52 protein-coding genes (2 of these 52 running past the window's edge) are annotated in these 57,195 nt (G+C 57.9%); 24 read left to right on the top strand and 28 right to left on the bottom strand.

Annotation, left to right across the window (positions count from 1 at the left end; genetic code table 11):
- Both ATO67_RS09050 and ATO67_RS09045 read right to left on the bottom strand, forming a co-directional pair.
- A protein-coding gene (locus ATO67_RS09050) for a carbohydrate ABC transporter permease (protein WP_067647153.1) crosses the window boundary here: on the bottom strand, positions 1-371 show its 5' end (the start). Its footprint begins 604 nt before the window's first position; only the first 371 of its 975 coding nucleotides appear in the window; its start codon is at positions 369-371; its stop codon lies beyond the left edge, outside the window.
- A 67-nt stretch (positions 372-438) separates the two neighbouring features.
- On the bottom strand, positions 439-1,704 hold the full coding sequence (locus tag ATO67_RS09045; protein WP_067647150.1) for an ABC transporter substrate-binding protein: 1,266 nt from the start codon (positions 1,702-1,704) through the stop codon (positions 439-441).
- A gap of 262 nt (positions 1,705-1,966) precedes the next feature.
- On the opposite strand from ATO67_RS09045, the gene ATO67_RS09040 reads away from it, so the two are divergent.
- From ATO67_RS09040 to ATO67_RS23260, 3 genes are all read left to right on the top strand, one after another.
- Positions 1,967-2,983 carry a substrate-binding domain-containing protein gene (locus tag ATO67_RS09040; protein ID WP_067647146.1) on the top strand — a complete coding sequence of 339 codons (1,017 nt, stop codon included), beginning with the start codon at positions 1,967-1,969 and terminating at the stop codon, positions 2,981-2,983.
- Between the two features lie 146 nt (positions 2,984-3,129).
- Complete coding sequence (locus ATO67_RS09035) at positions 3,130-3,324, top strand: hypothetical protein (RefSeq protein WP_067647140.1); 195 nt, start codon at positions 3,130-3,132, stop codon at positions 3,322-3,324.
- A gap of 163 nt (positions 3,325-3,487) precedes the next feature.
- On the top strand, positions 3,488-3,646 hold the full coding sequence (locus ATO67_RS23260) for a hypothetical protein (RefSeq protein ID WP_170063892.1): 159 nt from the start codon (positions 3,488-3,490) through the stop codon (positions 3,644-3,646).
- A gap of 3 nt (positions 3,647-3,649) precedes the next feature.
- Here the strand turns inward: ATO67_RS23260 and ATO67_RS09030 are convergent, their stop codons facing one another.
- Entirely contained in the window at positions 3,650-4,531 is an 882-nt protein-coding gene (locus ATO67_RS09030; RefSeq protein ID WP_067647137.1) for an SMP-30/gluconolactonase/LRE family protein, read from the bottom strand.
- Positions 4,532-4,543: 12 nt separating this feature from the next.
- Positions 4,544-5,263, bottom strand: coding sequence for a FadR/GntR family transcriptional regulator (locus ATO67_RS09025; RefSeq protein WP_067647134.1), 720 nt, complete (start codon positions 5,261-5,263; stop codon positions 4,544-4,546).
- A 271-nt stretch (positions 5,264-5,534) separates the two neighbouring features.
- On the opposite strand from ATO67_RS09025, the gene ATO67_RS09020 reads away from it, so the two are divergent.
- The 6 genes from ATO67_RS09020 (at position 5,535) to ATO67_RS08995 (ending at position 13,534) form a co-directional block, all read left to right on the top strand.
- A complete protein-coding gene (locus ATO67_RS09020; RefSeq protein ID WP_067647131.1) occupies positions 5,535-7,484 on the top strand; it encodes an ABC transporter substrate-binding protein in 1,950 nt (649 codons plus the stop codon).
- 119 nt (positions 7,485-7,603) lie between these two features.
- Positions 7,604-8,590, top strand: coding sequence for an ABC transporter permease (locus tag ATO67_RS09015; protein WP_067647127.1), 987 nt, complete (start codon positions 7,604-7,606; stop codon positions 8,588-8,590).
- 9 nt (positions 8,591-8,599) lie between these two features.
- Positions 8,600-9,724: an ABC transporter permease gene (locus tag ATO67_RS09010; protein ID WP_067647124.1), complete on the top strand. Its 1,125-nt coding sequence runs from the start codon at positions 8,600-8,602 to the stop codon at positions 9,722-9,724.
- 8 nt (positions 9,725-9,732) lie between these two features.
- Complete coding sequence (locus ATO67_RS09005; protein WP_067647121.1) at positions 9,733-11,457, top strand: ABC transporter ATP-binding protein; 1,725 nt, start codon at positions 9,733-9,735, stop codon at positions 11,455-11,457.
- A 39-nt stretch (positions 11,458-11,496) separates the two neighbouring features.
- Positions 11,497-12,684, top strand: a complete 1,188-nt coding sequence (locus tag ATO67_RS09000; RefSeq protein WP_067647118.1) for a galactarate dehydratase — start codon at positions 11,497-11,499, stop codon at positions 12,682-12,684.
- Positions 12,671-13,534 carry an aldose epimerase family protein gene (locus tag ATO67_RS08995; RefSeq protein ID WP_067647115.1) on the top strand — a complete coding sequence of 288 codons (864 nt, stop codon included), beginning with the start codon at positions 12,671-12,673 and terminating at the stop codon, positions 13,532-13,534. The genes ATO67_RS09000 and ATO67_RS08995 overlap by 14 nt, the downstream gene beginning before the upstream one ends.
- Here ATO67_RS08995 and ATO67_RS08990 read toward each other — a convergent pair.
- The 4 genes from ATO67_RS08990 to ATO67_RS08975 all read right to left on the bottom strand — a co-directional run bounded on the left by ATO67_RS08990 (position 13,531) and on the right by ATO67_RS08975 (position 18,250).
- Positions 13,531-13,713, bottom strand: a complete 183-nt coding sequence (locus ATO67_RS08990; protein WP_067647112.1) for a hypothetical protein — start codon at positions 13,711-13,713, stop codon at positions 13,531-13,533. The genes ATO67_RS08995 and ATO67_RS08990 overlap by 4 nt on opposite strands.
- A 141-nt stretch (positions 13,714-13,854) precedes the next feature.
- Positions 13,855-14,241, bottom strand: a complete 387-nt coding sequence (locus ATO67_RS08985) for a response regulator (protein WP_170063891.1) — start codon at positions 14,239-14,241, stop codon at positions 13,855-13,857.
- Positions 14,231-17,641: a chemotaxis protein CheB gene (locus ATO67_RS08980; protein ID WP_245303939.1), complete on the bottom strand. Its 3,411-nt coding sequence runs from the start codon at positions 17,639-17,641 to the stop codon at positions 14,231-14,233. The genes ATO67_RS08985 and ATO67_RS08980 overlap by 11 nt, the downstream gene beginning before the upstream one ends.
- A 33-nt stretch (positions 17,642-17,674) precedes the next feature.
- Positions 17,675-18,250: a PAS domain-containing protein gene (locus ATO67_RS08975; protein ID WP_067647109.1), complete on the bottom strand. Its 576-nt coding sequence runs from the start codon at positions 18,248-18,250 to the stop codon at positions 17,675-17,677.
- Positions 18,251-18,475: 225 nt separating this feature from the next.
- Here ATO67_RS08975 and ATO67_RS08970 point away from each other — a divergent pair, with 225 nt between their 5' ends.
- Positions 18,476-18,673: a Flp family type IVb pilin gene (locus ATO67_RS08970; RefSeq protein WP_067647106.1), complete on the top strand. Its 198-nt coding sequence runs from the start codon at positions 18,476-18,478 to the stop codon at positions 18,671-18,673.
- Positions 18,674-18,686: 13 nt separating this feature from the next.
- Here ATO67_RS08970 and ATO67_RS08965 read toward each other — a convergent pair whose 3' ends face one another.
- The gene (locus ATO67_RS08965; RefSeq protein WP_067647359.1) at positions 18,687-19,583 is read right to left on the bottom strand and encodes a methyltransferase domain-containing protein; all 897 of its coding nucleotides are present in this window, start codon (positions 19,581-19,583) and stop codon (positions 18,687-18,689) included.
- Positions 19,584-19,644: 61 nt separating this feature from the next.
- On the opposite strand from ATO67_RS08965, the gene ATO67_RS08960 reads away from it, so the two are divergent.
- Genes ATO67_RS08960 through ATO67_RS08945 form a run of 4 tightly spaced genes read left to right on the top strand, consistent with a single transcriptional unit; the run spans position 19,645 to position 22,042 of the window.
- Positions 19,645-20,421: a ComF family protein gene (locus ATO67_RS08960; RefSeq protein ID WP_067647103.1), complete on the top strand. Its 777-nt coding sequence runs from the start codon at positions 19,645-19,647 to the stop codon at positions 20,419-20,421.
- A 45-nt stretch (positions 20,422-20,466) separates the two neighbouring features.
- Positions 20,467-20,721 carry a glutaredoxin 3 gene (gene grxC / locus ATO67_RS08955; RefSeq protein WP_067647100.1) on the top strand — a complete coding sequence of 85 codons (255 nt, stop codon included), beginning with the start codon at positions 20,467-20,469 and terminating at the stop codon, positions 20,719-20,721.
- 35 nt (positions 20,722-20,756) lie between these two features.
- Positions 20,757-21,617, top strand: coding sequence for a carbon-nitrogen hydrolase family protein (locus tag ATO67_RS08950; RefSeq protein ID WP_067647356.1), 861 nt, complete (start codon positions 20,757-20,759; stop codon positions 21,615-21,617).
- On the top strand, positions 21,614-22,042 hold the full coding sequence (locus ATO67_RS08945) for a DUF1178 family protein (RefSeq protein ID WP_067647097.1): 429 nt from the start codon (positions 21,614-21,616) through the stop codon (positions 22,040-22,042). Before ATO67_RS08950 ends, ATO67_RS08945 begins: the two co-directional genes overlap by 4 nt.
- Before the next feature lie 12 nt (positions 22,043-22,054).
- On the opposite strand, the gene ubiG is transcribed toward ATO67_RS08945, so the two are convergent.
- Positions 22,055-22,801 (bottom strand): bifunctional 2-polyprenyl-6-hydroxyphenol methylase/3-demethylubiquinol 3-O-methyltransferase UbiG, encoded by a 747-nt coding sequence (gene ubiG / locus ATO67_RS08940; protein ID WP_067647094.1) that lies wholly within the window; start codon positions 22,799-22,801, stop codon positions 22,055-22,057.
- Between the two features lie 207 nt (positions 22,802-23,008).
- Between ubiG and ATO67_RS08935 the strand changes: the two genes are divergently transcribed.
- Complete coding sequence (locus tag ATO67_RS08935) at positions 23,009-23,848, top strand: SH3 domain-containing protein (RefSeq protein ID WP_067647353.1); 840 nt, start codon at positions 23,009-23,011, stop codon at positions 23,846-23,848.
- A gap of 54 nt (positions 23,849-23,902) precedes the next feature.
- Here the strand turns inward: ATO67_RS08935 and ATO67_RS08930 are convergent, their stop codons facing one another.
- On the bottom strand, positions 23,903-25,753 hold the full coding sequence (locus ATO67_RS08930) for a DEAD/DEAH box helicase (RefSeq protein ID WP_067647091.1): 1,851 nt from the start codon (positions 25,751-25,753) through the stop codon (positions 23,903-23,905).
- Between the two features lie 353 nt (positions 25,754-26,106).
- On the opposite strand from ATO67_RS08930, the gene ATO67_RS08925 reads away from it, so the two are divergent.
- The 5 genes from ATO67_RS08925 to ATO67_RS08905 all read left to right on the top strand — a co-directional run bounded on the left by ATO67_RS08925 (position 26,107) and on the right by ATO67_RS08905 (position 33,133).
- Positions 26,107-27,384, top strand: a complete 1,278-nt coding sequence (locus ATO67_RS08925) for an aspartate kinase (RefSeq protein WP_067647087.1) — start codon at positions 26,107-26,109, stop codon at positions 27,382-27,384.
- Positions 27,385-27,552: 168 nt separating this feature from the next.
- Positions 27,553-29,820, top strand: a complete 2,268-nt coding sequence (gene ptsP, locus ATO67_RS08920; protein WP_067647084.1) for a phosphoenolpyruvate--protein phosphotransferase — start codon at positions 27,553-27,555, stop codon at positions 29,818-29,820.
- A gap of 29 nt (positions 29,821-29,849) precedes the next feature.
- The gene (gene prfA / locus ATO67_RS08915) at positions 29,850-30,929 is read left to right on the top strand and encodes a peptide chain release factor 1 (RefSeq protein WP_067647081.1); all 1,080 of its coding nucleotides are present in this window, start codon (positions 29,850-29,852) and stop codon (positions 30,927-30,929) included.
- Between the two features lie 38 nt (positions 30,930-30,967).
- On the top strand, positions 30,968-31,792 hold the full coding sequence (gene prmC / locus ATO67_RS08910) for a peptide chain release factor N(5)-glutamine methyltransferase (RefSeq protein WP_067647351.1): 825 nt from the start codon (positions 30,968-30,970) through the stop codon (positions 31,790-31,792).
- Positions 31,793-32,185: 393 nt separating this feature from the next.
- On the top strand, positions 32,186-33,133 hold the full coding sequence (locus ATO67_RS08905; RefSeq protein ID WP_067647078.1) for a DUF4167 domain-containing protein: 948 nt from the start codon (positions 32,186-32,188) through the stop codon (positions 33,131-33,133).
- Between the two features lie 687 nt (positions 33,134-33,820).
- Here the strand turns inward: ATO67_RS08905 and ATO67_RS08895 are convergent.
- The 6 genes from ATO67_RS08895 to ATO67_RS08870 form a co-directional block, all read right to left on the bottom strand.
- Positions 33,821-34,666 carry a dipeptide ABC transporter ATP-binding protein gene (locus ATO67_RS08895; protein ID WP_067647074.1) on the bottom strand — a complete coding sequence of 282 codons (846 nt, stop codon included), beginning with the start codon at positions 34,664-34,666 and terminating at the stop codon, positions 33,821-33,823.
- Positions 34,663-35,517, bottom strand: a complete 855-nt coding sequence (locus ATO67_RS08890; protein WP_082760205.1) for an ABC transporter ATP-binding protein — start codon at positions 35,515-35,517, stop codon at positions 34,663-34,665. The genes ATO67_RS08895 and ATO67_RS08890 overlap by 4 nt, the downstream gene beginning before the upstream one ends.
- Before the next feature lies 1 nt (position 35,518).
- Positions 35,519-36,385 (bottom strand): ABC transporter permease subunit, encoded by an 867-nt coding sequence (locus ATO67_RS08885; protein ID WP_425352194.1) that lies wholly within the window; start codon positions 36,383-36,385, stop codon positions 35,519-35,521.
- 67 nt (positions 36,386-36,452) lie between these two features.
- A complete protein-coding gene (locus tag ATO67_RS08880; protein ID WP_067647072.1) occupies positions 36,453-37,457 on the bottom strand; it encodes an ABC transporter permease subunit in 1,005 nt (334 codons plus the stop codon).
- A 148-nt stretch (positions 37,458-37,605) separates the two neighbouring features.
- Positions 37,606-39,207, bottom strand: a complete 1,602-nt coding sequence (locus ATO67_RS08875) for an ABC transporter substrate-binding protein (protein ID WP_067647068.1) — start codon at positions 39,205-39,207, stop codon at positions 37,606-37,608.
- Positions 39,208-39,497: 290 nt separating this feature from the next.
- Positions 39,498-40,184: a superoxide dismutase gene (locus ATO67_RS08870; protein WP_067647066.1), complete on the bottom strand. Its 687-nt coding sequence runs from the start codon at positions 40,182-40,184 to the stop codon at positions 39,498-39,500.
- A gap of 134 nt (positions 40,185-40,318) precedes the next feature.
- On the opposite strand from ATO67_RS08870, the gene ATO67_RS08865 reads away from it, so the two are divergent.
- The 3 genes from ATO67_RS08865 (at position 40,319) to ATO67_RS08855 (ending at position 43,749) form a co-directional block, all read left to right on the top strand.
- Entirely contained in the window at positions 40,319-41,392 is a 1,074-nt protein-coding gene (locus ATO67_RS08865; RefSeq protein WP_067647345.1) for an NAD(P)-dependent alcohol dehydrogenase, read from the top strand.
- Between the two features lie 97 nt (positions 41,393-41,489).
- Positions 41,490-42,545, top strand: a complete 1,056-nt coding sequence (locus ATO67_RS08860) for a sugar phosphate isomerase/epimerase family protein (protein ID WP_067647062.1) — start codon at positions 41,490-41,492, stop codon at positions 42,543-42,545.
- A 16-nt stretch (positions 42,546-42,561) separates the two neighbouring features.
- Entirely contained in the window at positions 42,562-43,749 is a 1,188-nt protein-coding gene (locus tag ATO67_RS08855) for a Gfo/Idh/MocA family protein (protein WP_067647059.1), read from the top strand.
- A gap of 244 nt (positions 43,750-43,993) precedes the next feature.
- Here ATO67_RS08855 and ATO67_RS08850 read toward each other — a convergent pair whose 3' ends face one another.
- The 7 genes from ATO67_RS08850 to ATO67_RS08820 form a co-directional block, all read right to left on the bottom strand.
- Positions 43,994-44,176 carry a hypothetical protein gene (locus tag ATO67_RS08850; protein ID WP_067647056.1) on the bottom strand — a complete coding sequence of 61 codons (183 nt, stop codon included), beginning with the start codon at positions 44,174-44,176 and terminating at the stop codon, positions 43,994-43,996.
- A gap of 172 nt (positions 44,177-44,348) precedes the next feature.
- Positions 44,349-45,446 carry a pyridoxal-phosphate-dependent aminotransferase family protein gene (locus ATO67_RS08845; RefSeq protein WP_067647054.1) on the bottom strand — a complete coding sequence of 366 codons (1,098 nt, stop codon included), beginning with the start codon at positions 45,444-45,446 and terminating at the stop codon, positions 44,349-44,351.
- Positions 45,433-46,233, bottom strand: coding sequence for an ABC transporter ATP-binding protein (locus ATO67_RS08840; protein WP_103088376.1), 801 nt, complete (start codon positions 46,231-46,233; stop codon positions 45,433-45,435). The genes ATO67_RS08845 and ATO67_RS08840 overlap by 14 nt, the downstream gene beginning before the upstream one ends.
- Positions 46,230-47,036 (bottom strand): ABC transporter ATP-binding protein, encoded by an 807-nt coding sequence (locus ATO67_RS08835; RefSeq protein ID WP_067647047.1) that lies wholly within the window; start codon positions 47,034-47,036, stop codon positions 46,230-46,232. The genes ATO67_RS08840 and ATO67_RS08835 overlap by 4 nt, the downstream gene beginning before the upstream one ends.
- Complete coding sequence (locus ATO67_RS08830; protein WP_067647042.1) at positions 47,033-47,860, bottom strand: ABC transporter permease; 828 nt, start codon at positions 47,858-47,860, stop codon at positions 47,033-47,035. The genes ATO67_RS08835 and ATO67_RS08830 overlap by 4 nt, the downstream gene beginning before the upstream one ends.
- Positions 47,860-48,846 (bottom strand): ABC transporter permease, encoded by a 987-nt coding sequence (locus tag ATO67_RS08825; RefSeq protein WP_067647039.1) that lies wholly within the window; start codon positions 48,844-48,846, stop codon positions 47,860-47,862. Before ATO67_RS08825 ends, ATO67_RS08830 begins: the two co-directional genes overlap by 1 nt.
- 3 nt (positions 48,847-48,849) lie before the next feature.
- On the bottom strand, positions 48,850-50,460 hold the full coding sequence (locus tag ATO67_RS08820; protein WP_067647034.1) for an ABC transporter substrate-binding protein: 1,611 nt from the start codon (positions 50,458-50,460) through the stop codon (positions 48,850-48,852).
- 358 nt (positions 50,461-50,818) lie between these two features.
- Here ATO67_RS08820 and ATO67_RS08815 point away from each other — a divergent pair, with 358 nt between their 5' ends.
- Positions 50,819-51,415, top strand: coding sequence for a hypothetical protein (locus ATO67_RS08815; protein WP_067647021.1), 597 nt, complete (start codon positions 50,819-50,821; stop codon positions 51,413-51,415).
- A 49-nt stretch (positions 51,416-51,464) separates the two neighbouring features.
- Here the strand turns inward: ATO67_RS08815 and ATO67_RS08810 are convergent, their stop codons facing one another.
- From ATO67_RS08810 to secA, 4 genes are all read right to left on the bottom strand, one after another.
- The gene (locus ATO67_RS08810) at positions 51,465-52,736 is read right to left on the bottom strand and encodes a GNAT family N-acetyltransferase (RefSeq protein WP_067647018.1); all 1,272 of its coding nucleotides are present in this window, start codon (positions 52,734-52,736) and stop codon (positions 51,465-51,467) included.
- 224 nt (positions 52,737-52,960) lie between these two features.
- Entirely contained in the window at positions 52,961-53,848 is an 888-nt protein-coding gene (locus ATO67_RS08805) for a DMT family transporter (protein WP_067647015.1), read from the bottom strand.
- 172 nt (positions 53,849-54,020) lie between these two features.
- Positions 54,021-54,356: a hypothetical protein gene (locus ATO67_RS08800; RefSeq protein ID WP_067647342.1), complete on the bottom strand. Its 336-nt coding sequence runs from the start codon at positions 54,354-54,356 to the stop codon at positions 54,021-54,023.
- Positions 54,357-54,539: 183 nt separating this feature from the next.
- Positions 54,540-57,195: the 3' portion of a preprotein translocase subunit SecA gene (gene secA / locus ATO67_RS08795; RefSeq protein ID WP_067647011.1), read on the bottom strand. The gene runs 59 nt beyond the window's last position; only the last 2,656 of its 2,715 coding nucleotides appear in the window; the start codon falls outside the window, past its right edge; the stop codon is at positions 54,540-54,542.

Below are 57,195 nucleotides of genomic sequence, written 5' to 3'. Positions count from 1 at the left end.
AGAACAAGCGCCACGATCAGGCCGAAGAGGGTTTCAACCGAAACCGAAATCAGCGTGAATTTCAGCGTGTTCCACACAGCACCCCACCAAGCGGGGTCTGCCAGCAGGCCGCGATAGACCGTGCGGCCGCTGCTGAGTGTGATCCATGAAAGATAGTTCTTCAGGCCGACAAACTGCGCATCGCCAAGACTGGTCAGGGATGCGTCGGTCAGGCTGAACCAGACGGTTCTGACCAAGGGCCAACCGGCAACCAGTGCCAGTGTCAAAAATGTAGGCGCCAGAAACAGCCACGCGGAGCGAAGACGTTCCGATTGTAAATCGGAACCGAGCACTTGCGCTGAGGCAGTTCTGCCTGTGGTTATCTTACTCATATCGTTTCCCACCGTGTTTTAGAGGCGTCAGGTGACCGGTAACGGCCACCTGACGGGTGACGCCGAATTACCAGCTGTCGCCCTTGAGATCGGTGAGTTCGACTTCCAGAAGTTCGAGATTTTCAGCCGCAGTGCCGGTGCCGGACAGCGTGTTGTGTACGGCGCCCCAGAACTTTGCCGAAACCTCGTTGTATTTCACCTTGGTTGCCGCTGATGGGCGCGGCACGGCGGTTTCGAAGATCGGCTTCCACAGCGGCATGAATGGCTGTGCTGCAGCGACATCCTTGTCGTCGTAGAGGGCCGCGATCGTCGGCATGTTGGAAAGTTCGACGGCCCGCTTCTTCTGCGTTTCTTCCGACCCTAGGAATTTCACCAGCGCGATAGCTGCTTCCTGGTTCTTGGAGTATTTGGAGACGGCCGCATTCCAACCGCCCAATGTCGAAGCCGCTGTTTCGCCTTCAGTGCCCGCAGGCAAAGGCACGACGCCGAACTTGCCCTTGATGGCGCTATCACCACCATTGCCAAGCGCGTAGACGTAGGTCCAGTTGCGCATGAACACGGAGTTGCCTGTCTGCCAGACGCCGCGCGCTTCCTCTTCCTTGTAGGCAAGCGCGCCCTGTGGCGAGATGGTGCCGATCCAGCTCTTGGCCATCTCGAGGGCAGCGGCAGCCTTCTCATTGTTGATGCTGATGTCGCCATTGGTCTCGACGATGTGGCCACCGCCAGCAGATGCGATCCATTCCAGCGCGTTGCAGGTCAGCCCCTCATAGGCGCTTCCCTGAAACACGAAGCCCCACATGTCCTTCTGTCCGGCCGTGCGCTCCTTGTCCTGAACCTCGTTGGCGGTTTCTGCCAGTTCCTTCCAGGTCTTGGGCGGCTGTTTGCCGTATTTCTCCAGCAAATCCTTGCGGTAGAACAGGGCCGGGGCGTCCGTGTACATAGGCATGGCAACCAGCTTGCCATCCACCGTCTGCGACGCGATGACGGACGGGAAGTGCTTGGAAACGACATCCTTGGCAGCCTCGGTCAGATCGACGAACTGCTCTGCCAGTTGCGGTGCCCAGACCACGTCGGTCTGGTAGACATCGACGTCTGTGTTGCCAGCCGCGAGCCACAGGCGGTACTGGCTGAATTGCTCGCTGGACGATGGCGGCATGGTGACGAGTTTCACCTTGTGGCCACTCTGCTTTTCGAACTCCACCAGTTGCTCGCGGATGAAATTCAGGTTTTTGCCCGTTGAATTCGCGGCCATCGAAATTTCCGCAGCCTGCGCGGCAAAGCCCGTAGCCATCATGCTGCCGCACAGCAACAAAACTTTTATAGAAACATTCATTGTCAAAACTCCTCCATGGCGCATTCAATCATCCTCTGAATTGAAAACGCTTTCGACTTCGGAAAGCTGTCAAATTAGCGCCTATGTGTCAATAGGGGCAAAGTTGAAACGATACGGACGGATTATTCGTCTCGTTTTAGATGAAACGATGCAGCGAGTATCTGTATCGCGCCGATTGTGATAAAGATTTGAAATCGATTTCAATTTTATTGGCTTGAAACTTTGCTCTGATCGAAGCATTCAGAAAGAAACGGCGGGGCCTATGAAACTCAAGGAATTTGCAGAAAAAGTGGGTTTGTCACCCACCACCGTCAGTCGGGCGCTGGGCGGCTACCCCGAGGTGCGGCAGGAAACCCGCGACCGGGTCACGGAAGCCGCCCGCAAACTCGGCTACCGGCCGAATGCGAATGCCGTACGTCTTGTCACGGGCAGGGCAGGTGCCATCGGCGTCGTCATGGGCCGAAGCGGTGGCGGGCATTTTTTCTCGGAATTCATGGGCGGTATGGCCAGCCGCCTGGAGGGCGAGGATACGGATATCCTCGTCAGCGTGACCACAGACAACGATCTCGACGAGGAACTCAGCATCTTCAGCCGCTTGGCGCAGAGCGGCCGCGTCGATGGTATCATCATTCACTCGCCGCGCCCTGATGATGAGCGTATCGCGCTCCTGCATAAACTCGGCGTCCCCTTCATGGTTCACGGGCGCTCTGCCACGAAGTGCGAACATGCGTGGCTGGATATCGACAACCATTCCGTGGCCTATCTGTCCACCGTGCATCTGCTTGAACGTGGCCATCGCAGCATCGCCTTCATCAACGGCCCCAAGGGCAGAACCTTCGTCATCGATCGCGAAAACGGCTATCGCGACGCTCTGGAGACGATGAATATCGTAGCCGATCCGCGCATGATGTTGTCGTCACCCTTCAGCGAGGAAACGGCATTTCAATTCGCTCGTTCCCTGCTGGAAAAAAGCCCGCGTCCCACGGCCTTTGTTGCTGGTGCCATGATGACGGCGCAGGGCGTCTACCGCGCCGCGAGCCAGCTTGGTCTCGTCATCGGCAAGGATGTGTCCGTCATCGCGCATGATGACGTCTTCCCCTATCTGACGCCTGAAAGCATGCTGCCATCGCTTTCCACGACCCGTTCTCCCCAGCGCATGGCAGGGGAAAGGGTGACGGATTTGCTGTTGCAGATCATTGCAGGCCGCCCGGTAACGGAGTGTCAGGAACTTTGGCCCGTCGATCTGGTTCTGCGGCAATCGTCTGGTCCAGTAAAATGACTTTATTTTAACGATGCGCTGTAACGGATTGTCAAAAAACCGTGTTGTATTATTGGTTTGATCTACAAAGGTTGTTTCGCTTTTCTGGGAGGGAACAGGGACGCAACTGACGCGTTAACAAATTAACATTGGAGTGGGAGGAAGCCATGTTCGATTTTTTGAAAACAGCGCAGAATACTGTCGTGGTAGAGGAAGAAACCGGCACCTATGCCGACGCTCTTCTGCAAATGCCCGACATGCAGGTTGGCCGCATGGTCGCCCGCGAATATGGCCACGAATCCCATACCCGCGACTATGGTGATCGCCGCGAAGTTGCCAGGAACTCCCTCGGCTTCGCCTGATCCGAAACCATCTGGAACTCTGACGGGCCAGATACGTTTACCCCATGATACCCGCGAGGCGGGCGACATCAAATCTGAATGGACCAAACCGGCGAACGAAAGTGGACCGAACGGCGATTTCGAAAAAGATGTTGCCCGCCGATTTCATGATTAGGAGACGTCCATGACTGTCATCCCTGTTGAACCCGTTCCGGGACAGGTTCCACCCCTTACACCGCAGCCCGATGTTCCACCGGTCAAAGAGCCAGAACCCGATGGCCTGCCGGATGATTTGCCGCTTCCCAATCCCGATGAGAACGATGACGTTCCACGCGTGCTGTAAAGGTTAAAGGGCAAACCGGCTGACGAGCGCGCCAGCGACTGGAGCTTTAAATGAAATGACGGTACCGGCCACGCTGGTGCCGTCATTTTCCGTTGTAAGGCTCGTCAGATAGAGCGTTTTTAAATCCGGCCCACCGAAACAGGGCATGGTCGGACCCTTGAACGGAAATGTGTAAATTTCCACGATGTGGCCCTTTGGCGAGAACCGATTCAGACGACCCGCCTGAACGCCTGCGCTCCAGTAAAAACCCTCGCTATCCGTTGCCGCTCCATCCGGCCTTCCTTCGCCAGGCGCGAAGTCGTGCAGCCGTTGCGCGGGTCCCAATTGCCCGGTCTGCGGATCGAAATCGAACGCTTGCAGCAGCAACCCGCTGCTATCGGAATGATACATCCGCCTGCCATCCGGGCTCCAGGCGAGACCGTTCGAGGTCAACATGTCGCCGTCGATCACACACGTGAAGTCGCCGTTTGGCCCAACGCGGTAAAGACGGGCATTGCCGGTCTGAGGCACGGCCTCGTCTCGCGTTCCTACCCAGAAATGGCCATCCGGCCCGATCTTGCCGTCATTGAGACGGCTGTCAGGACGCCCACCGTCAGGGTCGCAAAGAAGGTCCAGCTTTCCCGTTGCCGGATCAAGCAGATGCACACCGGTCTTCAGGCCAACCACGACCAGACCGTTTTCGCAAAGACCAAGACATCCGACAGGGGCTGGCATGTCGAAGCGGTCGAGATGTCCGGACTGGTCGAGACGAAACACCGCAGGCGCCAGAATATCGACAAACCAAAGAGTGCCCGTACGGTCATCCCAAACCGGCGATTCGCCCACCTTGAGAGGGACATCGATCAATTGATTGAACGTTGGTTCAATGATGCGCGGTTGGGTCATTTGCAATCTACCTCAGCTTCCCACGCCTTCGAACATCCGGGCGCGGGCTTTCAGAACATGGTTTTTCATAGCATCATGCGCAGCCCGTTCGCGCCGTGCGAAAATCGCCTCCACGATTGCCGTGTGCTCGTCCTGCACATTGCGCACCCGCTGCGGCGTCCGCTTCAGGCTGAGGCTTCGCGTCACGGATTGTCCGATGGAAAAATGCGGCTTGAACCAGGCCCGGACAGTGATGTGAAACTGGTTCTGGCTGGCCATGGCAATGGCTTCATGCAGCGCGAAATCTTCGTCCGCGCCGAGATCGCCGCTCTCAAGACAGGATTCCAAGGCGATAATGGCCTGTTCGATGCGTGCTCTGTCGGCAGTCTGCCAATTGCGCGCTGCCAGTTCCGCAGCAGATGCTTCCAGCCCGGATCGGAACTCGAAAAAGCGCTGAACGTCGGCCAGCGATCCCACCGGGATTTGCTGCAAAACCGACGAATCAGGCTGTTGACGAACATAGGAGCCCGAGCCCTTGAGCGATACGATCAGATCGTCATTGCGCAACCGTTCCAGCGCTTCACGCACAACCGGTCGTGATGCACCAAACAGCAGAGCGAGGTTTTGTTCGGAAGGCAGGCGTTCGTTGACCGGAAACCGCCCGTCGGAAATCATCCCGACGATCTTTTCATAAATGATGTCGCTGAAACGGGTGTCGCTTCGGGAAGGAGCAGATGTCGCCAGATTATCCATCAGCGCGCCTTTTTGGGTTGCAAACCGCTGAGTTTGTTATGTTTTTAAGGTTGGTGCGGATCGAAACGAAGAGTTGCACGAAGCCTCGGTGGAGCCCCGCAAGTGACCCATCAATAAAAAATCTGTAAAAATCTGTCAATACTTGTAATCATCTGAAAACGCCCATATGGTCTGCGTGCCGATGGAGGATTGGCATGCTGGCTGACCGGGAGGGTCGTTGCGACGGGGCGAAAGCTCTGTTGCTGCCAGTGACTTTTTGGGAGGATAATCGATGAGCGACGAGCATCAGTTTTCGCTGGGCGTGACACGCCGAACCTTTGTCGCAGGACTTGGAGGCGTTGCCGCCGTCTCGGTTCTGGGAGCCCCTGCATTTGCCGCTGGCGGCAAAGAAGCACCCGCGCTGGCGGCCATGGTAAAAGACGGCAAGTTGCCGCCACTGGCCGACCGGTTGCCGAAAAATCCGATGGTGGTAACGCCGCACGAAAAAATCGGCACATACGGTGGCACGTTGCGTCGCGGTCTTCGCGGCTCTTCGGACCATAACGGCATTCTGCGCATGGTCGGCAACCAGGGTCTGGTACGCTGGAACATGGACTTCACCGAAGTTCTGCCGAACCTGGCGGAAAAATGGGAAGTCAGCGACGACGCCTCGCAGTTCACATTCCATCTCATACAAGGTGCCAGGTGGTCTGACGGCCATCCGTTCACGGCAGATGACGTCGTCTTCGCCATCGAGGATTGCATCAAAAACACGGAACTTTACAGCGCCACCCCGGCGCAGCTTGCTGTCGCAGGCAAGGCAGTCACCGTTGAAAAAGTCGACGAGTTCACCGTCAAATTCATTTTCGCCGCACCAAACGCCCTCTATCTCGAAAACCTCGCGACCCCGCTCGGCCAGCATCCGACGATGTTCGCCAAGCATTATTGCAGCAAGTTCCTGCCCAAATACAACACGGCTCTCGATGCCGATGTGAAGGCCGCTGGTGTTTCCAGCTGGACCGAACTTTTCCGGGCAAAGTGCGGTGATATCGAAATTCCCTCGCGCTGGTCGAATATAGACAAGCCAACGCTCGACCCATGGGTGGTCAAGGAACCCTATTCTGGCGGCGCGACGCGCGTTGTCATGACGCGCAATCCGTACTTCTGGCAGGTCGATACCGAAGGCAACCAGTTGCCCTATATCGATGAAGTCAATTTCGGCATTTCGCAGGATGTGGAATCGCTGATGTTGAACGTCATCTCCGGCAAGATCGACATTCAGGAGCGCCATATCAGCGTTCTCGCCAATAAGCCGACCCTATCGCAAAACATGAAGAAGGGTGATTATCGCCTGCTGACGCTGGTGCCATCGGCTGCCCAGCAGTGCCAGATTTATCTCAACATCACTCATAAAGACCCGGCGATGCGCAAGATGTTTGCCGACAAGTCTTTCCGTCAGGCCCTGTCCATTGCTCTGAACCGTCAGGAAATCATCGACATCGTCTATTTCAGTCAGAGCGAAGGTTACCAGGCTGGACCGCGCCCGACACACCCTTGGTACCACGAAAAACTTGCGCGCCAGTACACCGAATACGATGCCGACAAGGCCAACGACCTTCTGGACAAAGCCGGCTACGACAAGAAGAACGGCAATGGCATGCGCTTGCGCCCCGATGGCAAGCCCGTCTTCTTCTCCATCGATGTCATTCCCACGCTTTATCCCGATCTTGTCGATGCGCTGGAACTGGTAAAGGCACAGTGGGCGCAGATCGGTATCGATATCAAGGTCAATACCATCGAGCGCGCGCTGTATTACACACGTGGCGACGACAACGCCCATGATGCAGCGGTGTGGCCGGGTCCGGGTGGTCTCGATCCGATGCTCGACCCACGTGACTTCTTCGCCTTTCATCCACAGGGCTCGCGCTACGCCATTCCCTGGGCGCTCTGGTACACATCGAACGGGCAGAAGGGCGAAGAGCCGCCGGAAAGCCAGAAGCAGCGTTTCAAGCTGTTCGATGAAGCACGCTCGACAGCCGATCTTGCCAAGCGTGGTGAGAAGATGAAGCAGATCTTCGATATTGCGGCAGAAGAGTTCGAGACGATCGGTCTTTGCCTCGCCGTTGGTGGTTTCGGCATCATCCGCAACAATCTTCGCAACGTACCGGAAACGGAACCTGACAGCTGGACGTGGCCGAACCCCGGTCCCGCGCTGCCGCAACAGTTCACCTTCACAAGCTAACAATGCCACATGGGCGCCGCCGTTTTCGGGCGGCGACGCTTTTCAGACTGTGTCGACCGCTCGCAATCCGTCGTTCAGTGACGGCGGCGTGTGCGGTAAAATGTGATTGCGAGAGCGACATGCTGATTTTTATCGTGAAACGCCTGCTGTGGATGATCCCGTCCCTGTTTGCCGTCAGTTTTCTGGCCTTCGTCCTCATCCAGTTGCCTCCCGGCGACTATGTCACGACCTATATCGCCACGCTGGCCGCTTCCAACGAAGTCATCGACCATAATACAGCCGCGCAATTGCGTGAGCGTTTCGGCCTTGATGACCCGATGATCCTTCAATATCTGAAGTGGATTTGGGGTATCATCAGCCGTGGTGATTTCGGTATCTCCTTCGAGTGGCAACAGCCGGTGTCGGGTCTCATCTGGGAACGCATGGCCCTGACGCTGGTACTCGCCGTCGCAAGCCTTCTGGCCACATGGGCGATTGCCCTTCCCATCGGCGTCTATTCCGCCGTTCGCAAATACTCGATTGGCGATTATCTCTTTACCGCGTTTTCCTTTTTCGGCCTTTCCGTGCCGTCGTTCCTGCTGGCGCTGGTGCTGATGTACGTTGCTGCGGTGGAGTTTGGTGCCGATGTCGGCGGTCTGTTTTCGCCGGAATACGAAGTCGCGTCCTGGAGTATCGGCAAGATGGTCGATCTTATGGCGCATATCTGGTTGCCGGTGGCCATCCTTGCCATCTCCTCCACCGCCAGCCTTATCCGTGTCATGCGCGCCAATATGCTGGACGAGTTGCCGAAACCCTATGTCACCACGGCGCGTGCCAAGGGCCTGTCGGAGTTTCGCCTGCTGACGAAATATCCGCTGCGGATCGCGCTCAATCCTTTCATTTCTACGATTGCGTGGCTGCTGCCCAACCTTATCTCGGGCTCCGTGGTCGTTGCCATCGTCCTGAACCTTCCCACTGCCGCGCCACTGCTTTTGCAGTCGTTGATGGCGCAGGACATGTATCTCGCCGGGGCATTCGTGCTCCTGATCTGCGCGCTGACGCTGATCGGATCGCTGATCAGCGATATCCTGCTTGCGCTGGTCGATCCGCGCATTCGTCTCGAATAGGAGGGCGTCATGAGTGACATTGCCATCACCACCACTGTCCGCCCGGACCGTGCCGCCGTCGCCTCGCAATGGCAGCTCATCTGGTGGGCGTTCAAACGCCACCGGCTGGCCATGGCCGCGCTGTTCATCACCATTGCCATGTATATCGTGGCTCTTGTGCCGGGCTTCTTTGCCATCAATGATCCTGTGCTGCAAAACGCCCGTGCCACCTTCTATCCCCCGCAACGGGTCCATTTGCTGGATACGACAAATGGTTTTTCGGTCGGCCTGCATTATTATCCGCTCAAGCTGACGCGTGATCCTGAAACACTGGCCGCCGTTTTTGTTGAAGATACGGGCAAGAAAATCCCGATTCAGCTTTTCGGTCGCGGTTACGAATATTCGGTGCTTGGTCTGTTCAACACCAACATCCACCTTCTGGCCTCCACCGATAAGACCCGCCCTCTCTTCCTTTTCGGGGCAGACCGTCTCGGGCGCGATGTCTTCAGCCGCGTCGTGCAGGGGTCACAGATATCGCTGTCCATCGGTCTTGTCGGCGTGTTTTTCTCGCTGCTGCTCGGCGTCGTCTTGGGCGGTATCTCAGGCTATTATGGTGGCCGCATCGATTTCGTCTTGCAGCGCGTTATCGATTTCGTGCTGTCGCTGCCCACCATCCCCATCTGGCTTGCCATGGCCGCAGCCCTTCCGCAGGGCTGGCCCGCCACGCTTCAATACATGATGATCACCATCATTCTGTCGCTCACTGGCTGGGCGCAGCTTGCCCGCGTCGTGCGTGGCCGGTTCCTGTCGCTCAGAACCGAAGAGTTCGTGGCGGCCGCGCGGCTGGATGGCGTGCCGGAAAGGCGCATCATCTTCCGCCATATGCTGCCCAGCTTCTCCAGCCACATCATCGCCTCCGTCACATTGGCGGTTCCGGCGATGATCCTTGCCGAGACGTCGCTGTCCTTCCTCGGCCTTGGCCTGCAACCACCTACCATTTCCTGGGGTGTGCTGCTTCGCGAGGCCCAGAACATTCGCTCCATCGCAACCGCGCCCTGGCTGTTTCTGCCCGGTGTGGCTGTCGTGGTCGCCGTCATGGCGCTCAACCTGCTCGGTGACGGTCTGCGTGACGCAGCCGATCCCTACAACAAGTGAGGCCAAAGATGAGCGATATCAACGCGATCAAGCCTGCAAAGCCACTTCTCGAAGTCCGCAATCTGGTCACGGAATTTCCGGTGCGCAACGGGGTGTTCCGCGCCGTCAACGACCTCTCTTTCTCGATTGATCCGGGTAAGACCCTCTGCGTCGTCGGCGAAAGCGGTTCTGGCAAATCCGTCACTGCCCGCTCCATTCTGCAAATTATCGACAGCCCCGGTCACATCGCGTCCGGCTCCATCATCCTCAACCGTGCAGATGGCACGACGCTGGATCTGGCAAAGCTCGACCCGCGTGGTCGCGCCATCCGTTCGGTGCGCGGCGCGGATATTTCGATGATTTTTCAGGAGCCGATGTCGTCGCTCTCGCCGGTGCATACCGTCGGAGACCAGATTACCGAAGTGTTGCGCCTGCATCTCAAAATGAACAAGGCACAGGCTCGTGCCGAGGCAATAAATTTGCTCCGGCAGGTCGAAATCCCCAACCCGGACACCGCGCTGGATAAATACGCCTTCCAATATTCCGGTGGCATGCGCCAGCGCGCCATGATTGCCATGGCACTGGCCTGCAAACCGCAATTGCTGATCGCCGATGAGCCGACGACGGCACTCGACGTGACGACACAGGCTGAAATCCTCGACCTTATCGCCCGTTTGCAAAAGGCGCATGGCATGGCTGTGCTGTTCATCACCCACGATATGGGCGTGGTTGCGCAGATTGCCGATGACGTGCTGGTCATGCATCACGGCATTGCCAAGGAATATGGCACGGTCGAACAAATCTTCCACAGCCCGCAAGACCCTTACACCCATATGCTGATCGGCTCTGTTCTGAAGCTTGAACAGAAAGCAGAAATACGGCTGGCCCGCCCGCCGCTGGATATCACCGCGGCCCCCATTCTGGAGGTGAAGAACCTCTCCATGCACTTCGGGGAAATGAAGGCGCTGGACGGCGTCTCCATCAAACTGTTGCCGGGCGAAACGCTCGGCATCGTTGGTGAAAGCGGCTCCGGCAAGACCACCATGGGTCGCGCCATCATGCGGCTCTATGATCCGACCGGCGGCGAGATGCTGTACCGCAAGACTGACGGCAGCGTGGTTGATCTGGCCAAGATCGAGGGTGCGGAACTCAAAGCCGCACGGCGGGAACTGCGCATGGTGTTTCAGGACCCGTTCGGCTCCCTCAACCCACGCATGACGGTCGCTCAGGTCATTGGTGAACCGCTTCTGGTCAACGGCATCGCCAAGGGCAAAGAACTGGATGAGCGCGTCTGCGCACTGATGGACCAAGTGGGGCTGGACCCCGCTGGACGTGAGCGTTACCCGCATGCCTTTTCAGGCGGTCAACGTCAGCGTATCGGCATTGCCCGCGCCATTACACTTCGACCCCGCATCATCGTTGCGGATGAGGCGACATCGGCGCTCGACGTATCCGTCCGATTTCAGGTGCTGGATTTGCTCATGCGGCTCCAGGACGAGTTGGGCCTCGCCTACATCTTCATCAGCCACGATATCGGCGTCATCAGATATATGTGCGACCGCGTCGGCGTCATGTATCGCGGCAAGCTGGTTGAGGTGGGGGATGCAGAAAAGGTCTGCAACGCGCCGGATCATCCCTACACGCAGGCGCTCCTCTCCGCCATTCCACGCCCCGATCCGCGGGACCGGGACCGCACGCGCCGCTTCCGTTACATCGAGCCTGCTACCGTCAAGACCGAAAGCAAAGCCGGATGACACGATGCGGCTTCTAAAATCCACGAGGAAGACAAGAGCATGAAAATCGATCGCATGCGGGTATTCGTCACCCGCGACAAGGACCGTCCGCGTGTCGTCGTGGCGCTGGATACCGATGACGGGCTGACCGGCTGGGGCGAGTGCTACAATCACGGCCCCGACCTCGCACTGCCGCCGATCCTCGATTACCTCTACAACTTCCTTGCTGGGCAAGACCCGACGCGGGTGGAATATCTCTATAATCTCATGCTTCAGCAGAACCGTTTTCCTCCGGGTGCGCTGGGCTTGTCGGCCATTTCCGCGCTCGACCATTGCCTGTGGGACCTGGCAGCCAAGGCCGCAGGCGTGCCGGTTTACAAGCTGCTGGGCGGCGAAGTGCGTGACCGTATCAAGGTCTATGCCGGTGTCTACACGGCCCCGGATGCACCTGCGGCCAAGGAAGAGTTCGACCGGCTGAACGAGGAGTGGGGCTTTACTGCCTTCAAGCTCAGCCCATGGCGTCTCGACATCCACGCCCATCGCTGGGGTGAGGTCGTCAGAAGTTCGGCGGAATATTTCCGCTCACTTCGCGAAACCGTGCGCTCGGACTACGATATCGCCTTCGATGCTCACGCCAAGATTTTCGAACCCGCAGCCGCGCGCCAGCTCGGCAATGCGCTCGCACCATACGATCCGCTGTTTTTCGAAGAGCCTCTGCGTCCTGAAAATATCGAGATGTGGGGCGACTTGAAGCAGGGTCTGAACTGCACGCTGGCCACCGGCGAAAGCCTTTACAACCGCAATGAATTTCTGCGGCTCTTGCAGGTCAAGGGCGCGGATATCATCCAGCCGGATATCTGCGTCGTTGGCGGCATTTCCGAAATGCGCCGCATTGCCACGCTTGCCGAAGCGCATTTCGTCAGCATCGCGCCACATAATCCGATGGGACCGCTCGCCACCGCCGTCAACGTACATTTTTCTGCCGCCCAGCAGAATTTCCGCATTCTGGAATACCGTCTGCCAAAGGGCCAGTGCTACGTCTATGGCGGCACGGATATCCAAACCCGCGAAGACGAGACACGTTACGTGGTCGATCCCTATCTGCCGAAAGACGGGTATCTGGAACTGCGGCCAGACCGCCCCGGCTGGGGTGTCGAGATGGATGAAAAGGCCATGCAGGAAGACGGCTACATCCACTGGCAGCGCCGCGTTCCGAAGCGGCCAGACGGCTCTTATGCCTTCGCCTGATGTGATTTCGATTGCCAGCGGGCCGTTCTCGGCCCGCATCCGGCCCGCTTGGGGTGGGCGCATGACACATCTCACCCACGCTGATGTCGGTGATGTTCTGGTGCCGACCGAGGTTGACGCCTTTGAGCCGTGGAACTGGCCGAAGGCTGGCGCCTATCCGCTGTTTCCGTATCACAATAGGCTCTACGGAGCGCGCTTCGTGCGTGCGGGCATCACATACGATGTGTCGCCCCATCCCGCTCTCGGCGCCGATGCCATCCATGGACCCGCGCACCGACGTTCATGGCGCGTTGTCAGCCAGACGGAAACGCAGGTCGTTCTTTCGCTTGCCTACGAAGCGGACGCCGAGTGGCCCTTCGCCTTCGAAGCGCGGCAATCCTTCTCACTCGATCCGAATGGCTTGAGCATCCATCTTGCGATGACGAACAGGGCGGACATACCAGCACCCGCCGGCATTGGCTGGCATCCTTATTTTGCAGCAAATCTCGCTTGTGAAGCATCGACGGATGCAGAACTGGCCTATCCGCTGGACGCGTGTGATGTCCCTACGGGGCAGCCTCCAACGCCGCGCTTTACCACGATCTTGTCAGCGACACCGGCTTACACGAAACACTTCGCGCATTGGTCCAAAGCTCAAATTGTACAGGGTGATGGCTCTTGTCTTATTTTGGAGGCCGATGCGGTCTTCGGCCATCTCGCCGCGCATCGAACTGACCGCTATATCTGCCTGGAGCCTGTTTCGATGGCTGCTGGCACACTGCAATTGCCTGAGGAGCAACGCATCCATACGGGCCTTAAAATTCTACGCACCGGCGAGAGTCTGACAGGTCGCGTCAGACTGAGCATTTAAACCGCTACATCCGCCTGCGGGCCTGTCGGTAGCTCGTTCTGATCGCCCGCTGGATGTGCGATCAAAACCTCGTAGTCGTCGGGTAGTTCGGCTGCCTGCTCGCTGTTCATGATGCCGAAAGGGATCATGGTTCCGTCCGTATCAGGCACGGAAACCTCGACCAATGTTTTCTGGTTCACAGGGAAGCCTTTCGAAAGAGGAATCGCAGGACAGCAAAACCAACGTCTTTATGACATCAGTTTAGCCGTACATAAGGCTTCAATGATTGAACGACTGTATCGTTCCGGGATTTTAACGTGGTTAACGATTTCGTGAATCGTTCAAAGGGCGGCAGCGCGCTTTTGAGGCTCGTTGCGATTCAACAGTTGCGCTACCTGCTGTAACAGGCTGCTCGGCAGGCACGGTTTCTGACAGAAAGCGGAGTCAGGATAGACTTTTTCCAATGCCCTGCCATCGGCATGGCCAGAGTGGAATACGAATGGTACGTTCGTTTCACGCAACTTGTCAGCGACAGGAAACACATCGCCATCCGTCAGGCGAACGTCGAGAATAGCGCAGGTTGGGACATTCTCGTCGAGATAGGACAAAGCGTCTGCGGTGCTCGGAAAAGGTCCTGCAACGGTCCAACCCTCATCTTCGAGGGTCATCTGGATATCCATCGCGACAAAGATTTCGTCTTCAACCAGCAACACAGTTTTATCGGTCATGTCTTACCTTGTTCCTCATCGTCAGGGTGTGCGTGACGCTCACCCCGCTGATGTCCGTTAAGACCGTGCCGCCAATCTGCCTTGCGGCACTTGTCAACAAAACCGTCCCAAATCCGGCCACTACAGACCTCTCAACTGCGTCCGTGCCGATTTCGTTCCAAACCAGTTCGATGTGATCGTCTTTTTCTTCCCAGCTGATGCGCAAATGCCCACCGGACTTCCCAAGAATGCCGTGTTTCAAGGCGTTGGTCGACCATTCGTGCAGGATCAACGTCAGCGGGGTGATGTAGTTGACAGCTATGAGGAAATTGTCGCCCTGAATGTCGATTTCGGCGTGCCGGTCATAGGGCGCAAGGATGGTATCGATCAGGTCGTTGATATGAACTGCCGATGTGCGTTTCTGGTTGGACGCCAGTGAATGCGCGCTTCCAAGCGCCAGAATTCTGCCCTCGACGTCTTCCACCAGGCTCTTGACGGTCTCGTGTTTGCGCGCTGCCATGCGCAATATTCCACCAATCATCGCGAAAAGGTTTTTCACGCGGTGGTTCATTTCGCTCAGCATCAGCTCGCGCGCTTCAGCCAGCTCGTGTTCAGCCGTCACATCCACACTTACCCCGATCACCCGGCCGGGCTCGCTTTCGGCAACATGACGCGCAAAGGTTTTCAGCCACCTTGGGCGCCCGTCATTGCCCATGATGCGCGAGGTCAGCTCAAAGCCGGTGTGGTTGTGGACGGCAGAATCCAGCGCTTCGCGCAGTTGCTGGCGGTCCGGCTCGCTGAAATTCTGCAGGACGGCCTGCAGCGCAGGCCTGCCGTCGCGGGTCTGCAGCAGATCCATCGCCGCGCCCCCCAACACGAATTCTCCGTGGTCCGGCAAATACTCCCATACGCCGATCCCGGCTGCTTCGACTGCCAGTTCATGACGCTCCCGCTCGGCCGCCAACTGGCTCTCGACGCTCAGCGCGTGCGATATGTCGGTCATGATGATCGTCGCACCGTCTATCGCGCCATTGGCAGTTCGATAGGGCAGTATGCGCAGCGAAAACGTCCGTTCCTGCTCAGGGTCCATGACCGTCTGGTTATATTCGGCACCGGTGGCCATCACGCTTTTCACGCGTGTGGTGAAGTCCAGCGAGGGGTACCGGCTGGCCACATCGGATAGGGGGCGGCCGCGGTCGGTCGGCTGTAACGGAAAAATCGCCGTTGCCGCTTTGGTGTAGGACCGAAGCCTCATCCTATCATCGAGAACGATGACGGCCAGACTAGTGGAATCGAAGAAATTGCGCAGATCGGCGTTGGCAACGGAGACTTCATCGACCTTTGTCTTCAACTCGTCGTTGACGGTCGTCAGTTCTTCGTTGGTCGATTGAAGCTCTTCGTTCATCGACATCATTTCTTCGTTGGAGCTCTTCAACTCCTCATTGGCCGTCTCCAACTCCTCTGTTGCTGATCGCAACCGGTGTTTCGTTGAGCGCAGTTCCCTTTCCAGCGCCTCGACATGGCCGTCTCCGGGTTCCATTTCAACGAGATCAATGGCTTCGAGCGGCGTGAACGTTGCCGATTCCTGGAACACCACGAGACAGGCGTTGTCTTCAAGTGGGTCGCAGATGATCTCGGTCTTCAGAGTGCCGAAGTCTGTTAACACCTCGACATTGCGCGCAACGACGCGCCGCTTTGCCGCTCTGGCCTGTCGCAGCAGCGTGCCCAGCTGTTCTTTAACGCCAGGGCGTGCCAATGTTGCCGCGCTGGATTCACTCGTTCCCGACACTGGAAATTCGAAGAACCGGCTAAGGCGACCGTAAGCCGCAACAATCTGCCCGTCATTATCCAGAACGACGCTTGCGGGCACGTAGCGCTCCATCAGACGGTTTGCCGCCAGTTCGTCTATCGAACCCGTTACTTTTTCGACCTCGGCTCTGGGTTTGGCAGGACGGCGATTGTTGCGCTCTCCGGTCAGCGGAATAGGGTAGGTGGGCGAACCGGGCAGGCGCTCGAACAATCTTGCCTTCTGGTCGATCACAGAGAAAACGCTGTCGAAACGACCCACCGTTTCCGACGACCCCAGAAACAGAAAGCCACCGGGCCGGATCGCGTAGTGCAGAAGCGGCATGACCGTTTTTTGCAGCTTTTCGTCAAAATAGATCAGCAGGTTGCGGCAGGAGACGAGGTCCACCTTGGAAAAAGGCGGGTCCTTGATCAGGCTATGGCCGGAAAAGCGGATCATATCCCTGATTTGGCCAATGAAGTTGAAACGCTCCTTGTGCGGAATGACGTAGTGCTCTTGCAGCTCGTGCGGTATGTCTGCGAGCGAAGCTATCGGATACGATCCCTCCCGCGCGATTTTGAGCATGCTCTCATCAATGTCGGTCGCAAATATCTGCACATTGCATGGCAGGTTGAGTGTCCGGGCAGCCTCCGCGAACAGGATCGCGATCGTGTACGCCTCTTCCCCGCTCGAACAGCCGGGAATCCAGACACGCACACCTTCTTCGCTACCAGCCGCATCCCGCATCAGATTGGTGATGCCAATCTCGTTCAGAACGTCGAACGAATGCCGATCACGAAAGAAGCGGGTAACGTTGATCAGCAAATCGCGAAATAGCGCATCGCACTCCTTATGGTCGTTCTGGACACGGGCTAGATATTCGGACCCCTTGCCGATACCCAGCACATGCATGCGACGCTCCACGCGCCGAACGAAGGTCGTCTGCTTGTAGCCGGTAAAATCATGGCCGATGCTACGCCGAAGAGCCGTGCAGAGGTCCTCGACAATATCGGCGATCTTTGGCGTTTCTTTTTTATCGGCGCCCTGATTCTTGCGAAAGAAGAACCCGCCGATGCAGGCGAGAATTTCCTGTGGCGGTTTGATGAAATCGACAAGGCCGGTGCCGGTTGCCGAAACGGGCATGCCATCATATTTGGCTGTCGAAGGCTCCTGAACGACACAAAGCCCCCCATTTTCCTTGATGGCGCGAAGGCCGGTCGATCCATCGGCTCCGGTTCCCGAAAGAATGACGCAGGCCGAATTCGATTGCTGATCGTTGGCGAGAGAGATGAAGAAATCGTCGATTGGCCGGCGCAGGCCGCGCGGCTGGGCAAAATCGTTCAGCACGAGCCGCCCTCGCTCAATGCTCAGTCCCTTGCCCGGTGGAATGATGAAGACAGTGTCGGCCTCTATCGCTTCACCGCCTTCGCATTGGCGCACGCTCAACCCGGTATGCCGGTCCAGCAGTTCTGCCAGCATGCTCTCATGATGAGGGTCGAGATGCTGAACGACAACGAATGCAAGCCCGGTCGGAACCTCGGCAGCACTCAACATCTCGCGCAACGCCTCCAGACCACCGGCCGAAGAGCCGACACCGACGACGGGAATTGAAGGAACATTATAATCTTGAGACAAACACGCGTCCTTGAAAATTCTGTATTGAAACGATCAATAGGGGGAGTTTTGTTCCCATTCCGCCAATGTTAGTTTTGCCTGGGCAATGGTCGTGGTCGAATTTGCAATCGTCGCAAGCGTGCCCTCGATCATGATGTTGTGGTCATCAAGAAGCGGTTTGATCGTTTTCAGCGCGCGGTCGAGTTCGAGATCATAGTCGTGCAACAGATGTGCATGGGCGCGGCTGACATCGAATTGCGAAGCGAGAATGTAACGCACTTGGCCGGAAGTCGCCTTCAACTTCGACATGAAAAGCAGATTGACGAAGGGGCTGCCGTCCTTGCGGAAATTCACGATAGGCGTGCGAACGGTCATGGGGCCATCCACCTGCAGAAAATCGTGGATTTTAGTGCGGGCGTCTTCGTTTTTCGCGTGCATTCCGTTGTGGCTGGTTTGCAGCATCCGGCAGTTCCTGCCCAGCACATCATCGCCGCTGTAACCCGTCAAAGCGCAAAATTTCTCGTTGACCAGTGCCAGATGCTGATCATCCTGCGCATAAGATAACGCAAGGGCGACGGTCGATTTATGGAAGAAATTCTGAAGCGACTGGTCAATTTCAAGCTGGGGCATATGGCTCATCGTTCAAACATCGGTATCGATCTTTACGGTAATACATTGGCTTAAGAAAGGCTTCGGCCACAGTTTAGGTCAGCGAGTTTCCCATAAAGCATGGCAAAGATACCGCACGCGCAATCCTAGTAAAGTGCGTAACAAATTACACACTTTATTCCGGTATAAATAGTGTTGGTTTCACTGTGACGTGTCTTTCACGAAATGGATCAAGGGTTTTGCCGAATGACAGACAGGTCGGAATTGGTGGTGCGGAAGATGACAGCCCTCTATGCCGACCGGCAAGGCGCAACCGCCATTGAATACGGCCTCATCGTTGGCATCATCTCCCTGTCGATCATCTTCGGTATGGAAAGTATCCGCGATAATCTGCTGGCGATCTTCAAGATCATATCCGATACATTCGCAAACGCAGTTGTCTGAGTGCCAAGATTGTTCAATCAGCATCTTTTGAAGGCAGTGTGATTTCCGCTGTCTTCAGGGCATCCGCAAGGCGCACTTTTGCTGAACCGGGTTTGAGTGGCTTTTGCTGGCTTTCATGCGGAGCCCAGCCAGACACATAGATCATCGAGAATGTCGCGCGGATACGCCCGTCGGCATCGCTGTATTTCTCGGCATAAATCTCGGCAGCCCGCATCAGGAAGCGCTTGCTCAGCGGCTTTCTGCTCCGGTCCATCAACGGGTTGGTCATGCCCATGGCGCGTAGGTCGCGCATCAGCGGAAGAATGGAATCGTAGCGCACCGTGTAGGTTTCGGCGTCCGTTACCGGCAGCGCGAAACCGGCGCGCTGCAACAGCGCACCCACATCCCGCACATCGGCAAAGGGAATGACACGGGCGCTTGCGCCACCCGTCAGCTCAATTTCCGTCGATAGCAGCACGTCGCGCAGTTCCTGCAAGGTACCGCTGCCGGGGATCGCCGCCAGAAAAAGCCCGTCGGGCTTCAGCGCGCGGCGGATCTGGATCAGGGTTCCCGGCGTGTCGTTGGTCAGATGCAGGGTGAGGGGGGAAACGATCAGGTTTGCCGATGCAGGCTCCAACGGCAGTGCCTCGATTGGCGCAACTTTGAACTCCTGAAATCCTTCGGCAAACGCGGCATCTGTTTCGACGCGCATGACAGCGCCGACCTTGCCGGTTTGCAGAATGCGTTGTGCCGTTACGCCCGTTGCACCATGAAGCTCGACCGCCATATCGAAATGCCGTTCCACGATGGCAATCCGGTCCGCCAGCTCATCGGCTGCGATGTCCAGTAGAAACAGCGCTTTATCGTCTCTGACGCGCCATGCGCGCTTGCGGTTCTTTTCCACCAGCGCCGGGTCGAAAATCATGTCCATGCCGTGATCCATCCAAACTTTGCTGTCGCAAAGGCACCCGTTCGCGCCTATTGTCAACCGCATGGGCCAGGGGCAAAAGCTGTTTTCAAACGTGGATGGGTTCGGTGCGCTGGGTATGGTCTGGCGCGCGCTGGCCGATTTCGTCTACCCGCCATCCTGCGTGGGTTGCGGGCGTAAGACCAAAAGCGGCGGTGCTTTTTGCGTGGAGTGCTGGGCTGAGGTCAATTTCATTGAACGGCCCTATTGTGAAGTGCTGGGCATTCCCTTCGCGCATGATCACGGTCCGGGCATTCTCAGCGCCGAAGCCATTGCCGAGCCGCCGCCATTCCAACGCCTGCGCGCAGCCACCATTCATGATGGACCCGCCAGAAAGCTCGTCCACCAACTCAAATATCTCGACCGGACCGATCTTGCGCTTCTGATGGCGTCGTGGATGCTGCGGGCGAGTGACGGGACGGTTGCCGCGTGTGATTGCATCGTGCCTGTTCCCTTGCACAGGCGGCGGTTTCTCGCCCGCCGGTTCAACCAGTCCGCAGAGCTTGCGCGCCATGTCGCGGCCCTGTCGGGCAAGCCGTTTTTATCCTCCACCCTGTTGCGGATCAAGCCGACGAGCCGGCAGGTTGGCCTTTCCGCCCGCGCACGACAGCAGAATGTGCGAGGCGCCTTTGCGATAGCGCCGGGGCGGGAAGCCGATATTGTCGGCAAGCGCATCGTGCTGATCGATGACGTCTACACCACGGGAGCAACCGTTGCGGCAGCGGCGCGCAGGCTGAAGAAGGCGGGTGCCTCGGATGTGACTGTTTTGACCTTTGCAATGGCGATTTCCGGGCCTATATGACACGGGAGAGACTGGCTAGGATCGATAGTGCGAGGGTTGAGACCAATGGCATCCGTTACGATTTATACACGTGATTTTTGCGGCTTTTGCGCTCGTGCAAAGGCGCTTCTGGAAAGCAAGGGCGTGGATTTCGCCGAATTCAATGCCACCACGAACCCTGATTATCGTCAGGAAATGATGGACAAATCCGGTCGCAACACCTTTCCTCAAATCTTCATCGGTACGAACCATGTCGGTGGCTGCGACGATCTGCATGCGCTGGACCGCGACGGCAAGCTGGATGCGATGCTGGCAGGCTGATGTTCGATATGACAACTGGACAAGGAACCGATAAGATGAGCTTCAAGGCTGCTGCAATCCAGATGTGTTCGGGCGTTGATCCGATAACAAACGCCGCCAGCATGGAGCGTCTTATCCGTGATGCCGCATCGCAGGGTGCCGTCTACGTGCAGACACCGGAGATGACGGGCGCAATCCAGAAGGACCGTGATGCGCTTCGCGCCGTTTTGAAGGACGAGAAGGTCGATATCATCGTCCTGACGGCTGCACGGCTTGCCCGTGAACTCGGCATTTACATCCATGTCGGCTCCACCGCCATTGCCCGCGCCGACGGCAAGATCGCCAATCGGGGCTTTCTGTTCGCGCCGGATGGCGAGCGCATCTGCACCTATGACAAGATCCACATGTTCGATGTGGATCTCGACAATGGTGAAAGCTGGCGTGAAAGTGCGGCTTATGAAGCAGGCACCGAAGCCCGCGTCGCCGAACTGCCGCTTGCGACGTTCGGTTTTGCGATTTGCTACGACGTCCGCTTTCCATCGCTGTTTCGCACCGAAGCCGTTGCGGGTGCGCAGGTCCTCACCGTTCCTGCCGCCTTTACAAAACAGACCGGTGAAGCCCATTGGGAAATTCTGCTGCGTGCCCGCGCTATCGAAAACGGCGCGTTTCTCGTGGCTGCTGCGCAAGCGGGCGTCCATGAAGACGGTCGCGAAACCTTTGGCCATTCGATGATCATCGATCCCTGGGGCAATGTTCTTGCTGTCGCCGGTGGCGCTGGCGAGGAAATCATTTTTGCGGAGATCGATCCGGATGCCGTCGCATCGGCACGCGGCAAGATTCCCAATCTCAAGAATGCCCGTGATTTCAACCTCGATACGGTCAGTAACAACGCAGGCGCCAGGGGCAGCGTGCAGTGATACGCTATTCGCTCCATTGCGAAAACGCCCATGAGTTCGAGGGCTGGTTTTCCGGTAGCACCGATTTCGACAACCAGCTTCAGCGCGGTCTGATCGGCTGCCCTGTCTGCGGCTCATCATCTGTCGAAAAGATGCTGATGGCGCCATCTGTCTCCACGGCCCGCAAGAAAGACGCCACGCGCACGCTTGCTTTGGACACGGCGCAGAAGCAGGCCTTTGCCAAAATCAAGGAAACGCTTGCCACCATACGCGCCAATACCGAAGATGTCGGCGACAGGTTTGCCGAAGAGGCCCGCAAAATCCACTACGGCGAAGTCGAAGAGCGCGGCATCATTGGCCAAGCATCTCCACAGGAAGCCATGGCGCTGATCGAAGAGGGCATCGAAGTTGCGCCCCTTCCGCTTCTGCCGGATGATGTGAACTGACGGCCTGTGCCGTTAAGCGGCGCGTTTCGCCAGTATCATATAGTTCACTTCCATATCCGGTGACAGGTTCCAACGGTCCTGCAAAAGATTGTAGAAGACACCGGTGCGGTGAACGACATGCATGCCGTCAGTGACGAGGGGCTTTTCCAATTCGTCCGGGCGCACCAGCTTTTCATACTGGTGCGTTCCACGCGGAAGCCAGCGCAAGACATTTTCCGCGGCAAAGATTGCCAGAGCGCGAGCCTTCAATGTGCGGTTGATCGTTGCCGCAAACATCAGTCCGTTGGGGCGCACCATCTTTGCGCATGTCGTCAGGAAGAGATCGACATCGGCGACGTGCTCCACCACCTCCATGTTCAAGACAACGTCGAAGCTCTCGCCGGATGCCAGCAACTGCTCGGCGGTCACCGCGCGGTAATCGACTGAGACATCGTTCTCCCGGGCATGGGTCGATGCGATACCGATGTTCTTCTCCGATGGGTCGGCCCCGACGACATCCGCACCCATTCGCGCCATCGGTTCGGACAGCAGGCCGCCACCGCAACCGATATCGAGAACCCGCAAGCCTTCCAGCGGGCGATGTGCCTTGGGGTCGCGACCGAAATTCTCACAGGCGCGGTTGCGGATATATTCGAGACGGACGGGATTGAACTTGTGCAGCGGCCGGAATTTGCCGGTCGGGCTCCACCACTCTGCGGCCATGGCGGAAAACCGGTCCACTTCGCTCTGGTCAATGGTCGTTTTTGCGGTTTCGCTCATGGCTGTACTCCATCCGTGTTCTCCCCCTGAAGTCGGATGCTTGGTGCGCGAAGTCAAGAGGCGGCCCTCATGTCGGTCTTGCAGCGCGGACGAGAGGAACCGTTATGAGGGGATTTTCGTTTCATGCTGCGTTCATCATCACGCGCGTATTTTCAAAAATGTCACATGCCGATATCGGCTGCCAAGCATTTGCTTGAGGGAGAAGAAATGAAGAAGAAACTGTTCGGTGCCTTTGCGCTGCTTGCGCTTATCGCCGCCCCGGCCTTGGCTGAAGCGGCGACGCAAGGCTTTTCCACTGCCAACGTCAATATGCGCTCCGGTCCCAGCACCGCCTATCCGGCCGTGGTGGTCATTCCCAACGGCGCACCGCTGACGATCCATGGTTGCCTGTCGGATACGCCATGGTGCGACGTGTCGTTCAGCTATGGTCGTGGCTGGGTTGCCGGACGTTACGTTCAGGCCGTCTACCGTCAGAACCGCGTCTATGTAGAGCCACGTTATTACCGCGACCTCGGCGTGCCGATCATCACTTTCGAGGCCGGGCGTTACTGGGATCGCTACTACCGCGACCGCGATTTCTACCGCGAACGTGACCGCTGGCGCCGCCCGTCCGGTGGCTACTGGAACGCTCCACCACCACGCGGCAATTTCGACCGCCCGCGCCCCCGTGACGATTGGCGCGACGATCGCGGCCGTGATGACCGCCGCGACCGGGGTCCGAATGATGGTCGTTGGGAGCAGCGCCATGGCGACTGGAACCAGGACGACCGCCAGCGCCCGCCGATGCGCGATCGCGATAATGATCGTCCGCGTTGGGATAACGACAATCGCGGCGGCGATCGGGATCGCAATGCCGAGCGCGAACGCAATCGTGATGGCGAAAGAGACCGCAACCGCGGTTTCCAGAACGACCAGCAGCAGCGCCGTCAGAACGACGAGGGCCGCCGCCGTCCGGAAGGTGGCCAGCCGCCACAGGCTCCGCAGCCCCAGCAGGGCGGTCAGCAGTTTGGCTGCATCGTCGGTTCGCCCGGCTGCCCGCAACCTTAATTGCGGCCTGACGATTAAACAAAAACCCGGCGGATCATATCCGCCGGGTTTTTGTTAGGTGCGATCTTTTTTCTTGGGAGCGCGTTTTTCGAAGGGCTTGTCTTTTTTGCCATCGAACTTCGCCGGCCTGTCACCGACGGGTGCCGCCGCTTTCTTCTTCCAAGGCTTGTCATCCGTGCGGCGTTCGCCACCGGCTGCGGGCTTTTCGGCAAATTTCCGCTGCGGCTTTGCAGGGCGCGTGTCTTCGCGCGCACCACCGGTCATGTCGGGCTTGCCGTCCATGGCTTTCACACGAATGCCCTTTTCCAGCATCATGTCTTTGCCGAGGGCCGAGGTAAAACGGTCCACCGCATCGGCGGCAAGTTCCACATAGGTCTCGGTCTGCTGCATACGGATCGCGCCGATATCCTGACGCGTCAGCTTGCCGAATCGGCACAGCATGGGAATGAGCCAGCGTGGTTCGGCATTCTGCTTGCGGCCAACGGAAAGCGTAAACCAGCCGCTGTCGGAAAAGTCGGAGCGATCGCGGCGCGGTTCGTTGTTTTCAACGGTCTCGAAGCCTTCGCGGCGTGGCTTGCGGGCTCCATCCAGAGAAACTTCGGCAATGTCCTCAGGTGCGGAACGACCCGCATGGTAGAGACGCACGAAAGCGGCGGCTACCTTTTCGGCGCCGTGCTGTTCCAACAGCTTGGCAACGAAATCGCGCTCGTCATCATTCACGTTTTCCGTCAGCGAAGCATCGGCCAGCAGACGTTCGCCGTCACGCTGGGTGATTTCCTCGGCAGATGGCGGACGAACCCAGGCAGGGCTGACCTTGGCGCCTTCCAGAAGACGCTCGGCTTTGCGGCGTTGGCTCATCGGCACGATAATGGCGCTGATGCCCTTCTGTCCGGCGCGACCCGTGCGGCCGGAGCGGTGCAGAAGTGTGTCGGAGTTGGTCGGCAGATCGGCATGGATAACGAGTTCGAGACCCGGCAAGTCGATACCGCGTGCGGCAACGTCTGTCGCCACGCAAACGCGGGCGCGGCCATCACGCATGGCCTGCAAAGCGTGCGTACGCTCGTTCTGGCTCAATTCACCAGACAGGGCCACAACGGAGAAACCGCGATTGTTCAGGCGCGCTGTCAGATGGTTGACGGCTGCACGGGTGGAGCAGAATACGATGGCATTGCGGGCTTCGTAAAAGCGCAGTGCATTGATGATCGCGTTTTCGCGGTCGGATGGCGAAACCACCATGGCGCGGTATTCAATATCGACGTGCTGCTTCTGCTCGGATGTCGTCGCAACGCGCACGGCATTCTTCTGGTAGCTTTCGGCAAGCTTGGCAATGCTGCGAGAAACTGTCGCCGAAAACATCAGCGTGCGGCGGTCGGATGGCGATTCTTCCAGAATGAATTCCAGATCTTCGCGGAAACCGAGGTCGAGCATTTCGTCGGCCTCATCCAGCACCACGGCGCGAATGGACGAAAGGTCCAGCGCCTTGCGCTTGATGTGGTCGCAAAGACGGCCCGGTGTGCCAACGATGATATGGGCACCACGCTCCAGCGCACGGCGCTCGGCACGGATGTCCATGCCGCCAACGCAGGATGCAATGGAAACGCCGGTGAATTCATAAAGCCATTCCAGCTCGCGCATCACCTGCATGGCAAGTTCGCGGGTCGGGGCAATGGCGATGCCGAGTGGCGCACCCGCCTGGCCGAAGCGGCCATTCTTCTGCAACAGCGTCGGGGCAATGGCCATACCGAAGGCGACGGTCTTGCCAGAGCCCGTCTGGGCGGAAACCAGCGCGTCCTGTCCGTCCAGCTCAGGGGCAAGCATTGCCTTCTGAACAGGAGTCAAATCTTTGTAGCCGCGTTTTTCCAACGCCTGTGCAATCGCCGGGGCGATACCCTGGGTTTCTGTCATCTACCGTCTTTCGGATATTGGGCTGCCTGCATCCGCTCGAAACCATTAGATCATAAGGGTCATAAAGCAGCCGATACGGGCCATTTCGGCCATTCAGCCAGTTGAATTGACGCGCTCATACTGTGAATAGCGACGTTTGTACAGACCAAAGCGGTACGCTCGCTCGGTCGAAACTCCGTTGGTGGGTCGCCGTGCCGATAAAAAGGCGTACCGCACGGTTCATAAACGGCATTGCGTGGCCCATGCCTTTTCGCTATGAGACGCGCAACTGAGGCCGTTTTTAGGAAGGGCCGACTGGGTTGTGCTCTTGTCCGCCGTTTGGGCGGTAATAATGGGATGGTACTGGTCAAACTATGGCGCGCATTGTCATGAAATTCGGCGGTACATCCGTCGCAAATCTCGAACGCATTCATAATGTCGCGCGGCATGTGAAGCGTGAAGTGGATGCTGGCCATGAAGTGGCGGTCGTCGTATCCGCCATGTCCGGCAAAACCAACGAGCTCGTGGAATGGGTTCAGAACACGCCCAAGGTCGCCGGTTCCAACGAAACATCCTTTTACGATGCGCGCGAATATGATGCCATCGTGGCCTCGGGTGAGCAGGTCACATCAGGTCTTCTGGCCATCGCCTTGCAGTCCATGGGCGTCAATGCCCGTTCCTGGCAGGGCTGGCAGATTCCCATCCGCACCGACAATGCCCATGGCGCTGCCCGCATTCTGGAAATCGATGGTTCCGATATCGTTCGCCGCATGGGCGAGGGACAGGTCGCCGTGGTTGCCGGGTTCCAGGGCTTGGGGCCAGATAACCGCATTGCCACGCTCGGTCGTGGCGGCTCGGATACGTCAGCCGTTGCTATCGCCGCCGCCGTCAAGGCAGATCGTTGCGATATCTATACGGATGTCGATGGCGTCTACACCACCGATCCGCGCATCGTGCCAAAGGCGCGCCGCCTCAAGAAAGTCGCCTTCGAGGAAATGCTGGAAATGGCATCCTTGGGCGCAAAAGTTTTGCAGGTTCGCTCGGTAGAGCTTGCCATGGTGCACAAGGTTCGTACCTTCGTGCGCTCCAGTTTCGAGGATCCCGATGCGCCGGGCATGGGTGACCTTATCAATCCGCCCGGTACTTTGATTTGTGACGAGGAAGAAATCGTGGAACAGGAAGTCGTAACCGGCATCGCCTATGCCAAGGACGAAGCACAAATTTCGCTGCGCCGCCTGTCGGACCGGCCGGGTGTTTCCGCTGCCATTTTCGGACCTTTGGCCGAATCGCACATCAATGTGGACATGATCGTGCAGAACATCTCTGAAGATGGTTCGCGCACCGACATGACGTTTACAGTTCCTTCTGGCGATATGCCCAAGGCCATCAAGGTTCTGGAAGACAACAAGACGCAGATCGGTTTCGACGTCGTTCAGAACGAGACCGGTCTTGCCAAGGTTTCGGTCATCGGCATCGGCATGCGCAGCCATGCCGGTGTTGCCGCAAGCGCTTTCAAGGCACTTGCTGAAAAAAATATCAACATCAAGGCCATCACGACGTCGGAAATCAAGATTTCCATTCTTATTGATGGTGCCTATGCGGAACTTGCAGTTCGTACTTTGCATTCTGCTTACGGTCTGGATAAGAGTTGATTCTGTAACGTCGATACACGTCATCCGATTCTTTTGGAGACGTTGAACGGTTGACGGTGAATCGACTGCGCATCCCTGCCGTCCGGCTTGCTGTGCAGGCTTTGTTTTGGTGGTTCTTCCATGCGGGTCATCTCGCCCCGCATGTGAAGGTGTCAGGGAGCACACGCGATGAGAGACCTATCTGCAGGTCCACGTGTTCTTCTCAAGCGGCTTCGCGAAATGATGGCGGAGCATCTTGAGCCGCAGGAGCGCCTCGACCAGATTGTCCGGCAGATTGCCAGTAACATGGTGGCGGAGGTGTGCTCCGTCTACGTGCTGCGCTCTGACAGCGTACTCGAGCTTTATGCCACCGAAGGACTCAATAAAGACGCAGTCCATCTTGCCCAGTTGAAAATGGGGCAAGGTCTGGTCGGTACCATTGCCGCATCCGCCCAACCGCTCAATCTTTCCGATGCGCAGGCCCACCCCGCTTTCCGCTATCTGCCTGAAACGGGTGAAGAAATTTATCATTCCTTCCTCGGTGTCCCGATTTTGAGATCCGGTCGCACTCTTGGCGTTCTTGTCGTCCAGAACAAGACAAGCCGTACATACCGGGAGGACGAAGTTGAGGCACTCGAAACAACCGCGATGCTCATTGCAGAAATCGTAGCGAGCGGTGAATTGAAAACAATCACCCGTCCCGGCGTGGAACTGGACCTGACAAGGGCCGTGTCCATCAATGGTGATGCCTATGGCGAAGGCCTGGGCCTCGGCCATGTCGTGCTGCATGATCCGCGCATTGTCGTCACCAATCTTCTGAACGAAGATGCCGATACCGAAATCCGGCGTCTCGCAGAAGCGATCGGTTCTCTGCGTCTGTCGATCGATGACATGCTCCAGCGCCGCGATGTTGCCACCGAAGGCGAACACCGCGAGGTTCTGGAAACCTATCGCATGTTCGCCCATGATCAGGGCTGGGTGCGCCGCATGGAGGAGGCCATCCGCAACGGCCTCACCGCAGAAGCGGCGGTCGAAAAGGTCCAGAGCGATACCAAGGCGCGCATGATGCGCCTGACGGACCCCTATCTGCGCGAGCGGATGCATGATTTCGACGATCTGGCCAACCGCCTGTTGCGGCAGTTGATCGGTTATGGCGGTCGCCCGGCAGAGCAGGATTTCCCGGTGGATGCCATCGTTCTGGCCCGCGCCATGGGTGCCGCCGAGTTGCTGGATTATCCACGCGAAAAACTTCGCGGTCTTGTGCTGGAAGACGGTGCGGTCACCAGCCACGTCGTTATCGTTGCCCGCGCCATGGGCATTCCCATAATCGGGCAGGCTGCCGGTATCGTAGCGCTTGCCGAAAATAACGACGCGATTATCATCGACGGCGATGACGGGCAGGTGCATCTGCGCCCCGTCATCGATTTGCAGCGCGCCTATGAGGAAAAGGTGCGTCTGCGTGCCAAGCGTCAGGAGCAGTTCCGGGCGTTGCGCGATGTCGAGCCCGTCACCAAGGACGGTGTGCGCGTCGATCTGAAAATGAACGCTGGACTTCTTGTCGATCTGCCGCAACTGGAAGAATCCGGCGCCGATGGCATCGGCCTGTTCCGCACCGAACTGCAATTCATGATAGCCTCGACCATGCCGAAGGGCGAGGAGCAGGAAGCGTTCTATCGCAGCGTTCTTCGCAACGCCAAGGGTAAGCCTGTCACCTTCCGCACGCTGGATATTGGCGGCGACAAGGTCGTCTCCTATATGCGTGGACAGGAGGAGGAAAATCCGGCCCTCGGCTGGCGCGCCATCCGCCTATCGCTGGATCGTCCCGGTCTGATGCGCACGCAATTGCGTTCTCTGTTGCGCGCGGCCTCCGGCGCAGAATTGCGCGTCATGCTGCCGATGATTACGGAAGTGTCCGAAATCCGAGCCGCGCGTGAGCTGTTGCAAAAAGAAGTGCAGCATCTGTCGAAGTTCGGCCATTCCCTGCCGCGCAAACTGCAATTCGGTGCGATGCTGGAAGTGCCGTCGTTGATGTGGCAGCTGGACGAGCTGATGCAGGAGGTTGATTTCGTCTCCGTCGGTTCCAACGATCTGTTCCAGTTCACCATGGCGGTGGATCGCGGCAATGCTCGCGTGTCTGATCGGTTTGACAATCTCGGCAAACCGTTCCTGCGCATTCTGCGCGATATCGTTCGCGCGGGCATTCGCAACAACACGAAGGTGACGTTGTGCGGCGAAATGGCCAGCAAGCCACTATCCGCCATGGCACTGATCGGGCTTGGCTTCCGCTCTGTTTCCATGTCGCCAACTGCCATCGGTCCCGTCAAGGCCATGTTGCTGGGTCTGGATGTCGCGACACTGTCTGAAGCGCTGGAAGCGGCACTAGACGATCAAAAGTCGGTGGAAAGTCCGCGCCAGCTGCTTTTGCGCTTTGCCGCGGCCCATTCTATCCCTATCTGAAAGCCAACAACAATTGGAGTGCGTGACAGGTGGCTAAGCTCCCCGTCGAAAAAATGCGTGAGCTTGAGCGTCGCTTCGGTGAAATCGAAGCGCGCATGGCGGCCGGTCCAGCCGCCGATGTCTATGTGAAGCTGGCATCGGAATATTCCGAGCTTCAACCGGTCGTCAACAAAATCCGCGAATACGAAAAGGCGATAGCCGAAGCTGCCGATCTCGAAGCGTTGCTGGCGGATAAATCCACCGACAAGGACATGCGGGATTTGGCCGAGGCCGAGTTGCCGGAGATATCCGAGCATATCGAAACGCTGGAGAAGGACATGCAAATCCTTCTTCTGCCCAAGGACGCCGCCGACGAGAAAAGCGCGATCCTGGAAATTCGCGCCGGTACCGGCGGTTCGGAAGCCGCTCTTTTCGCGGGCGATCTGTTTCGCATGTATGAGCGTTTCGCCAGCACCAAGGGCTGGAAGGTGGAAATTCTGTCTGCCAGCGAAGGGGAAGCGGGCGGTTACAAGGAAATCATCGCCACCATCACCGGGCGCGGCGTGTTCTCTAAGCTGAAATTCGAATCCGGCGTTCACCGTGTCCAGCGTGTGCCGGATACCGAGGCCAGCGGGCGCATTCACACCTCAGCGGCAACCGTCGCTGTCCTGCCGGAAGCCGAAGAGATCGACATCGAAATTCGCGCCGAAGACATCCGCATCGATACGATGCGCGCATCCGGTGCCGGTGGCCAGCACGTCAATACCACCGACTCTGCGGTTCGCATCACCCATCTACCCACCGGCCTCATCGTCACCAGTTCGGAAAAATCACAGCACCAGAACCGTGCCAAGGCCATGCAGGTTCTTCGTTCGCGCCTTTACGATATCGAGCGCCAGAAGGTGGATGGAGAACGGTCTGCCGAGCGCAAGAGCCAGGTCGGCTCGGGCGACCGGTCCGAGCGCATCCGCACCTATAACTTTCCGCAAGGCCGCATCACCGATCACCGCATCAACCTGACGCTCTACAAGCTGGACCGCATGATAGAAGGCGACATAGACGAGATGGTCGACGCTCTGATAGCCGATTATCAGGCGGGCCAACTGGCTCAACTCGGCGAGCAGTCGTGAACCAGCCGCCGCTGACGGTTGATGCGCTTGCGGCGCAGATGCGCAAGCGTCTGACTGACGCCGGCATGGCCGATCCGCTGACCGACACGCGCCTGCTCATCGGTGAAGTCATCGGCTTTTCGCTGACGGATTTCGTGCTGAATGGAGCCCGCCCGGTCAGTGAAGAAGAGATGGCGCAGATCGAGGCCATGATTGCGCGACGCGAACATGGCGAACCGGTACATCGCATTCTCGGCCATCGCGAATTCTATGGTCTCGATTTCATGTTGTCTCGGGGCACATTGGAGCCGAGGCCAGACACCGAAGTGCTGGTGGATGCGCTGCTGCCACACGTAAAACGCATCATCGCCAAAACCGGCGCTGCGCGTATTCTCGACATGGGTACTGGCACCGGAGCTATCTGTCTGGCGCTTCTCCAGCAATGTCCTGAAGCCACAGGCGTCGGCAGCGATATTTCAACGGATGCGCTGGAAACGGCGCGCAAAAATGCGCAACGTCATGGGCTCGATACCAGGTTCGAAGCGGTTGAAAGCCACTGGTTTGCGCAGATTTCCGGCCGTTTTGACATAATCGTGTCGAATCCGCCTTATATAAAAACCGCAGTCATCGAAACGCTTGATCGCGACGTGCGCAAATTCGACCCGATGCAAGCTCTCGACGGCGGTAAGGATGGCCTTTCTCCCTATCGCTCGATTGCTGAAAAAGCGGTGGATTTCCTCAACGAAGACGGCGTTATCGGCGTTGAAATCGGATACGATCAAAAGGTGGATGTGGCGGCTATATTCGCAAGCAACGCCTATGGCTGTATCGAAGCAATCAGGGATTATGGCGGGAATGACCGCGCTATGATCTTTCGCAAATAGACCGGACCGATCTGATATGTGTTTTGTTCAAGGTTATTTTGCAAAGCAAAAGAAAAGGCTTGGATTTCCACGGGAAGCGGGCTAGTTTGCGGCCACATGCCGGGTGGCTGAGGGTGGATTTTAGATTCGCCGTGGTAAAGATCAGTCCCGACGCGGGTCCTTTTTGAGGTCCCTGTAAGGCTGGGCGTTCCCGGTGTGTGACTCAGTAAACTTTCTTCGCAGGCGGCTTGATGCAGCATTTGCGCATCCGGGCGATATACGCGACGCCTTGTCCTTGGGGTCATGGCGCGCGATTGGGGGCAGTTTCGGAAAACAGGGCAATGGTCCCATGATTCCGCCATTGCATCGAAACAATGAAAATTATCAGCAAAACAGAATTCAGGTGAGCAATTGATGAGGCCAGGACAGCAGCAAAACAAGCGCGGCCGGGGGCGTGGTAGCAACAACAATAACAATGGCGGCGGTGGTGGCAGCGGAAACAACAACAACTTCAACCGCAAGGGCGGCAATCCGCTCACCAGAAGTTATGACAGCTCCGGCCCGGACGTTAAAGTACGCGGCACAGCCCAGCATATAGCCGAAAAATATTTGACGCTGGCTCGCGATTCTCAAAGCTCTGGCGACCGCGTCATGGCTGAAAACTACCTGCAGCACGCTGAACATTATAACCGTATCATCTTGTCCGCTCAGGCGCAGATGCAGGAACGCTTCCAGCGCGATGAACGCGGCGAGTTCCAGCAGGACCGCGATGGCGACGATATCGATGGCGATGACAACGATGATGGCATGGGCTCTGCATCTTCCATGCATGATCACCAGGATCAGCGCTCGCAGCGCAATGATCAGGCTCAACGCAATGATCAGCCTCAGCGTAACGAGCAGCCAGAGCGCCAGGAACGGTCCGAGCGTCAGGAACGCCCTGAGCGTGCCGAACGTCAGGATCGACCAGAGCGTCAGGATCGCCCGGAACGTCAGGACAGAAACGAGCGCCGTGACCGTCGCGAACGTCCTGCCCGTCAGGAACGTCAGCCTCGCGAAGGCGATGATGAGAACGCGGTCGCTGTTGTTGCTGCCCCTGTTCCAGCTCCTGTGAGCGCGCCTGTCTACGACGCAAGCTCTGCACCGCAGCCAGTCATCGAAGGCACGCCCAAGGAAGTTGCCGTGGAAGAAGAAGCGCAGGGAGCGACTGCTCCTACCGAGCGCGCTCCACGCCGTCCCCGCAGCACCAGCCCACGCCCACGTCGCCCGCGTCGCGTCGCTGGCAGCGAAGATGGCGAAGCAGCAGCAACGGAAGGTGCAGAAGGCGGCGATGCCTCCACTCTCGAAAACGCTGCGGAATAACGCAGACGCTTTCGTCAGATATGAATTGAGAAAACTCCGGTTCGCCGGAGTTTTTTTGTTTTTGGCCTGCTTTGCAAAACTCGAATGGTCGTGCGTCTTCCCGTCAGGATCAAAGGCGATTGGCTCGGCCGTACTCTCATATGCCCTTCGCCAATCGTCTTTACCCTGCTTTTGCCTTGGATGCACTTTTCCGTTCACGCGGTGCCTGAGCGCCCGTGGCTTGCCGTCTTGTTCAACCCGGAGAGTGCCACGCAAATGCGGAAGGTCTCTGGTATGGTTTTAGTCTGTGGTTGGCCGCATTTGCGTGGCTTTTGGTACAAGGCTCGGGACAGGTCGTTCAAGAACCTGTCCGTCACCCAAGGTTACTTCGAGGAAACCATGTGAGCTTGCCTTTTCGAAGCCGTTCAAGGTCTTCGAAACACGGCGCATCGCACATCGTTTCACCGTGAGGCAACACTGATATCTGCCCGCACGTTACAGCCAGCCATCAGCGCACCTGCCTCCATTTGCCCGCATGTCTCGCGATACATGTGTGCAATGGACGCGAGACTATTGTGCGCGCAGTTTTGCAGCCGTGGAGAAAACTTTTTTGAGGGTTTTGTCGATTATTTTATAAGGCGTTGATTCGTCTCGGAAGTTTTTGAAATTGCCATGCGCCCGAGAGGACGCATGGCACTCAAAAGCTTCTTATCCAGCCTTCGCCAGAGCCTTGGCGGCTACGCGCGCGCGGATGGAATCGACATCCGCCTTGGGTGTCGCTGCAAACAGCGAACGCGTGTAGGAATGCTGCGGGTTGGAGAAGACCTCCTCCCGCGTGCCGTATTCCACCGCTTCACCGAAATACATCACCATGACTTCGTCTGCGATATATTTCACCACGGATAGATCGTGGGAAATGAAGACGTAGGTGAGGCCGAACTCGTCCTGAAGGTCGGACAGCAGGTTCAGCACCTGTGCCTGCACCGAAAGGTCGAGTGCCGAGACAGGCTCGTCCAGCACCAGCAGCTTCGGGTTCAACATCAGTGCACGCGCAATGGCGATACGCTGGCGCTGACCGCCGGAGAACATGTGCGGGTAACGGTTATAGTGTTCCGGTCCCAGACCGACGCGCACCAGCATGTCGTTGGCTTTTTCACGACGTTCGGCTGCGGACAGCTTGGTGTTGATCAGCAGCGGTTCGCCCAGGACATCACCGATCTTCTGACGTGGGTTGAGCGAGCCGTAAGGGTTCTGAAAAACGATCTGCACCTTCTGGCGCATTTCGGATGTCAGGTGACCGGGGCGTGTATCGACCTTTTGGCCGTCGATCAGAAGATCGCCGGATGTCGGTTCATCGATGAAGGTCAGCATGCGGGCGAGCGTGGACTTGCCGCAACCGCTTTCGCCGACGATGGCCAGCGTCTTGCCAGTTTCGAGCGAGAAAGACACGCCCTTGACCGCATGAATGGTCTTGGCCTTTTTCATGAAGCCGCCGGGAAGATGATAATCACGCTTCATGTTGCGGATTTCGAGCATGGTTTTGGTGTCGGTCATGCCGGTTCTCCCGCAGCTGCTGGTGTGCCATCGAAGAATTGCGACACGGTGGTCAGGCGATCACCCGTCGCATTTTCAGGAAGCGCTGCCAGAAGTGCCTTGGTGTAATTGCTCTTTGGGTTTTCAAACAGGGAGAGCACGTCGGCTTCCTCCATTTTCTTGCCCTTGTATTGCACGATCACCCGGTCCGCAGTTTCAGCCACAACACCCATATCGTGGGTGATCATGATGAGACCCATGCCGGTTTCTGCCTGAAGCTTCATCAGCAGATCGAGGATCTGCTTCTGGATCGTCACGTCGAGCGCGGTCGTCGGTTCGTCGGCAATCAGAAGTTTCGGATTGCAGGCAATAGCGATGGCGATCATCACGCGCTGGCACTGGCCACCCGACATCTGGTGGGGGAAGTGCTTCAGGCGCTCTTCCGGGTCCGGCAGGCCGACAAGCTTGAACAACTCGATGGCGCGGGCGTGACGTGTCGATTTATCCATGCCCATATGGATGCGCAGGACTTCCTCGAGCTGGAAGCCGACCGTGAAGCACGGATTGAGGCTTGCGACCGGTTCCTGGAAGATCATGGCGATATCCTTGCCGATCAGCTTACGGCGCTCGGACGCGCTGAGCTTCTGGATATCCTTGCCCTGAAACAGCATGCGATCAGCGGTGATGCGGGCTGTCCAAGGCAGAAGGCCCATGACTGCCAGCATCGAGACCGATTTGCCAGAGCCGGACTCTCCGACGATGGCCAGAACTTCCCGCTGTTCAACGGAGACGGAAACGCCGTCCACGGCGCGGAACCAGCCGCTTGCCGTTTCGAATTCGACGGTGAGATTATCGATTTGCAGAAGTGCCATATCAGGACCTCTTCAGTTTCGGGTCAAGGGCATCGCGCAGACCGTCGCCCATCAGGTTGATGGCGAGAACGGTGATGAGGATGGCAAGACCGGGGAAGGTGACTACCCACCAGGCGCGCAGAATGAACTCACGCGCTTCGGCCAGCATGGTGCCCCATTCAGGTGCAGGTGGCTGTGCGCCCATGCCGAGGAAGCCGAGTGCTGCGGCATCGAGAATGGCATTGGAGAAGGACAGCGTGGCCTGAACGATGAGCGGAGCCGTGCAGTTGGGGAGGATGGTCTTGAACATCAGACGCATAGGTCCGGCACCGGCCAGACGCGAGGCGGTGACGTAATCCTTGCTCTTTTCGGCCATGACGGCAGCGCGCGTCAGTCGCACGAAGTGCGGCTGCAAGACCAGCGCAATCGCGATCATACCGTTGGTCAGGCTAGGGCCGAGGATGGCGACCAGCACCAGTGCCAGAAGCAGCGACGGGAAAGCCAGAATGATGTCCATGAGACGCATGATCATCGTATCGAGCCAGCCGCGGTAATAACCGGCGATGACGCCGATCAGAATGCCCGTCGTCAGCGAAAGCGTGGTGACGAAAACGCCGATGAAGAGCGAATATTGCGCGCCGTAAATCAGGCGGGACAGAATATCGCGACCAACCGGGTCTGTTCCCAGTAGGTAGGAGCTGTTGCCACCTTCCATCCAGAAGGGCGGAAGCAGGACGACATCACGATACTGCTGGAACGGTGAATGTGGTGCGATGACAGGCGCAAAGACAGCGACGATCACCAGTGCGATGAAAACATAGAGACCGATGACGGCGCCCTTGTTTTCGGAGAAGTAGAACCAGAATTCCTTCAGCATCTGCTTGCGCATGGCGGAAGAGGAAACCGGCTCGGCTGTTTTTGTAATGGCGGTATCGGCCATGAAACGATCCTCTTCTTTAATGCCGGATGCGCGGATTGATGAGGCCATACAGGAGGTCAACGATGAGGTTGACGACCATGATGATGCCCGCAATCAGCAGGAGACCCCCCTGAATGACAGGGTAATCGCGGCGGAAGACGGAATCGACCATCCATTTGCCGATGCCCGGCCATGAGAAGATCGTTTCGGTGAGGATGGCACCGGCCAGCATGACGCCGACCTGAAGACCAATGGTGGTGATGACAGGGATCATCGCATTGCGCAGCGCATGGATGCCGATGACGCGGAAAGGTGCAAGACCCTTGGCGCGGGCGGTGCGAACGTAATCTTCCGACAGCACTTCCAGCATGGCGGACCGTGTCTGGCGCGCAATGACGGCCAGCGGAATGGTGGCCAGCACGATGGACGGCAGGATGAGATGGCTGAGCGCCGAAGAAAACGCGCCTTTTTGACCTGACAGTAGCGAGTCGATCAGCATGAAGCCGGTGACGGGCGGGAAGTAGAACATCAGCGAGATGCGGCCCGATACCGGTGTCCATTGCAGGATGCCGGAAAACAGGATGATGAGCAGCAGTCCCCACCAGAAGATCGGCATGGAGTAACCTACGAGTGCAACGCCCATCAGGCCTTGATCGAAGGCCGATCCGCGCTTGATGGCGGCGATGATGCCCGCTGGAATGCCGATGGCGATGGCGATGAGCATGGCGCAGAAGGACAATTCCACGGTTGCGGGAAACAGTGCCTTGAACTGCGTGAGGATAGGCGTCTTGGACACGATGGACGTGCCAAAATCACCCGTGACGATGCCCTTGAGGTAATCCAGATACTGGATGATCATGGGTCGGTCCATGCCGAGAGCCGCACTGATCTGTGCATGCCGCTCCGGCGACATCACGCGCTCACCGGACAGGAGGGCGACCGGATCTCCCGGCAACAGCCGGATGAACAGGAACGCGATAATAGAAACCCCGATGAAGGTCGGGATGAGCACGGCGATACGCCGCACGAGAAAGCCAATCATGAAAAACCTTCGATCTGTTCCGCCTGGAACCTATGCGCTGGCAGTAGCGACCTTTTCGGTCTGCTTCTTTGTTGTTTAGAGATGCTTCAGAACGCAAGTGCCGCGCGCCTTGAGACAAGACACGCGGCATTTTCAGATGCGTCGAATGTTACTCGGCGATATCAACGTTCTCGAACGTGAAGTCACCCAGCGGGCTCTGGACGAAACCAGTGACTTCCTTGCGCATCGGAACGACGGACAAGGAGTGGTCGATGGTGGCCCAAGGTGCCTGCTTCTTGAAGACGACCTGTGCTTCTTCGTAGAGTTTGGTGCGTTCTGCCTGATCGGTGGTGATCTTGGCTTTCTTCACCAGTGCATCAAAGTCCTTGTCGCACCACTGAGCACGGTTGTTGCCGCCAACGGCATCGCAACCCAGCAGCGTGTCAAGGAAGTTGTCCGGATCACCATTGTCACCAGTCCAGCCGAGGAACACGGCGCCGTCACGGTCCTTTGCCTTCGAACGGTCGAGATATTCGGCCCATTCGTAGGAAACGATCTCGACCTTCACGCCGATCTTGGCGAAATCACTCTGGATGACTTCGGCAGCGCGGCGCGCGTTGAGCATGTATGGACGCGAAACCGGCATCGCCCAGACCTTCATCGAAAGGTCCTTGACGCCTGCGTCTGTCAGCATCTTCTTGGCTGCTTCCAGATCGTAAGTGTCGTCTTCGACCTTGTCGTTGTAGGACCACATTGTCGGTGGCAGTGGGTTCTTGGCAGGTGTTGCCATGCCCTGGAACACGGCGTCAACGATGGCCTTCTTGTTGATGGCCTTGTTGAGCGCCTTGCGGACTTCCGGCTTGTCGAAAGGAGCCTGTGTCGTGTTGTAGGCGAGGTAGGCAACGTTGAGGCCTTCCTGTTCCATAACCGTCAGGGTTGGGTCTTTCTTCATGGACGCAACGTCGGCAGCGTTCGGGTAAGGCATCAGGTGGCATTCGCCAGCCTTCAGCTTCTGGAAGCGAACGGCAGCATCGGTGGTGATGGCGAAGACCAGATCGTCGATCTTTGGCGCGCCGCCCCAATATTCCTTGTTGGCCTTGAAGCGGATGACGGCATCCTGCTGGTAGGCGACAAAGGCGAATGGACCGGTGCCGACCGGCATCTGGTTCAACTGGGCCTGCTTGCCTTCAGCGGCCAGCTTGTCCGTGTATTCCTTCGAGATGATCGAAGCAAATGGCATGGCCAGGTTGGCAAGGAACGGCGCTTCAGGGCGGTTCAGGGTGAACTTGACCGTCATGTCGTCGACTTTTTCGACAGACTTGATCAGCTTGGGGAAGCCCATGCCTTCAGCATATTCCCAGGACGTGCCAGGTACATACTGGTGCCAAGGGTTATCGGTCTTGATCTGGCGGTCGATCGACAGAATGACGTCGTCTGCGTTGAGATCACGCGTTGGCGTGAAGAATTCTGTGGTCTGGAACTTGACGCCCTTGCGGAGCTTGAACGTGTAGACCGTGCCGTTTTCCGACACTTCCCAGCTTTCTGCGAGACCGGCAACCGGCTTTGTGGTGCCGGGTTCGAATTCCAGAAGGCGGCTGTAAACGGTGTGGGCCGAGGCATCGAATGTGGTGCCAGCTGTGTAAAGGCCCGGATCGAAACCTTCCGGCGAACCTTCCGAGCAATATACGAATGTCTTTGCGCTTGCAGCGGCAGGTGCAAAGCACGTCGCCGAAAGCAAGGCTGCAGCGATTAGGCCAAGTCTGTATCTCATCAAAGAGCTCCCAATTTTTGTATCCGGCTCGCTTATTCTGCGACTACCGATGCAACGTGGTTATAAGAAACTTTGCACATACTCAAGCGGGCATGCGGCGCCAATTCAGAGGTTTTTGATCAAAAGTTCAACTTCTTGCGATTTTGATACTAATTTAGGCGAGGGGATTAGAATTTTTGTTTTGAAATGGTAAAAAGCTCGATGTTTTTCTTCCCGAAGGCCTGTTAGCAAAGAAGGCGCCCCGATGGATCGGGACGCCTTCCAAATACAAACAGTTTTTATTGTTACACTCAAGCCATCTTTTCGCCGACAATTCGCCAGTTGATGAGGTTCTCCAGCACGACTTTGATGTGCTCTGGCTTGCGGTTTTCGTAATCGACGTAATAGGCGTGTTCCCAAATATCGATGCCGAGATAGGCAGGACGGCCTACGGCGACCGGATTGTTGCCGTCCTCATATCCCACAAGGGCAAGCTTGTTCTGGTCATCACGCGTCAGCCAGACCCAGCCCGTGCCGAACACTTCATCCGAGGTGGCAACTGCCTTTTCGATGAATTTGCTGTAGTCACCAAAGGCCGCGTTGATTTCGTCTGCCGCTTTGCCTTCCGGGCGCTTCGGACCGCCGGGGGTGAACTGCTCCCAGTAGGCGACGTGGTTCCAGGCCTGTGCCGCGTTGTTGAAAATCTTCTTGTCGGCTGTCTTTCCAGCAGATGCCTTGACGATATCCTCAAGCTCCATATCGGCGTAAGGCGTGCCCTTGGCCAGCGTGTTCAGCTTGTCGAAATAGGCCTTGTGGTGTTTGCCGTAATGCAGGGAAACCGTTTTGGCTGAGATGTGTGGGGCAAGAGCGTCTTCCGCAAAAGGCAGGGCGGGCTGTTTCAAAGGAAGTGCCGCCTTTGCAATTGAGGGCGCGGAAAGCGTCGCAGCGGCCGCCGTTGCTGCAGTGGCGGCCATGACGGCGCGTCTGGTCATTAACATGTCTCATTCTCCCGGTTGGTGTCCAAGCAGAGCAAACCGGTTGGGGCTGGAAAAGTTTCTTTTCGACCTTGCTTATTGATGCCGTTCCCGGTTTTGTTACCGCAAATGTACCGTTGATGGTCGAGGAGGACCGCATGCAGTCGCAAGGAATATCAGGAACGGGCGAGGAGCGATCGCTTGTTCTGGAAGAGTTGGGCAAACTGTCGCTGCGTCCGTTTCCGCTGGATGAGCAGGTTGGCCCGCATGATGTGCGTATTGCCATCCACACCGTCGGCATTTGCGGCAGCGACGTGCATTATTACACCCACGGTGCCATCGGTAATTTTGTTGTTCGCGAGCCGATGATTTTGGGACATGAGGCTTCCGGTACGGTGACAGAGGTCGGTTCCGGCGTGACGAACCTCTCTGTCGGCGATCGTGTGTGCATGGAGCCGGGTATCCCGGACCCGATCAGCCGCGCAAGCCGCATCGGCCATTACAACCTGGACCCCGCCGTGCGTTTCTGGGCCACGCCGCCCATTCACGGCGTACTGCGTGCATCGGTCGTGCACCCGGCGGCCTATACGTTCAAGCTGCCTGATAATGTATCCTTTGCTGCGGGCGCTATGGTGGAGCCATTGGCGGTGGGCGTGCAGGCGGCGACGCAAGCCAAGGTCAAGCCAGGCGACATAGCGGTCGTTATCGGTGCTGGTCCCATTGGTCTCGTCACCGTCCTGGCCGCGCTTGCTGCCGGTTGCGCAAGGGTCATCGTGTCGGATGTCGATCCGGTGAAGCTGAATATGGCGCGTTCGCTTGGACCCGTCGAAACCGTAAACGTCCGAGAGCAGAATTTGGCCGAGCAGGTGCTGAATTCCACGGCTGGCTGGGGTGCGGATGTGATTTTCGAATGCTCCGGCGCGGAAGCCGCGATTACCCGCGTGTTCGAACCGCTGCGGCCAGCGGGAACGGTGGTTTTTGTCGGCATGCCGACCAAGCTGGTTGCCTATGATGTGGTTGCGGCACAAATCCGTGAAGCCCGTGTCGAGCACGTCTTCCGTTACGCCAATGTCTTTGGTCGTTGCGTGGATATGCTGGCATCGGGTGCCATCGATGTCGCGCCGCTGATCACCCGCACCTTCGATTTCGAAGACAGCATCAAAGCGTTCGATCTCGCCGCTTCTGCCCCCGCTGGCGAAGTGAAGATGCAAATTATCATGCCGGGTGGATGATTGAGGGTTGCACGAAATTTATCAGCGGTTAGCTTGAACGCCGTTGACGGGCGGAGGTCATAACCGTTCAACTGTATCGATGCAGGAGGAGAAATTCATGAAGACGATCAAAGGACCGGGGCTTTTTCTCGGTCAGTTCGCAGGCGATGCCGCACCGTTCAATATGTGGGACAGCATTACCAAGTGGGCGGCTGAAAAGGGTTATCTCGGCGTGCAGGTGCCAACCTGGGCCGGACAGTTGATCGACCTGAAAAAGGCAGCCGAATCCAAGGACTATTGCGACGAATTTGCCGGTGTCGCACGCCAGAACGGCGTCGAGGTCACTGAGCTTTCCACCCATCTGCAAGGCCAACTGGTGGCGGTACACCCGGCCTATGACGAAGCTTTCGATGGTTTTGCCGCACCTGAAGTGCGTGGCAACCCCAAGGCGCGTCAGGAATGGGCCGTCGAACAGGTCAAGCTTGCGCTAAAGGCATCGCGCAATCTCGGCATCAACGCCCATGCGACATTTTCCGGCGCGCTGGCTTGGCCGTTCATTTATCCCTGGCCGCAGCGTCCTGCCGGTCTGGTGGAGGCCGCGTTTGACGAGCTTGCCAAGCGCTGGACGCCGATCCTCGATTACGCCGATGAGCAGGGCGTCGATGTCTGCTACGAAATTCACCCCGGCGAAGACCTGCATGATGGCGTGACCTTCGAGATGTTCCTGGAGCGCGTGAAGAACCACAAACGGGCCAACATGCTCTACGATCCCTCGCACTACGTGCTGCAGTGCCTGGATTATCTCGACAATATCGATATCTACAAAGACCGTATCAAGATGTTCCACGTCAAGGATGCCGAGTTCAACCCGACCGGACGCCAGGGCGTTTATGGCGGCTATCAGGGTTGGGTCGAGCGGGCTGGACGCTTCCGGTCGCTGGGCGACGGGCAGGTGGATTTCGGCGCCGTATTCTCGAAAATGGCCGCCAATGATTTCGATGGCTGGGCCGTGGTCGAATGGGAATGCGCGCTGAAGCATCCTGAGGACGGTGCTGCCGAAGGCTCCGAATTCGTCAAGGCGCATATCATTCGCGTTACTGAAAAAGCCTTCGACGACTTCGCGTCGTCAGGCACCGATGACGCCGCCAACCGCCGCATGCTCGGCCTTTCATAAAATCCGAGGAGATAAAATGACGATCGAAGGAAAAACGACCGACAAGGCCAATGCGCGCATTCGCCTCGGCATGGTAGGCGGCGGCTCCGGCGCGTTCATCGGTGGCGTGCATCGTATGGCAGCGCGGCTGGACAACCGGTTTGAGCTGGTTGCAGGGGCGCTGTCCTCGACACCGGAGAAGTCCAAGGCTTCAGGTCTGGAACTGGGTCTGGATGAAGACCGCTGCTATGGCTCGTTCGAGGAGATGGCGGAAAAGGAAGCGTCACGGCCCGATGGTATTCAGGCCGTGTCCATCGTCACGCCCAACCATGTGCACTATCCTGCGGCGAAGGCTTTTCTGGAGCGCGGCATCCACGTCATCTGCGACAAGCCGCTGACCTCCAATCTGGAGGATGCCAAGAAGCTGAAAGCGGTTGCCGATAAGGCCGATGCGCTTTTCGTGCTGACCCATAACTACACCGGTTACCCCATGGCGCGCCATGCGCGTGAACTGGTGGAAACCGGTGCGCTGGGCGATATCCGTCTGGTGCAGATGGAATATCCGCAGGACTGGCTGGCGGAACCTGTCGAGCAGACGGGTGCCAAGCAGGCTGTATGGCGCACGGACCCGGCGCAATCTGGTGCAGGCGGATCGACCGGCGATATCGGCACGCACGCCTACAATCTCGGCTGCTTCATCTCCGGTCTTGAGGCCGATGAACTGGCTGCGGATGTGCATACTTTCGTGGAAGGTCGTCGTCTCGACGACAACGCCCATGTCATGCTGCGCTTCAAGGCCAAGGACGGCAAGATGCCTGCCAAGGGCTTGTTGTGGTGCAGCCAGGTGGCTGTGGGCAACGAAAACGGCCTGAAGGTGCGCATCTATGGCAGTAAAGCTGGCATCGAATGGACGCAGGCTGACCCGAACTATCTGTGGTTCACCAAGCTGGGCGAACCCAAACAGCTTATCACTCGTGGCGGTGCAGGCGCAGGAGCGGCTGCTGCCCGCGTCAGCCGTATTCCATCCGGCCATCCGGAAGGCTACCTAGAAGCCTTCGCGACGATCTACACCGAAGCGGCCAATGCGATTGAGGCACGCCGAAATGATACGGCACTGGATGGCGCGGTGGTGTACCCTACCATCGATGACGGCGTGAAGGGTGTCGCCTTTGTCGAGGCCTGCATTGCTTCATCGAAGCAGAATGGCGGATGGGTGAAGCTGTGATCTCGACGTGAGGGTGGTGGGTCACATAAGCATCACGAGCTGCCGGGTTTGGCTTACCCCCCTCTGCCCTGCCGGGCATCTCCCCCTCAGGTGGGGAGATCGACTTGCGGTGAGCCCTCGCCCAACTCTACCGTCGCGGATAGAGTGGTACTCGTGCTCCTAGCCAATCTCCCTCCTTGTGGGGGAGATGCCCGGCAGGGCAGAGGGGGGTACGCCACACCCTCTACCCTCACTATGAAGCGTCCTAAATCACCGGGTACAGCGACCAGAAGAACAGTTCGTGTTCCTGATCACGGTCGTGCTGCTCGGAATCATCCTTATTTCTGGGTTCCGAGTTCACGCCGCTTTCGCGTTTCAGTTTTTGTTCCTGCGCCTTGCGACCGAGACCGAACAGGTCGAAGGAAAGCATATTGAAGCCAGCTACCATTTTGTCCCTCTTTGTCACAATATTTAACGAGACGTAAATATTCGCGCGTTGCCACGATTTCGTCAAGATTGCCGAGGGAATTTGTCTGTTAGCGATGTGGATGAGTTTGAGAGATTCATTTCCAAGAGCAGCTAATATGCGGCACTTTTTTCCGCGGCCATAAACTGCCGACTTATCGTCGATAAGTCGCTATGGCGGTTTTCAACGCTGTATCGAGGTCGTTTGCATGTCCATGAACCTCCAGTGCTTGCGAAAATGCGGTGAGGTTTGCCAGCACCGCTTCTTCGGTTGCGCGTTGGCCGGTATGGTTGAGACGAACCAGCCGTTCGGTGCCAGGGCCGACGCCGGCCGTCATGTCAGCACCGGCAATATTGCGGCGTGACAGGAATGTCTTTCGGTCCATGTGTGGCGGAAGGACGACGGTGGTGACGAGGGCGGATGCGACCGGGTCCGGCACCCATAGCTGCGCACCCAGTGCCAGAAGCCCGGAGCGTGTCGCCTGTTTCGCCAGTTCGTGGCGCTGTTGCATCTCACTCATTCCCTCCGCCTCGACCCTGTCGAGTGCCGCTTGCAACGCGAAGAATTCAAGCGGGGCTGGTGTGACGGGCAGGGAATGGCGACCCAGATCGAGCCATTGTTCTTTCTGATCTAGCAGGGAGAGCATCGATATGCGCGGTGCTTTGGCATGCTGCAACAGGGTCCAGGCTGCTGGGCTAACGGAAATAGCAGAAAGCCCCGCTGTTCCCGCCAGTGCTTTTTGCGGCCCGATGACGGCGATATCGATACCCAGACCGTCCACGTCAAGGGCATGACCGCCGACGGAGGCGACCGCATCGACAATGGTGAGAATGCCGCGTTCTCTGGCAAGGGCTGCGATTTCCTCCAGCGGGTTGAGAATGCCGCTTGCCGATTCCGCGTGGACGAGAGACAGGATGTCAATATCAGGGTGATGCTCAAGCTCGGCTTTGACGGCCTCCAGCGTCACCGGTTGCGCAGGCGCGGCGGTGAGATTGACGACATCCGCGCCACCTTCTGCCAGCCAGTTTCCAAACCATGTTCCATAGGGGCTGCTGACGATGTTGAGCGCTTTAAGGCCGGGATGCGCAAGACTGGTTGCCACGGCTTCCAGCGCCAGAACCGCCTCGGCCTGGATCAGCAGTACATCGTTTCTCGTGCCCATGAGCGCGCCCAGCCGGTCTGCCAGAACGGCATAATTTTCTGCCGGAAAGGATGGGATATCGAGCAGATGGCTCCAGTCACGGTTGGGCATGGTCGGGTCCCCTGTGGTTGCGCAGCGTCTGCGTTGCCGCGATCAGACGCTGCGCTGTCTCAGATTGCGGAGCGGAAACGATGCGTTGCGTTTCGCCATATTCAACGATGCTGCCTGCTTCCATGATGGCCACCCGGTGGCAAACAGCACGGATGACGGCGATATCGTGCGAGACGAACAGGCAGGCAAGGCCGGTTTGCCTTTGAATGGAAACGATGAGGTCGAGAACCTTTGCGCGCACGGAAACATCGAGCGCCGATACCGCTTCATCCATCACCAGAAGCGCTGGCCGAGTGCTGAGCGCGCGAGCGATTGCCACCCGCTGGCGCTGGCCGCCGGAGAGCTCCAGCACGGGGCGGCTGGCGACATCGCCGGGCAGACCGACACGCTCCAGTAATCTCGCAATCTCCGCAGGGCGATCCTTCGGTGGCGTGATGTGATGGATGCGCAGCGGCTCATTGATCACGGTTCCGACCGTGGAGCGCGGGTTGAAGGCGGCGTGGGTATCCTGAAACACCATCTGCATGTGTCGCCTTGCGTGGCGAAGCGGTGGGCCGGAAAGAGCCAGCCAGTTCTGGTCTTGAAAGCGAATGCTGCCCGCGTCGGGTTCGATCAACCGCATGACGAGACGGGCGAGCGATGATTTGCCACAGCCGGAAGGCCCTGCCAGCCCCAGCGTTTCACCTTGGGCAAGGGAGAAGGAGACATCGCGCACGGCGTGAGTCAAACGGCCCTGCGTGGTGTACGTTTTGGATAATCCTTCAATGGACAGAAGCTGAGGCATCACGGCACGCTCTCTATCAGTCGCGGCGTGGAGAGATCGAGATGGGCGGCGATCAAGCTTTTCGTATAGGCGTGGGCGGGGTTTGACAGGACATTGGTGGCCTTGCCGGCTTCGACCAACTGGCCGGATTTCAGAACCACAATATCGTCGGCCAGCGATGAGGCCAATGCGATGTCATGGGTGATGAAGACAAGCGTCATGCCGCTTTCCCTCACCAGACCGTCGAGAAGGCTGGTTATGGCAGCCTGCGTGATGGTGTCGAGCGCGCTTGTGGCTTCATCGGCGATGAGGATGTTCGGACGAGCCGAGATGGCGCACGCGATGGCGACACGCTGGCGCTGGCCACCGGAAAGCTGGTGCGAATAGGCTTTCAGCAGTGCGGAAGGATGCGGCAACTGCACCTGCTCCAAGAGATCGCGGGCATGGGAGAGCGCTTCTTTCCACGAAAGTCCGAGGTGGCGAACGGCGCCTTCTGCGACCTGTTCGCCAAGGGTGAGAACCGGGTTGAGGCTTGCGCCGGGGTCCTGGAAGACATAGCCGATATCGCGTCCGGAGCGGGGGAAAGTCGTATCGGTTTGCACCTCCGCGCCCGCGTTCCAAACAACGGTGCCGGACGTTGCGGCATTGGCTGGCAAGAGACCGGCCAACCGCCGCGCAAGGGTGCTTTTGCCAGAGCCGCTTTCGCCGATGATGGCGAGGGAACGATGGCGCGCGAGCGACAGGGATATGGTGTCGAGCGCAGGGTGGGCTGCACCGGCATAGGTGACAGAGAGGTTTTCGATGCGGCAGAGTGGTGGCTGGCTCATCGCTTCACCTCTGCCGCCAATGCCTTGTTGATGCCTTCGCCCAGCAGGTAAACGCCGAGAACCGTGACCACCAATCCGATACCGGGGATAATCGAAAGAAACGGCGAGGAGCGCAGCACATTGCGGCCTTCTGCTATCATCGACCCCCAAGTGACGACATTGGGATCTCCAAGGCCGAGAAATGAGAGGGCCGCTTCGGTGAGAATGGCACCTGCGACGATGATGGCGGCCAGTGCGATGACGGGGGCCAGCGCGTTGGGCAAAATCTGGCGGAAGGCGATTTCCAGTGGATGCATGCCGATGGCGCGGGCGGAGGCGACGTAATCGCGCTCGCGGATGGACAGAACCTGCGCCCGCGTCAGCCGCGCGGGATCAACCCACGCACCCAGCGCGATGGCGAGAATGACGACCGGGATAGACGCGCCGATTGTGCTGACGAAAGCCAGCGCCAGTAGAAAGCTCGGCACGATCTGAAAGGCATCGGTGACGCGCATCAGGGCTTCATCGATCAGACCGCCTGCAAAACCGGCGAGCGTTCCCATGACGGCGCCGATGAAAAGAGCCGCCGCTGCTGCACTGATGCCCACAGCCAGAGAGACGCGTGCACCATGTAAGAGGCAGGCCAGCACATCTCGGCCGAGACTGTCCGTGCCAAATGGCAGCGCCGGGTTGGTGAAGGGCGCGATGAGTGGCGCACCGACAATCGAGAGCGGGTCTTTTGGGAATAGGAACGGGGCGGAGATGCCGGCTGCGGCGATAGTCAGGAGAACCAGAAAGCCGATGAGCCCTTCCGGGCTGCGGAAAATATGATGGAGAATACGCATCACCCTGCCTCTTGCGCGCCGATGCGCGGATCAAGGAGGGCGTAGAGCAGATCGACGGTGAGGTTGACGAGGATGACGAAAATCGCGCTCGTCAGAATGATGCCCATCAGCAATGGCGTATCGCGCCCGCTGACCGCTTCCTGCGCCAGTCTGCCGAAACCGGGCACGGCAAAAACGCTTTCGATGACGACGCTGCCGCCCAGCATGGCTGCCGACTGCAAACCAAGAACGGTGATCAGCGAGAGGGCCGCATTGCGCGCAACATGACGCCACACGATGCGGCCGTGTGACAGGCCTTTGGAACGAGCGAAGGTGACGAAATCCATCCGCCAGATATCGGCCATGGCGCTGCGCATGACGCGCAGGAACAGGGCAAGGTAAATCAGACCGAGACTGGCGACCGGCAGGACGAGGTGCCGAGCGATATCCACCGCACGCGCCACCCCTTCCTTGCCGGATGCTATTGTCTCGATGCCAGAGGTTGGCAGCCAACGCAGTTTGACGGAAAAGGCGATGACCAGCACCAGTCCCAGCCAGAAACCGGGCATGGCGTAGAGCGCCAGAGACACCGTCGACAGCGCCCGGTCTTGCAAGCTGCCGGGCTTGGCACCGGCGACGATGCCCAGTGCCGAGCCGACCGCGAAGGAAAGGGCGGTGGCGCTGCCCATCAACAACAGGGTGTTGGGCAGGCGTTCAACGATGAGTGAAAGGACCGGCCGGTCGAATGCAACGGACCATCCGAGATCCAGCCGAGCGATGGATGAGACATAAAGCCACAGCCGTGCAAGCATGGACTGGTCCAATCCATATTGCCCGCGCAATGTTTCTCTCAAGGCCGCATCGCCGCCGCCGATAGAGACAAGATAAGCATCGACGGAATCGCCAGACGCATTTTCGAGCAGCAGGAACGTCAGCAGAAGCACGATGATGAGCACCGGAATGGCGCTGAACAACCTGCGACGTAAAATTCGTGCTGCCCGTTTCAAAACCTACCCCTCAACGACGGTATCTGCCCAGTTGGACACCGCCCAGCGAGGATTGGACGCGACGTTGTCCACCGTGTCGCGCGCGACGGTGATGAAGCCCCATTCGGCAACGTTGATCAACGGGAGGTCCTCCGTGACCCTCCTCTGGAATTGCTTGTAAAGCTCGGTGCGGGTCTTTTCATCGGTCGTCTCGGCGGCCTTGTCGATCAGCGCATCCAGTTCCTTGTTCTCGTAGCCGCCCTGGTTGGAAAAGCCGACGCCGGCAGGGGTGCCTGACTTAACGAGGATGGTGGTGGAAATGGCAGGGTCACCCCGGAAGACAGGCGGCGCGACGGCAAGATCGAAGGCGTGGTCCGTATAGACCGCTTTCTGGTGTGCGGCGGAATCATTGTTGACGATCTCGGCCTTGATGCCGATTTCCGCCAGCGCCTGACGCAGATAGGCTCCGAACTGTTTGGTCTCGTTGAAATAGGGCGCGGGCAGAAGCTTCAGCGAAAAGCGTGTGCCATCGGCACCGCGCTTGTAACCGGCCTCATCCAGGAGCGTATTGGCCTTGTTCACGTCGAAGGGATAGGTTTCGACATCCGATGTGAAGAATTGCGGTGCGTTTTTGGGAACCGGACCGGTGGAGATGCTGGCGTAACCCAGGAAGACCGTATCGACGACCAGCTTCTTGTCGATGGCGTGGGCGATGGCCTGACGTACCTTCAGGTCGGCCAGTTCCTTGCGGCGATGGTTGATTTCCACGACCAGCTGATAGGTCAAGGCTTCATAGCCATCGGCGATGACCTTGAGGCCGGGCTCCTTGGCAATGCGGGCGAGATCAGACAGGGGAACGGCAGAGAAGGCGGCAAGCTGAATTTCTTCAGCCTCGAGTGCGGAGGCAGCGCCAGCGCGATCCGGCAATACGCGGTAGATGATTTCATCGAGCTTCGGAGCGGTCTTGGCCCAATATTTGTCATAACGCGTCAGGCGGTAATATTCCCCGGGCTTGTATTCCGCAAACACAAAAGGCCCGGTGCCGACGGGTTTGGTGTTGGCAGGATTGGTGGCGATATCCGTGCCCTCATAGAGGTGTTTGGGGATGACGCTGGTGACGACAGGCAAGGCGTTGCGGATCAGCTGGAACGGTGTCGGCTTGGAGAAGCGGAAAATCGCAGTGTGATCATCAGGGGTATCGACCGTGTCCAGATTGGCGAAAACCAGACGCCCAAGGTTCTGGAGAGGCTTCCAAACCGAAAGGGCCGAGAAGGCGACGTCGGCGGATGTGAACGGCTTGCCATCGTGCCATGTTACTCCTTCGCGCAGCTTGAAAGTGGCGCTGAGACCATCCTCAGACCCTTCCCAACTGGTGGCAAGGCGTGGCTCCAGCCCATCCTTGCCCTTGTAGGATGCTTCCGCCAGGGGCTCGATGATCTTGCTGGAAATGTAGAAAACGCCGTTGGATGCGACGATAGCAGGGTTGAGGTTCTTTGGTTCGGAATCCGCCGCCACCACCAGCCGTCCGCCTCTGCCAGCCGCCCAGGCAACGCCGGAATGCACAAGCGCTGTCGAGGCCGCCAGCAGGGCCGTTGTCTTCAAGAGGGAACGTCGGGAAAACGTGGTGAGGGACATGGCAGACTCCGGAAAGAAGCGGCTGTCGAGACGCCGCAGGGTGCAGTGTAAAGCTTCGCGAAGCCCAGTGTCCACGACAATTCAAAGGCTGGACAGCAAAGATCGACGCGCGCCGAGCTACAGGCAGGATCAGTATTGCAAGCCGTTGATGATAAGGGGAAATCTTTACCTGCGACAGCGGCGATACGTGCCGGTGATGTCTCTCATCGGGTCAGCGTCAAGGTTTAGCATCATGGAATATTAGTTATCGCTAAAAATTACTCTTTTCTATTAAAGCAAAATCTTATATATTATTTCTTCCAGTGGGTTAGAACGAGAGACAAAGTCCAACCCGACCCACGAGAAGGAGGAGAGAGCCATGAGAAAAATAACATCTTCTTTATTCATCACCGCTTGTCTGGCATTGCCGTTTCAGGCGCAGGCATTGGATGTGAATGTAGGCGGCGTGAGCGCCAGCGTCGGCGGTAACGACCGTGGCGGTGTCAGTGCCAGCGCCTCTGTGGGCGGCAGTGGCGGCATCAATGCCGGGGCCAATGTCGGCGGGCGAAGCGGCGGTGGCCTCGGTGCTGACGTCAGCGCGTCGGTTGGCGGAAGCAACGGCATCAATGCCAATACAAGCGCCAGCGTTGGTGGACGGAATGGCGTCAACGCCGATGTCAACGCATCGGTGGGCGGACGAAGCGGCGTGAATGTTAACGCCAATGTTGGTGCTGGCGCCGCATCCGGCATCGGCGTGGGTGTCGGCGTAGGCATTGGCAGCCCAAGTGTTCCAGGCGGTCCCGTCAACCCGGGTACGCTTCCTCGAGGTGCCGTTCGCGAAGCCATCAACTCTTACAACGACATGTCACGGTCGGAGCAGTTGCGACTGGCGAAACGTTGCGCGGATATTCTGGGAGGCGGATATGATGCTGCGCTGACGCAGCTATGCCGAATGATCAGGACAGCGTCTCGCTAACCGCGTCAAAAACGAAAAAGGGGTGTTCGCACCCCTTTTTTATGGCCAATCAACTGTTCTTGCGACCAAGAGACATGATCCGCTCGCGCAGGAGTTTCGCAAGATTTCGGGTATTGCGATACATGTGGACCTGGCCAGCCACCTGACGCACATCGCGGTCGCTGTTTTGCGTGAGACCGATGACGAGCGTACCCATCTCCGCCTTTTCGCTCCAGAAGCCGTCGAGATCGCGATCTTCATCCGCACCACAGCTATCCGTGCGCAGAATATTGGCGTCATCAAGATGCCATTCTGTCAATCGCTGCATCAGCAACCGGTCAATGGAATGGCGAGCGTGTGTTTCGCTGGTTGCCAGCTTCCAGACATAGGCTTCACCCATGGTGATGAACACCACCGCGGACGCGACGGCGGCACCATCCAGATTGAGGGTGTGAATGCGGACCGCGTCTATTTCAGCGAGATTGGTGATCGCTTCACGGGCAAAGGCGGGGCGATAGCGATCGCTGACGAGAGCGGAACGATTGCGGCCCTTGGACCCGCTGCCCTCCAGCGCCAGAAACTCCTCGGTGCGCAGCCTGATGTCCTGCGGCTGTCTAGCCACATCATAGGTCATCGCGCCGACGGTTTCCAGATCCTGCCAATGCTTTTTCAACGCATGCAGATGAGCCGGTGGCAGGGTGTCTCGCAGGTAAATGCCGGCATCAACCTTGCTTTCCAGCATCATGCGGCGATGTGGTTCGGCTGTGGCGAGAGGCAAGTTTCGGCTGAGCGCGATGGCCTTGATCATGCGCACGAAAGCACCGTCCAGCCGAAGCTGCGGAAGAACCAGAATGTTCGGCAGGCGAAGCTCCGGCTGCAACAGCGCATCGAGCAGATTATCGATGGTCTCGGCAGCACCTTCTGAATCGACCAGAGGTGTCCCGAGCGGACCGAAGGGATTCGCCCAGACGCGCAAAATGGAAGGGCCGACCGAGAAGCCGGGCTTTTCCACGGTAAAAGGCATGAGAAGGCGCATGCGGCTGCGCGCGCCGTTTTCATCGCGCATCAGGGCAAAACGCACGGAACGTTCATCCACGCGCGGCATCGCTGGCGCCAGAAGCTTGCCGGTGAAGAAGATGTTGGGCTCCATCACCCGGTTGGACAGGAAATCAAGCTCTTCCTGAAGATCGTAGCCGAGTTGTGCCGGATAGATACAGAACTCCCGCCCGGCGCGACCGACGCGCAAGCTGCTGTCTGCCGTGGGCCGATCCGACGCTGTTTTTGCCAACAGCAGTGCGAAACGCTCGTCTCGCATATCTGGGTCGTTCGGATCGCTTGCCATGCCTGTCTTATAACCGTCTTTCTCGTGCTTTCCGTGACAGCGTATCTGCCGAAAGCCGCGTTTTCTTATGGGACACGACCTTTGCAGGGAGGTCTGATCCCTACCATGTTTTTGGTTGATAGACCCAGACTATTTCAATCTTACATCGAAACGTTAACAATGTTGAGAGTATCGCTACCACTAAATATGAGTGAATTCTAAATGAAGGCCGTTTGGCTTGAGGTTTACGGCAAAAGGGGTGTTACTCTGCGTTTTGGATAAAGCCCAAGAACCAGAGCGCAGCCAGCGATAATGATGAATACGCCGAGGAGTTGTATCTGTGAAAGCGGCTCATCCAGCGCCACTGTGCCAACGATGACCGCGATGACAGTGACCACAAACTCCACGCTGATTGTTTTGGTTGCGCCGATAAGGGACACCAGCCGGAAATAGGTGACATAGGTGAGGGCGCTCATGATGATGGCGAGGCCGAACAGGTAAGCGAAGTCCTCGAGGCCGGGGGTGCCGGGAATGGGAACCACCACCAGAAACGGCAGCGTTATGATGCCACCCGCCAGAAATGAGCCGATCGTGATTTCCCATGATCCTGAGCCCTGGAGGTAGCGACTTGCATAATTGCTGCCAAACGCTGCGCAAATGCAGCCAAGAAGACAGGCGATGCAGCCGATGACAAAGGCGGTGGTGACGGGCACCGCAGGAAAACCGACGAGAATGATAATCCCGCTGAAACCCAGAGCCATGCCGAGCAGGCTCTGCGGCGATATTTTCTCGAGCCCCCAAACCTGGCCAATCAGCATGGAGAACAGCGGAATGCTGGCGACGAGAATGGCGGCCATGGCCGTTCCGATGACCGGCGTTGCATAGGACAGGCCAATGAGCTGACCTGCAACGGTGGTGGCGCCAACCGCTGCGAAGGCGCGCCAGCCTGCACTGAAATCCAGCTTTCGGCGCGAAACGCGCGCGACGATCAGAAGCGTGAAACTGGCAATGAAGCAACGCAGGGTGACTGCGCCCACCCAGCCGAATGCGGCAACGGCATGCAACACCAAAAGGAACGATAATCCCCACGCAACGGCGAGAAAGAGATAGGCGGCCAGTTCCGAGGGCTTCATGTCGTTATGTCTCAGCAATCACAGCGGAAAGCCAACGGTTACGAGAGGTTACGCATACCGTCAAATGAATTTTAGTGGATGCTTTACCTGCGTGGTCTGCCCGCCCGACACATTCTCGTGAGAGGTTTCTGGCACGTAAGATTTTTCGGCCAGACGACGCAGGTGGCAGCGATCACTCTTCGATGGTGTATTCGCCAAGCTCACAGAGATTTTGTGTATCGGTCGTCGTGTCGAGGTCGTCGCTGCCTTGAAACTCGAAGCGCATATCGTATTTGCAGACATCTCGACCGTCGGCGATGGTGATTTCGATGCTCTCGCCGGGATTGAGGGTCTGGTTGCCGAAGACATCGCCTTCCCAGCTGCGCTGGCCAACCGGTGATGTGAAGAAATGGGTCAGCACCGAGTTGGTGCCGTTCTTCAATTCGAATGTCAGGTCCTCCGCAAGTGCAGGCATTGCGAACGTGAATATCGCGAGAGCGGCTATGAATGCAGATTTGAAATGGGTCATGTGGGTGTCCGCCCGTTTGAGGTACAGACGCTTTCTAGGCAGAAAATCGCAGGCAGTTAAGAGCGAATCGGAAGCTGTACGCGACCATTTTTGGCCGACGCCAGATATTCGCAGACAAATGCAAACGGCCCGCGGAGAGATGCCGCGGGCCGTTTGCATTTCATAGGTTTTTTCGAGCCTGTATCAGGCCTGTTCGAAAATTCCGTGGCAATGCTTGTATTTCTTGCCGGAACCGCATGGGCAGGCTTCGTTACGGCCAATTTTACCCCATGTGGCGGGATTGTTGGGGTCGCGCTGCTCTGGCGGAACGAAGGTGTCGGCTGCGCCCTGGCCATGCTGAGCAAACTCGTCTTCGCCGGTGATCGGGTCAAGATGGTGGGCCGTCATTTCCGGCAGTTCAGGCTGCGGAGGATCGCGCACCAGTTCCACGCGCATCAACTGAGCCGTGACTTCTTCACGCAGGTTGGACAAGAGCGCCTGGAAAAGCTCGAAAGCTTCCGCCTTGTATTCCTGCAAAGGATCACGCTGGGCATAACCACGGAAACCGACGACGGAGCGCAGGTGATCGAGGTTGACGATGTGTTCGCGCCACAGGTGATCGATGGTCTGGAGGATGACCGAGCGCTCGACATAGGTCATGACGTCAGGGCCGAAACGCTCCGCCTTGTCAGCCATGGTCTTGTCTGCGGCTTCGGTAACGCGCTGCATGATATCGTCTTCGGCGATGCCCTCTTCCTTGGCCCAATCTTCCACGGGAAGATCAAGGTTAAGGAAACGCTCGACACCGGCTTTCAGGCCAACAATGTCCCACTGTTCAGCATAGGCATTTTCCGGCACGTGCTTGGTAACGAGCGCTTCGATGACTTCGTTGCGCATGTCGGCAGCCGTTTCACCGATATTGTCGGCTTCCATCAGCTCCAGACGCTGGTCGAAGATGACCTTGCGCTGGTCGTTGAGAACGTCGTCATACTTCAGAAGGTTCTTGCGGGTTTCGAAGTTGCGGGCTTCGACCTTTTTCTGCGCGCGTTCCAGAGCCTTGTTGATCCAAGGGTGGACGATGGCTTCGCCCTCCTTGAGACCCAGCTTCTGCAACATCGAATCCATGCGATCGGAACCGAAGATGCGCATCAGGTCATCCTGAAGCGAGAGATAGAATTTCGAGCGGCCCGGGTCACCCTGACGGCCGGAACGACCGCGCAGCTGGTTGTCGATACGGCGGCTTTCATGGCGTTCGGTCGCGATGACGAAAAGACCACCGGCGGCCAGCGCCCTGTCTTTCAGGACCTTGATCTCTTCACGGATTTTGCGTTCCGTGGCATCGCGCTCTTCGCCTGGCTCGACGCCTTCAAGCTCACGCTCGAGACGCATGTCGACGTTGCCGCCGAGCTGGATGTCGGTACCGCGACCAGCCATGTTGGTGGCGATGGTGACAGCGCCCGGCACACCGGCCTGCGACACGATATAGGCTTCCTGCTCGTGATAACGGGCATTCAGAACCTGGAAATTCTCAAAGCCGGTCTGACGGAGCATGGTGGCCAGAAGTTCGGACTTCTCAATCGACGTCGTGCCGACGAGAACCGGCTGGTCGCGCTCGTGTGCGGCCTTGATCTGTTCGATGATCGCCTTGAACTTCTCTTCGCCGGTCCGGTAGACTTCGTCGTCTTCATCGATACGCTGGATCGGCAGGTTGGTTGGAACCTCGATGACATCGAGACCATAGATGTTGTTGAATTCTTCAGCTTCCGTCGAGGCCGTACCGGTCATGCCGGCGAGCTTCTTGTACATGCGGAAGTAGTTCTGGAAGGTGACGGAAGACAGCGTCTGGTTTTCCGGCTGGATCTGGACCTTTTCCTTGGCTTCAAGAGCTTGGTGCTGACCTTCGGAATAACGGCGACCGGGCATCATGCGACCGGTGAATTCGTCGATGATGACGATTTCATCGTTTCGGACGATGTAGTCCTTGTCACGCTGGAACAGCTTGTGAGCCTTCAGCGCGTTGTTGATGTGGTGAACGATCGCGACGTTTTCGATGTCGTAAAGCGATTCGCCCTTGAGAAGGCCAGCGTCACGCAGCAGGTTTTCCAGCTTTTCGGTGCCGTCTTCGGAGAAGTTGGCCGAACGCTGCTTTTCATCGATTTCGTAATCTTCCGGCGATAGCATCGGAATGAAAGCGTCGATGGTGTTGTAGAGATCGGAACGGTCGTCCAGCGGACCGGAGATGATGAGCGGCGTTCGCGCCTCGTCCACCAGAATGGAGTCGACTTCGTCGACGATGGCGTAGTGGTGGCCACGCTGCACCATCTGCGGCTTGTCGTATTTCATGTTGTCGCGCAGATAATCGAAGCCAAGCTCGTTATTCGTCGCGTAGGTGATGTCGCAGGCGTAAGCCGCGCGGCGCTGGTCGTCATCCAGTCCGTGGACGATGACCCCGGTGGTCAGGCCCAGGAAGTTGTAGAGGCGCGCCATGGTGGCGGCGTCGCGCTGGGCGAGGTAATCGTTGACGGTAACGACGTGGACGCCTTTGCCCTCGAGGGCATTGAGGTAGACGGCGAGTGTCGCGACCAGCGTTTTACCTTCACCGGTCTTCATTTCCGAGATGTCGCCGGAGTGAAGAATCATCGCGCCGGTCAACTGCACGTCGAAGGGGCGCATGCCAAGAACGCGGCGGGACGCTTCACGCGCCACCGCAAAGGCAGGCACGAGAAGGCTGTCGAGCGATTTGCCCTCGGCGAGCTGCGCGCGGAATTCAACCGTTTTTGCAGCCAGCGCCTCGTCGGAAAGGGCTTTCATTTCCTCTTCGAGTGCGCTGATGGCGCCGATATTGCTACGATAGGAGCGA

It is taken from the genome of Agrobacterium bohemicum (assembly GCF_001562555.1).
In the GTDB taxonomy this organism is placed as follows: Bacteria; Pseudomonadota; Alphaproteobacteria; order Rhizobiales; family Rhizobiaceae; genus Agrobacterium; species Agrobacterium bohemicum.
Note: the sequence above shows the minus strand (reverse complement) of the source record. Positions and strands in the feature narration are given on the sequence as shown.

Bases quoted from the DNA above. Each gene is read 5' to 3' on its own strand.
- ATO67_RS09045 (WP_067647150.1), bottom strand. From the start codon at position 1,704: ATGAATGTTTCTATAAAAGTTTTGTTGCTGTGCGGCAGCATGATGGCT.
- ATO67_RS09040 (WP_067647146.1), top strand. From the start codon at position 1,967: ATGAAACTCAAGGAATTTGCAGAAAAAGTGGGTTTGTCACCCACCACC.
- ATO67_RS09035 (WP_067647140.1), top strand. From the start codon at position 3,130: ATGTTCGATTTTTTGAAAACAGCGCAGAATACTGTCGTGGTAGAGGAA.
- ATO67_RS23260 (WP_170063892.1), top strand. From the start codon at position 3,488: ATGACTGTCATCCCTGTTGAACCCGTTCCGGGACAGGTTCCACCCCTT.
- ATO67_RS09030 (WP_067647137.1), bottom strand. From the start codon at position 4,531: ATGACCCAACCGCGCATCATTGAACCAACGTTCAATCAATTGATCGAT.
- ATO67_RS09025 (WP_067647134.1), bottom strand. From the start codon at position 5,263: ATGGATAATCTGGCGACATCTGCTCCTTCCCGAAGCGACACCCGTTTC.
- ATO67_RS09020 (WP_067647131.1), top strand. From the start codon at position 5,535: ATGAGCGACGAGCATCAGTTTTCGCTGGGCGTGACACGCCGAACCTTT.
- ATO67_RS09015 (WP_067647127.1), top strand. From the start codon at position 7,604: ATGCTGATTTTTATCGTGAAACGCCTGCTGTGGATGATCCCGTCCCTG.
- ATO67_RS09010 (WP_067647124.1), top strand. From the start codon at position 8,600: ATGAGTGACATTGCCATCACCACCACTGTCCGCCCGGACCGTGCCGCC.
- ATO67_RS09005 (WP_067647121.1), top strand. From the start codon at position 9,733: ATGAGCGATATCAACGCGATCAAGCCTGCAAAGCCACTTCTCGAAGTC.
- ATO67_RS09000 (WP_067647118.1), top strand. From the start codon at position 11,497: ATGAAAATCGATCGCATGCGGGTATTCGTCACCCGCGACAAGGACCGT.
- ATO67_RS08995 (WP_067647115.1), top strand. From the start codon at position 12,671: ATGCCTTCGCCTGATGTGATTTCGATTGCCAGCGGGCCGTTCTCGGCC.
- ATO67_RS08985 (WP_170063891.1), bottom strand. From the start codon at position 14,241: ATGACCGATAAAACTGTGTTGCTGGTTGAAGACGAAATCTTTGTCGCG.
- ATO67_RS08975 (WP_067647109.1), bottom strand. From the start codon at position 18,250: ATGCCCCAGCTTGAAATTGACCAGTCGCTTCAGAATTTCTTCCATAAA.
- ATO67_RS08970 (WP_067647106.1), top strand. From the start codon at position 18,476: ATGACAGACAGGTCGGAATTGGTGGTGCGGAAGATGACAGCCCTCTAT.
- ATO67_RS08965 (WP_067647359.1), bottom strand. From the start codon at position 19,583: ATGGACATGATTTTCGACCCGGCGCTGGTGGAAAAGAACCGCAAGCGC.
- ATO67_RS08960 (WP_067647103.1), top strand. From the start codon at position 19,645: ATGGGCCAGGGGCAAAAGCTGTTTTCAAACGTGGATGGGTTCGGTGCG.
- grxC (WP_067647100.1), top strand. From the start codon at position 20,467: ATGGCATCCGTTACGATTTATACACGTGATTTTTGCGGCTTTTGCGCT.
- ATO67_RS08950 (WP_067647356.1), top strand. From the start codon at position 20,757: ATGAGCTTCAAGGCTGCTGCAATCCAGATGTGTTCGGGCGTTGATCCG.
- ubiG (WP_067647094.1), bottom strand. From the start codon at position 22,801: ATGAGCGAAACCGCAAAAACGACCATTGACCAGAGCGAAGTGGACCGG.
- ATO67_RS08935 (WP_067647353.1), top strand. From the start codon at position 23,009: ATGAAGAAGAAACTGTTCGGTGCCTTTGCGCTGCTTGCGCTTATCGCC.
- ATO67_RS08930 (WP_067647091.1), bottom strand. From the start codon at position 25,753: ATGACAGAAACCCAGGGTATCGCCCCGGCGATTGCACAGGCGTTGGAA.
- ATO67_RS08925 (WP_067647087.1), top strand. From the start codon at position 26,107: ATGGCGCGCATTGTCATGAAATTCGGCGGTACATCCGTCGCAAATCTC.
- ptsP (WP_067647084.1), top strand. From the start codon at position 27,553: ATGAGAGACCTATCTGCAGGTCCACGTGTTCTTCTCAAGCGGCTTCGC.
- prmC (WP_067647351.1), top strand. From the start codon at position 30,968: ATGCGCAAGCGTCTGACTGACGCCGGCATGGCCGATCCGCTGACCGAC.
- ATO67_RS08905 (WP_067647078.1), top strand. From the start codon at position 32,186: ATGAGGCCAGGACAGCAGCAAAACAAGCGCGGCCGGGGGCGTGGTAGC.
- ATO67_RS08895 (WP_067647074.1), bottom strand. From the start codon at position 34,666: ATGACCGACACCAAAACCATGCTCGAAATCCGCAACATGAAGCGTGAT.
- ATO67_RS08890 (WP_082760205.1), bottom strand. From the start codon at position 35,517: ATGGCACTTCTGCAAATCGATAATCTCACCGTCGAATTCGAAACGGCA.
- ATO67_RS08885 (WP_425352194.1), bottom strand. From the start codon at position 36,385: ATGCGCAAGCAGATGCTGAAGGAATTCTGGTTCTACTTCTCCGAAAAC.
- ATO67_RS08880 (WP_067647072.1), bottom strand. From the start codon at position 37,457: ATGATTGGCTTTCTCGTGCGGCGTATCGCCGTGCTCATCCCGACCTTC.
- ATO67_RS08875 (WP_067647068.1), bottom strand. From the start codon at position 39,207: ATGAGATACAGACTTGGCCTAATCGCTGCAGCCTTGCTTTCGGCGACG.
- ATO67_RS08870 (WP_067647066.1), bottom strand. From the start codon at position 40,184: ATGTTAATGACCAGACGCGCCGTCATGGCCGCCACTGCAGCAACGGCG.
- ATO67_RS08865 (WP_067647345.1), top strand. From the start codon at position 40,319: ATGCAGTCGCAAGGAATATCAGGAACGGGCGAGGAGCGATCGCTTGTT.
- ATO67_RS08860 (WP_067647062.1), top strand. From the start codon at position 41,490: ATGAAGACGATCAAAGGACCGGGGCTTTTTCTCGGTCAGTTCGCAGGC.
- ATO67_RS08855 (WP_067647059.1), top strand. From the start codon at position 42,562: ATGACGATCGAAGGAAAAACGACCGACAAGGCCAATGCGCGCATTCGC.
- ATO67_RS08850 (WP_067647056.1), bottom strand. From the start codon at position 44,176: ATGGTAGCTGGCTTCAATATGCTTTCCTTCGACCTGTTCGGTCTCGGT.
- ATO67_RS08845 (WP_067647054.1), bottom strand. From the start codon at position 45,446: ATGCCCAACCGTGACTGGAGCCATCTGCTCGATATCCCATCCTTTCCG.
- ATO67_RS08835 (WP_067647047.1), bottom strand. From the start codon at position 47,036: ATGAGCCAGCCACCACTCTGCCGCATCGAAAACCTCTCTGTCACCTAT.
- ATO67_RS08830 (WP_067647042.1), bottom strand. From the start codon at position 47,860: ATGCGTATTCTCCATCATATTTTCCGCAGCCCGGAAGGGCTCATCGGC.
- ATO67_RS08820 (WP_067647034.1), bottom strand. From the start codon at position 50,460: ATGTCCCTCACCACGTTTTCCCGACGTTCCCTCTTGAAGACAACGGCC.
- ATO67_RS08815 (WP_067647021.1), top strand. From the start codon at position 50,819: ATGAGAAAAATAACATCTTCTTTATTCATCACCGCTTGTCTGGCATTG.
- ATO67_RS08810 (WP_067647018.1), bottom strand. From the start codon at position 52,736: ATGGCAAGCGATCCGAACGACCCAGATATGCGAGACGAGCGTTTCGCA.
- ATO67_RS08805 (WP_067647015.1), bottom strand. From the start codon at position 53,848: ATGAAGCCCTCGGAACTGGCCGCCTATCTCTTTCTCGCCGTTGCGTGG.
- ATO67_RS08800 (WP_067647342.1), bottom strand. From the start codon at position 54,356: ATGACCCATTTCAAATCTGCATTCATAGCCGCTCTCGCGATATTCACG.